General features: G+C 41.4%; 58 protein-coding genes, 1 rRNA gene, 1 pseudogene and 2 other annotated features. All 60 genes and pseudogenes read right to left on the reverse strand.

What is annotated here, in order from left to right:
* Positions 1–210: 210 nt before the first annotated feature.
* The 60 genes and pseudogenes from rpsK to rrf all read right to left on the reverse strand — a co-directional run bounded on the left by rpsK (position 211) and on the right by rrf (position 47,559).
* Entirely contained in the window at positions 211–600 is a 390-nt protein-coding gene (gene rpsK / locus ACFVSH_RS05615) for a 30S ribosomal protein S11 (protein ID WP_028390438.1), read from the reverse strand.
* A 22-nt stretch (positions 601–622) separates the two neighbouring features.
* The gene (gene rpsM, locus ACFVSH_RS05620; protein ID WP_034304978.1) at positions 623–988 is read right to left on the reverse strand and encodes a 30S ribosomal protein S13; all 366 of its coding nucleotides are present in this window, start codon (positions 986–988) and stop codon (positions 623–625) included.
* A 22-nt stretch (positions 989–1,010) separates the two neighbouring features.
* Positions 1,011–1,124, reverse strand: coding sequence for a 50S ribosomal protein L36 (gene rpmJ / locus ACFVSH_RS05625; protein ID WP_003156543.1), 114 nt, complete (start codon positions 1,122–1,124; stop codon positions 1,011–1,013).
* Between the two features lie 40 nt (positions 1,125–1,164).
* Positions 1,165–1,383: a translation initiation factor IF-1 gene (gene infA / locus ACFVSH_RS05630; protein WP_028390440.1), complete on the reverse strand. Its 219-nt coding sequence runs from the start codon at positions 1,381–1,383 to the stop codon at positions 1,165–1,167.
* Between the two features lie 42 nt (positions 1,384–1,425).
* Positions 1,426–1,877 (reverse strand): annotated as a pseudogene (locus ACFVSH_RS05635) (M24 family metallopeptidase); the annotation flags it as partial.
* Positions 1,878–1,948: 71 nt separating this feature from the next.
* Positions 1,949–2,602, reverse strand: a complete 654-nt coding sequence (locus ACFVSH_RS05640) for an adenylate kinase (RefSeq protein WP_387604868.1) — start codon at positions 2,600–2,602, stop codon at positions 1,949–1,951.
* A 58-nt stretch (positions 2,603–2,660) separates the two neighbouring features.
* The gene (secY, locus tag ACFVSH_RS05645; RefSeq protein ID WP_192207446.1) at positions 2,661–3,956 is read right to left on the reverse strand and encodes a preprotein translocase subunit SecY; all 1,296 of its coding nucleotides are present in this window, start codon (positions 3,954–3,956) and stop codon (positions 2,661–2,663) included.
* A complete protein-coding gene (gene rplO, locus ACFVSH_RS05650) occupies positions 3,956–4,396 on the reverse strand; it encodes a 50S ribosomal protein L15 (RefSeq protein WP_034304982.1) in 441 nt (146 codons plus the stop codon). Before rplO ends, secY begins: the two co-directional genes overlap by 1 nt.
* Positions 4,397–4,428: 32 nt before the next feature.
* Positions 4,429–4,611, reverse strand: coding sequence for a 50S ribosomal protein L30 (gene rpmD, locus ACFVSH_RS05655; RefSeq protein WP_076372857.1), 183 nt, complete (start codon positions 4,609–4,611; stop codon positions 4,429–4,431).
* A gap of 16 nt (positions 4,612–4,627) precedes the next feature.
* The gene (gene rpsE, locus ACFVSH_RS05660; RefSeq protein WP_034304987.1) at positions 4,628–5,128 is read right to left on the reverse strand and encodes a 30S ribosomal protein S5; all 501 of its coding nucleotides are present in this window, start codon (positions 5,126–5,128) and stop codon (positions 4,628–4,630) included.
* A gap of 22 nt (positions 5,129–5,150) precedes the next feature.
* Positions 5,151–5,513 carry a 50S ribosomal protein L18 gene (gene rplR, locus ACFVSH_RS05665; RefSeq protein WP_053349055.1) on the reverse strand — a complete coding sequence of 121 codons (363 nt, stop codon included), beginning with the start codon at positions 5,511–5,513 and terminating at the stop codon, positions 5,151–5,153.
* Between the two features lie 32 nt (positions 5,514–5,545).
* Positions 5,546–6,082: a 50S ribosomal protein L6 gene (rplF, locus tag ACFVSH_RS05670; protein ID WP_387604870.1), complete on the reverse strand. Its 537-nt coding sequence runs from the start codon at positions 6,080–6,082 to the stop codon at positions 5,546–5,548.
* Between the two features lie 30 nt (positions 6,083–6,112).
* A complete protein-coding gene (rpsH, locus tag ACFVSH_RS05675; RefSeq protein ID WP_034304995.1) occupies positions 6,113–6,511 on the reverse strand; it encodes a 30S ribosomal protein S8 in 399 nt (132 codons plus the stop codon).
* A 30-nt stretch (positions 6,512–6,541) separates the two neighbouring features.
* Positions 6,542–6,727, reverse strand: coding sequence for a type Z 30S ribosomal protein S14 (locus ACFVSH_RS05680; RefSeq protein WP_034304998.1), 186 nt, complete (start codon positions 6,725–6,727; stop codon positions 6,542–6,544).
* 25 nt (positions 6,728–6,752) lie between these two features.
* The gene (rplE, locus tag ACFVSH_RS05685) at positions 6,753–7,292 is read right to left on the reverse strand and encodes a 50S ribosomal protein L5 (RefSeq protein ID WP_048677889.1); all 540 of its coding nucleotides are present in this window, start codon (positions 7,290–7,292) and stop codon (positions 6,753–6,755) included.
* A 29-nt stretch (positions 7,293–7,321) separates the two neighbouring features.
* Entirely contained in the window at positions 7,322–7,633 is a 312-nt protein-coding gene (gene rplX, locus ACFVSH_RS05690; RefSeq protein WP_034305002.1) for a 50S ribosomal protein L24, read from the reverse strand.
* A gap of 43 nt (positions 7,634–7,676) precedes the next feature.
* Positions 7,677–8,045 carry a 50S ribosomal protein L14 gene (gene rplN / locus ACFVSH_RS05695; protein ID WP_034305005.1) on the reverse strand — a complete coding sequence of 123 codons (369 nt, stop codon included), beginning with the start codon at positions 8,043–8,045 and terminating at the stop codon, positions 7,677–7,679.
* Between the two features lie 41 nt (positions 8,046–8,086).
* Positions 8,087–8,350 (reverse strand): 30S ribosomal protein S17, encoded by a 264-nt coding sequence (gene rpsQ / locus ACFVSH_RS05700; protein ID WP_048677887.1) that lies wholly within the window; start codon positions 8,348–8,350, stop codon positions 8,087–8,089.
* A gap of 18 nt (positions 8,351–8,368) precedes the next feature.
* Positions 8,369–8,572, reverse strand: coding sequence for a 50S ribosomal protein L29 (rpmC, locus tag ACFVSH_RS05705; RefSeq protein WP_034305010.1), 204 nt, complete (start codon positions 8,570–8,572; stop codon positions 8,369–8,371).
* A complete protein-coding gene (rplP, locus tag ACFVSH_RS05710) occupies positions 8,562–8,996 on the reverse strand; it encodes a 50S ribosomal protein L16 (RefSeq protein ID WP_034305012.1) in 435 nt (144 codons plus the stop codon). The genes rpmC and rplP overlap by 11 nt, the downstream gene beginning before the upstream one ends.
* Position 8,997: 1 nt before the next feature.
* Positions 8,998–9,654 (reverse strand): 30S ribosomal protein S3, encoded by a 657-nt coding sequence (rpsC, locus tag ACFVSH_RS05715; RefSeq protein WP_034305014.1) that lies wholly within the window; start codon positions 9,652–9,654, stop codon positions 8,998–9,000.
* A 3-nt stretch (positions 9,655–9,657) separates the two neighbouring features.
* Complete coding sequence (rplV, locus tag ACFVSH_RS05720) at positions 9,658–9,999, reverse strand: 50S ribosomal protein L22 (RefSeq protein ID WP_034305017.1); 342 nt, start codon at positions 9,997–9,999, stop codon at positions 9,658–9,660.
* A gap of 17 nt (positions 10,000–10,016) precedes the next feature.
* Positions 10,017–10,295 carry a 30S ribosomal protein S19 gene (gene rpsS / locus ACFVSH_RS05725; RefSeq protein ID WP_034305018.1) on the reverse strand — a complete coding sequence of 93 codons (279 nt, stop codon included), beginning with the start codon at positions 10,293–10,295 and terminating at the stop codon, positions 10,017–10,019.
* A 60-nt stretch (positions 10,296–10,355) separates the two neighbouring features.
* Positions 10,356–11,186, reverse strand: a complete 831-nt coding sequence (gene rplB, locus ACFVSH_RS05730; protein ID WP_034305021.1) for a 50S ribosomal protein L2 — start codon at positions 11,184–11,186, stop codon at positions 10,356–10,358.
* A 26-nt stretch (positions 11,187–11,212) separates the two neighbouring features.
* Positions 11,213–11,497, reverse strand: coding sequence for a 50S ribosomal protein L23 (gene rplW / locus ACFVSH_RS05735; protein WP_034305023.1), 285 nt, complete (start codon positions 11,495–11,497; stop codon positions 11,213–11,215).
* A complete protein-coding gene (rplD, locus tag ACFVSH_RS05740) occupies positions 11,497–12,120 on the reverse strand; it encodes a 50S ribosomal protein L4 (RefSeq protein ID WP_192207444.1) in 624 nt (207 codons plus the stop codon). Before rplD ends, rplW begins: the two co-directional genes overlap by 1 nt.
* A gap of 25 nt (positions 12,121–12,145) precedes the next feature.
* On the reverse strand, positions 12,146–12,775 hold the full coding sequence (gene rplC, locus ACFVSH_RS05745; RefSeq protein ID WP_192207443.1) for a 50S ribosomal protein L3: 630 nt from the start codon (positions 12,773–12,775) through the stop codon (positions 12,146–12,148).
* A gap of 40 nt (positions 12,776–12,815) precedes the next feature.
* Positions 12,816–13,124: a 30S ribosomal protein S10 gene (gene rpsJ, locus ACFVSH_RS05750; protein WP_019244375.1), complete on the reverse strand. Its 309-nt coding sequence runs from the start codon at positions 13,122–13,124 to the stop codon at positions 12,816–12,818.
* A gap of 420 nt (positions 13,125–13,544) precedes the next feature.
* A complete protein-coding gene (tuf, locus tag ACFVSH_RS05755; protein WP_192207442.1) occupies positions 13,545–14,732 on the reverse strand; it encodes an elongation factor Tu in 1,188 nt (395 codons plus the stop codon).
* Between the two features lie 121 nt (positions 14,733–14,853).
* Positions 14,854–16,932, reverse strand: coding sequence for an elongation factor G (gene fusA / locus ACFVSH_RS05760; RefSeq protein ID WP_260288190.1), 2,079 nt, complete (start codon positions 16,930–16,932; stop codon positions 14,854–14,856).
* Positions 16,933–16,977: 45 nt separating this feature from the next.
* Positions 16,978–17,448, reverse strand: coding sequence for a 30S ribosomal protein S7 (gene rpsG / locus ACFVSH_RS05765; RefSeq protein ID WP_048677878.1), 471 nt, complete (start codon positions 17,446–17,448; stop codon positions 16,978–16,980).
* A gap of 41 nt (positions 17,449–17,489) precedes the next feature.
* Entirely contained in the window at positions 17,490–17,912 is a 423-nt protein-coding gene (gene rpsL / locus ACFVSH_RS05770; RefSeq protein WP_387705215.1) for a 30S ribosomal protein S12, read from the reverse strand.
* A 104-nt stretch (positions 17,913–18,016) separates the two neighbouring features.
* Positions 18,017–18,265 carry a 50S ribosomal protein L7ae-like protein gene (locus tag ACFVSH_RS05775; RefSeq protein WP_034305040.1) on the reverse strand — a complete coding sequence of 83 codons (249 nt, stop codon included), beginning with the start codon at positions 18,263–18,265 and terminating at the stop codon, positions 18,017–18,019.
* 294 nt (positions 18,266–18,559) lie between these two features.
* A complete protein-coding gene (gene rpoC, locus ACFVSH_RS05780) occupies positions 18,560–22,159 on the reverse strand; it encodes a DNA-directed RNA polymerase subunit beta' (RefSeq protein WP_144553522.1) in 3,600 nt (1,199 codons plus the stop codon).
* Between the two features lie 184 nt (positions 22,160–22,343).
* A complete protein-coding gene (gene rpoB / locus ACFVSH_RS05785) occupies positions 22,344–25,913 on the reverse strand; it encodes a DNA-directed RNA polymerase subunit beta (protein ID WP_192207440.1) in 3,570 nt (1,189 codons plus the stop codon).
* A gap of 238 nt (positions 25,914–26,151) precedes the next feature.
* A complete protein-coding gene (locus ACFVSH_RS05790; protein WP_387604888.1) occupies positions 26,152–26,757 on the reverse strand; it encodes a class I SAM-dependent methyltransferase in 606 nt (201 codons plus the stop codon).
* A gap of 197 nt (positions 26,758–26,954) precedes the next feature.
* Positions 26,955–27,314 (reverse strand): 50S ribosomal protein L7/L12, encoded by a 360-nt coding sequence (gene rplL, locus ACFVSH_RS05795; RefSeq protein WP_048677872.1) that lies wholly within the window; start codon positions 27,312–27,314, stop codon positions 26,955–26,957.
* Between the two features lie 62 nt (positions 27,315–27,376).
* Positions 27,377–27,877 (reverse strand): 50S ribosomal protein L10, encoded by a 501-nt coding sequence (gene rplJ, locus ACFVSH_RS05800; protein ID WP_192207438.1) that lies wholly within the window; start codon positions 27,875–27,877, stop codon positions 27,377–27,379.
* Between the two features lie 39 nt (positions 27,878–27,916).
* Positions 27,917–28,067: a sequence feature (ribosomal protein L10 leader region), on the reverse strand.
* Positions 28,068–28,113: 46 nt separating this feature from the next.
* Positions 28,114–28,809 carry a 50S ribosomal protein L1 gene (gene rplA, locus ACFVSH_RS05805; RefSeq protein ID WP_192207437.1) on the reverse strand — a complete coding sequence of 232 codons (696 nt, stop codon included), beginning with the start codon at positions 28,807–28,809 and terminating at the stop codon, positions 28,114–28,116.
* A 104-nt stretch (positions 28,810–28,913) separates the two neighbouring features.
* The gene (gene rplK, locus ACFVSH_RS05810; protein ID WP_034305057.1) at positions 28,914–29,339 is read right to left on the reverse strand and encodes a 50S ribosomal protein L11; all 426 of its coding nucleotides are present in this window, start codon (positions 29,337–29,339) and stop codon (positions 28,914–28,916) included.
* Positions 29,340–29,513: 174 nt separating this feature from the next.
* The gene (gene nusG / locus ACFVSH_RS05815; RefSeq protein WP_048677866.1) at positions 29,514–30,047 is read right to left on the reverse strand and encodes a transcription termination/antitermination protein NusG; all 534 of its coding nucleotides are present in this window, start codon (positions 30,045–30,047) and stop codon (positions 29,514–29,516) included.
* A gap of 247 nt (positions 30,048–30,294) precedes the next feature.
* Complete coding sequence (secE, locus tag ACFVSH_RS05820) at positions 30,295–30,477, reverse strand: preprotein translocase subunit SecE (RefSeq protein WP_076372883.1); 183 nt, start codon at positions 30,475–30,477, stop codon at positions 30,295–30,297.
* A gap of 50 nt (positions 30,478–30,527) precedes the next feature.
* Positions 30,528–30,677 carry a 50S ribosomal protein L33 gene (rpmG, locus tag ACFVSH_RS05825; RefSeq protein ID WP_192207436.1) on the reverse strand — a complete coding sequence of 50 codons (150 nt, stop codon included), beginning with the start codon at positions 30,675–30,677 and terminating at the stop codon, positions 30,528–30,530.
* 200 nt (positions 30,678–30,877) lie between these two features.
* Complete coding sequence (sigH, locus tag ACFVSH_RS05830) at positions 30,878–31,510, reverse strand: RNA polymerase sporulation sigma factor SigH (protein WP_094246690.1); 633 nt, start codon at positions 31,508–31,510, stop codon at positions 30,878–30,880.
* Between the two features lie 85 nt (positions 31,511–31,595).
* Positions 31,596–32,105 (reverse strand): NYN domain-containing protein, encoded by a 510-nt coding sequence (locus ACFVSH_RS05835; RefSeq protein WP_034305067.1) that lies wholly within the window; start codon positions 32,103–32,105, stop codon positions 31,596–31,598.
* Between the two features lie 4 nt (positions 32,106–32,109).
* Entirely contained in the window at positions 32,110–32,853 is a 744-nt protein-coding gene (gene rlmB, locus ACFVSH_RS05840) for a 23S rRNA (guanosine(2251)-2'-O)-methyltransferase RlmB (RefSeq protein ID WP_260288185.1), read from the reverse strand.
* Positions 32,850–33,272: a Mini-ribonuclease 3 gene (locus tag ACFVSH_RS05845; RefSeq protein ID WP_076372889.1), complete on the reverse strand. Its 423-nt coding sequence runs from the start codon at positions 33,270–33,272 to the stop codon at positions 32,850–32,852. The genes rlmB and ACFVSH_RS05845 overlap by 4 nt, the downstream gene beginning before the upstream one ends.
* Before the next feature lie 3 nt (positions 33,273–33,275).
* Positions 33,276–34,673: a cysteine--tRNA ligase gene (cysS, locus tag ACFVSH_RS05850; protein WP_260288184.1), complete on the reverse strand. Its 1,398-nt coding sequence runs from the start codon at positions 34,671–34,673 to the stop codon at positions 33,276–33,278.
* Between the two features lies 1 nt (position 34,674).
* Positions 34,675–35,325, reverse strand: coding sequence for a serine O-acetyltransferase (gene cysE / locus ACFVSH_RS05855; protein ID WP_387604877.1), 651 nt, complete (start codon positions 35,323–35,325; stop codon positions 34,675–34,677).
* An 84-nt stretch (positions 35,326–35,409) separates the two neighbouring features.
* Positions 35,410–35,658, reverse strand: a binding site (T-box leader).
* A 42-nt stretch (positions 35,659–35,700) separates the two neighbouring features.
* Positions 35,701–37,158: a glutamate--tRNA ligase gene (gltX, locus tag ACFVSH_RS05860; protein WP_387604879.1), complete on the reverse strand. Its 1,458-nt coding sequence runs from the start codon at positions 37,156–37,158 to the stop codon at positions 35,701–35,703.
* A gap of 90 nt (positions 37,159–37,248) precedes the next feature.
* A complete protein-coding gene (ispF, locus tag ACFVSH_RS05865; protein WP_134784433.1) occupies positions 37,249–37,728 on the reverse strand; it encodes a 2-C-methyl-D-erythritol 2,4-cyclodiphosphate synthase in 480 nt (159 codons plus the stop codon).
* Between the two features lie 14 nt (positions 37,729–37,742).
* Positions 37,743–38,429: a 2-C-methyl-D-erythritol 4-phosphate cytidylyltransferase gene (gene ispD / locus ACFVSH_RS05870; RefSeq protein ID WP_260288181.1), complete on the reverse strand. Its 687-nt coding sequence runs from the start codon at positions 38,427–38,429 to the stop codon at positions 37,743–37,745.
* Between the two features lie 21 nt (positions 38,430–38,450).
* Positions 38,451–39,548 carry a PIN/TRAM domain-containing protein gene (locus ACFVSH_RS05875; protein WP_192207430.1) on the reverse strand — a complete coding sequence of 366 codons (1,098 nt, stop codon included), beginning with the start codon at positions 39,546–39,548 and terminating at the stop codon, positions 38,451–38,453.
* Between the two features lie 225 nt (positions 39,549–39,773).
* Positions 39,774–40,847: a DNA integrity scanning diadenylate cyclase DisA gene (disA, locus tag ACFVSH_RS05880; protein WP_192207429.1), complete on the reverse strand. Its 1,074-nt coding sequence runs from the start codon at positions 40,845–40,847 to the stop codon at positions 39,774–39,776.
* Positions 40,848–40,849: 2 nt separating this feature from the next.
* A complete protein-coding gene (gene radA / locus ACFVSH_RS05885) occupies positions 40,850–42,238 on the reverse strand; it encodes a DNA repair protein RadA (protein WP_076372905.1) in 1,389 nt (462 codons plus the stop codon).
* Between the two features lie 197 nt (positions 42,239–42,435).
* Positions 42,436–44,877 carry an ATP-dependent protease ATP-binding subunit ClpC gene (gene clpC / locus ACFVSH_RS05890; protein ID WP_192207428.1) on the reverse strand — a complete coding sequence of 814 codons (2,442 nt, stop codon included), beginning with the start codon at positions 44,875–44,877 and terminating at the stop codon, positions 42,436–42,438.
* A gap of 130 nt (positions 44,878–45,007) precedes the next feature.
* Positions 45,008–46,084, reverse strand: a complete 1,077-nt coding sequence (gene mcsB / locus ACFVSH_RS05895) for a protein-arginine kinase McsB (protein WP_387604882.1) — start codon at positions 46,082–46,084, stop codon at positions 45,008–45,010.
* Positions 46,081–46,632 (reverse strand): protein-arginine kinase activator protein McsA, encoded by a 552-nt coding sequence (gene mcsA, locus ACFVSH_RS05900; RefSeq protein ID WP_387604884.1) that lies wholly within the window; start codon positions 46,630–46,632, stop codon positions 46,081–46,083. Before mcsA ends, mcsB begins: the two co-directional genes overlap by 4 nt.
* A 21-nt stretch (positions 46,633–46,653) precedes the next feature.
* Positions 46,654–47,115, reverse strand: coding sequence for a CtsR family transcriptional regulator (locus ACFVSH_RS05905; RefSeq protein ID WP_387604886.1), 462 nt, complete (start codon positions 47,113–47,115; stop codon positions 46,654–46,656).
* Between the two features lie 328 nt (positions 47,116–47,443).
* A 5S ribosomal RNA gene (gene rrf, locus ACFVSH_RS05910) occupies positions 47,444–47,559 on the reverse strand.
* Positions 47,560–47,670 lie beyond the last annotated feature (111 nt).

Below are 47,670 nucleotides of genomic sequence, written 5' to 3' on the forward strand. Positions count from 1 at the left end.
GAGACATATATTTGGATTTTCTATTTCGATCATCAATAAACCCTCCTTCAAAACGTCAAAACCCCGGCAAGTAAACGAAGTCACTTAAACCGAAATTCCCCATGTATACGTTCCCGCTGTGCGCAACAACTGAAAATTAATCCTCTGTAAGAACGCAAACTCAGTATTATATCCCATTATTGACAGGAATACAAAATCTATACAGAAAAATTAAACACGGCGACGTTTTGGTGGACGGCATCCGTTATGTGGAACTGGAGTTACATCTTTAATTGCAGTTACTTCTAGGCCAGCAGCTTGAAGTGCACGAATAGCAGCCTCACGTCCAGCACCAGGTCCTTTAACTGTAACTTCAAGAGTTTTCATACCATGTTCAATTGATGTTTTAGCAGCTGTTTCAGCAGCCATTTGTGCAGCGAATGGAGTGGATTTACGAGATCCACGGAATCCTAAAGCTCCAGCACTTGACCAAGAAATAGCGTTACCATGAGAGTCAGTGATCGTAACGATAGTGTTATTGAATGTTGAACGAATATGAGCAATACCAGTTTCTATATTCTTTTTCACACGACGTTTACGTGTATTAGTTTTACGTGCCATGAAAAGTAACCTCCTTTACTAATTATTTTTTCTTGTTAGCTACAGTACGACGAGGTCCTTTACGCGTACGAGCATTGTTTTTTGTATTTTGACCGCGAACAGGAAGACCACGACGGTGACGTAAACCACGGTAAGAACCGATTTCCATTAAACGTTTGATGTTTAGGGAGATTTCACGACGAAGGTCGCCTTCTACTTTAAGCTTGTCAATGATATCACGAATTTTGTTCAATTCGTCTTCCGTTAAGTCACGAACGCGAGTTTCTTCAGAAACGCCTGCTTCTGCAAGAATCTTGATCGCTGTTTGTTTTCCAATACCATATATATATGTTAATGAGATAACAATACGTTTGTCACGGGGAATATCTACTCCAGCAATACGTGCCATGCTTGAGTGCACCTCCTTCTATTTAGCCTTGTTTTTGTTTATGTTTAGGGTTTTCGCAAATAACCATAACTTTACCTTTTCTGCGGATAACTTTACACTTTTCGCAGATTGGTTTGACTGATGGTCTGACTTTCATTGCTATCTAACCTCCTTATACAGATCGGAGCGTAACCGGATTATTTGAACCGGTATGTGATTCTGCCGCGAGTTAGATCATACGGGGAAAGCTCAACCGTAACTTTATCTCCAGGCAAAATGCGAATAAAGTGCATACGAATTTTACCGGATACATGAGCTAAAACAGTATGACCATTTTCTAATTCTACCTTAAACATTGCATTTGGCAAAGTCTCTTGTACTGTGCCTTCTACTTCAATTACATCATCTTTCGCCATTAAAGTGATTCTCCCTTCTCTATGCGTGAACCTATTAAAGGTGCACATCTTTCCGTCAACATTACTACAGTCCAATTATCCTCATAAGTCTTAAAATTCTGCATCAAGTATTCACCATTTTGTAGAACCAGGCTTTAACTGAGGACCTTTATCAGTTGGACCGAAATGAGGATTTTATGGGTCCTCATGTAAGTCTTGACCGATTCCGTGACCGACATACTCTCGAAATAGAGAAGCAATTAGTCTCGACATAGGTTTGAATAGCATGGGAGATGTTTGAAAGGCGCACGCCTGACATAGCTTCTTTCAACCCTCTATATCACGACTCTTTAGGAATCCCAATAGAGTCACTGCATTTCTTCATCAATTTTGCCGACCGGATATGTCCATGAAGATCACTTAAAAAGTAATCGCCCAATTCAGGGAATACCAAGTACAAGAACCTGATTAATAAATGTGCGAATGCTCTCGCGAAATCCATTATACCCTTTGTATTATAGGAATGCACCAAGTTTAACTAGTAAGTTATAAAAATGGTATGAATTTCATAAATCAATACGAACGATTAATTTTGTAAAGCACCAAGCAACACATCAATATTTTCAAATACCTTATTAATATCTTGCTGTCCGTTAATGTTGACCAAGTATCCTTTTTCTCCGTAGAAATCAAGAAGTGGTTTGGTTTGTTTCAAATTCACATCTAAGCGATTTTGAACCGTTTCTGCATTATCGTCGGCACGTTGATATAATTCTCCGCCACAGCGGTCGCATACATCATCTTTTGCAGGAGGATTGAATACAAGATGGTATGTCGCACCACAAGATTTGCAAATACGACGTCCTGTCAATCTTTCCATTAAAATGTTTTTATCAACATCGATATTAATGACAAAATTTATTTTGCGATCTAAATCAGTTAGAATGCTTTCAAGTGCCTCTGCCTGTGCCACAGTACGTGGAAACCCATCAAGCAAAAATCCTTTTAGGCAGTCTTCCTTGCTTAAACGTTCACGTACGATGCCAATGGTAACTTCATCAGGTACCAATTCGCCTTTGTCCATGAATGATTTCGCCTTTAGACCTAATTCTGTTCCATCTTTGATAGCTGTTCGGAACATATCTCCAGTAGAGATATGAGGGATATTATATTTTTCTACGATTTGTTCAGCTTGAGTGCCCTTACCAGCACCCGGCAGACCCATTAAAACTAGATTCAATTTTCTTCCCCCTCAAACTCTATAATGGGTAAAGGGAACAAGGCGTTCCCAAAACTCATTACTTTATAAAGCCTTTATAGTGTCTCTTCACAAGTTGTGATTCCAGCTGCTTCATCGTATCAAGGGCAACCCCCACTACGATCAGCAAACTGGTACCGCCAATCTGTGCAGATTGAGGCAGATCAGCGAGCTTAATGAAAAATACCGGTAAAACGGCAATGATGGCCAAGAATATGGAGCCTACAAACGTCAAACGGTATAAAACACGTGTTAAATATTCTTGTGTACTCTTACCTGGACGAATCCCCGGCACATAGCCACCTTGCTTTTTCAAATTCTCAGCCATTTGTTCAGGGTTAACCTGAATGAATGCATAAAAATACGCAAAAGCAATGATAAGAGCAACATAGATGATCATACCAATTGGCTTGGTATAATCTAGATTTGCTGATATCCAACTAGTCACGCTGTTCTTTCCAAAGAAAGAAGCGATTGTAGTGGGAGTAATGATAAATGCCATTGCAAAGATTACCGGAATAACCCCCGCAGCATTTACTTTCAATGGTAAATGAGTAGACTGGCCACCCATTTGTGTACGACCTACCGCAGCACGTTTCGCATACTGAATAGGAATTTTACGTAATGCCTGCTGAATGAAAATAACAGCAACCACGATTGCTAATACTGCTAAAACAATGAGGATAATCGTTATGATTCGCAAGAATAATTGATCACCGGCATTTTCAAATTGTTGGGCGTAAATCTGATTTGCGGTATTAGGCAAACTAGCTACGATACCAGCAAAGATAATGATGGAAATCCCATTACCCACACCCTTAGCAGTGATCAGCTCCCCTAACCACAAAAGAAAAGCTGTTCCTGCCGTTAAGACAGTCGCAATAAGCAAGTATGTTGCAATTCCAGGATTTTCAATCAACTGGCCACCTGACATATTATTGAACCCATAAGACATACCAACTGCTTGGATGAATCCTAGGATAATAGTGAAGTAACGAGTGAATTGTGCTAATTTACGGCGCCCTGCTTCTCCTTGTTTAGACCATTCAGTGAACTTAGGAACAACATCCATCTGTAACAGCTGAACGATGATGGATGCCGTGATGTACGGCATGATACCCATCGCTAATATAGAAAAGTTTTGCAGTGCCCCGCCGCCAAAGGTATTTAAAAGGCCTATGACGCTCAGCTGGTCCTGTTCAGCGAGAAAATCGGCATTCACATGCGGTACAGGTATAAATGTACCGATGCGATAGACGATTAACATTAGAAGGGTAAAAATAATCTTATTCCTTATTTCACCCACGCGCATAAAATTGGAGATCGTGCGAAACATTAGATCACCTCTGTATTACCGCCAGCAGCTTCGATAGCTTCTTTAGCAGTAGACGAGAATTTGTGAGCTTTAACAGTAAGCTTTTTCTCAATGCTTCCTTTGGCAAGAATTTTGATTCCTGCTTTTTCTTTACTTACAACCCCAGTCTCAAGTAAAAGAGCTGGTGTTACTTCAGTACCGTCTTCGAAAAGATTTAACGTATCAAGATTCACGATAGCATAGTCTTTACGGTTGATGTTGGTAAATCCACGTTTAGGTAAACGTCTGAATAGAGGAGTTTGTCCCCCTTCAAATCCAAGACGCACACCGCCGCCGGAGCGAGCGTTTTGTCCTTTATGTCCTTTACCTGCTGTTTTACCGTTACCAGATCCAATACCGCGACCTTTACGTTTACGTTCTTTACGAGAACCTTCTGCAGCTTTTAACTCATGAAGTTTCATGTTGGCACCTCCTTGTTAAGTTAAAAATTATTTTATTGTTCTTTTACAGTAACAAGATGAGCAACTTTGGTAATCATACCGCGAATCGCAGGGTTATCTTCTTGGATAACCGTTTGATGCATTTTGCGTAAACCCAAAGTGTTAACTGTAACACGTTGATCTTCAGGACGACCAATTAAGCTGCGAGTGAGGGTAATTTCTAATTTATTAGCCATAATTCGATTTCCCTCCTTATCCTAACAGTTCTTGTACTGATTTTCCACGTAACTTAGCTACGTCTTCAGCACGTTTCAATTGCTTCAATCCTTCAATTGTTGCGCGAACCATATTAATAGGTGTATTAGTACCTAGTGATTTAGACAAGATATCGCTAACTCCGCCTAATTCAAGTACCGCACGAACAGGACCACCAGCAATTACTCCTGTACCTTCAGAAGCTGGTTTCAATAGAATGTGACCTGCGCCATAGCGACCGTTCACAAGGTGAGGAATTGTAGTACCAACCATTGGTACAGTAATTAGATTTTTCTTAGCATCCTCAATAGCTTTACGGATAGCATCCGGAACTTCTTGAGCTTTACCAGTACCAAATCCAACATGACCATTTTTATCACCAACAACAACTAGTGCAGTGAAACGGAAACGACGTCCGCCTTTAACAACTTTAGCTACACGATTTACTGTAACTACGCGTTCTTCAAGTTCTAATTTATTAGGATCAATGCTACGCATCTGTTATGTCCCTCCTTATCCATTAAAATTCTAAGCCGTTTTCACGAGCAGCGTCAGCCAATGCTTTTACACGACCATGGAAGAGGTAACCACCGCGGTCAAATACCACAGCTTTGAAACCTTTTTCAACAGCACGTTTCGCAATAAGTTCGCCAACTTTTTGAGCTGCTTCAGCATTGCTACTAGCTTCGATACCGATCTCTTTATCAAGAGTTGAAGCACTTGCTAATGTTACGCCTTTTGCATCGTCAATTAATTGTGCGTAAATGTGTTTGTTTGAACGAAACACATTTAAACGAGGACGAGCTTCTGTTCCAGAAAGCTTAGCACGTACACGCGCATGTCTTTTCTGACGAGTAGCATTTTTATCAAGCTTCGTAATCATTTACGTCACTCCTTTCGTTTACTTATGCGGCATTACTTACCAGTTTTACCTTCTTTACGACGAACGAATTCGCCTTCGTAACGGATACCTTTACCTTTATACGGCTCAGGCGGGCGAACATCACGGATATTAGCAGCTAGAGCTCCTACACGTTCTTTGCTTGCACCTTTGATGATTACTTTTGTATTAGAAGGAACTTCGACTTCAACGCCAGCTTCTGGCTCTATTTCTACAGGGTGGGAATATCCTACGTTAAGGATAAGCTTGTTACCTTGCTTTTGTGCACGGTACCCAACCCCAATAAGTTCAAGTGATTTTACAAAACCTGTTGATACACCTTCAACCATGTTAGAGATAAGTGCGCGAGTAGTACCGTGTAAAGAACGGTGAGCCTTCTCGTCAGACGGACGTGTAACAGTTAACACGTTCTCTTCAACAACGATTGAAAGGTCAGGATTGAATGATCTAGTTAATTCACCTTTAGGTCCTTTAACAGTTACTTCACTACCAGTAATAGTAACTGTTACGCCTGCAGGGATTTCAATAGGTTTTTTACCTATACGAGACATAATGTGCACCTCCATTCTTGTGAAAATGTATTACCAAACGTATGCTAAAACTTCTCCGCCAACTTGTTTAGAGCGAGCTTCCTTGTCTGTTAAAACTCCGTGAGAAGTAGAAACAATTGCGATACCTAAACCGTTAAGAACGCGTGGTACCTCTCCAGTTTTTGCATATACACGCAAACCAGGTTTGCTGATACGTTTTAGACCAGTGATAACACGTTCGTTGTTTGCACCGTATTTTAAGAAGATACGGATGATACCTTGTTTGTTGTCTTCGATTAATTCAAAGTCACGTACGAAGCCTTCACTTTTTAAGATCTCAGCGATTTCCTTTTTGATCTTTGAAGCAGGAACTTCCAGTTTTTCGTGACGAACCATATTCGCATTACGGATGCGAGTAAGCATATCTGCAATAGGATCTGTCATGACCATTATATTTTACCTCCTTCCCAAACTCGGGTTTTACCAGCTAGCTTTTTTAACGCCAGGAATTTGTCCTTTATATGCAAGTTCGCGGAAACAAATACGACAAAGTTTAAATTTACGTAATACAGAATGTGGACGTCCGCAACGTTCGCAACGTGTATATTCTTGTACTTTAAACTTCTGTTCGCGTTTTTGCTTTACGATCATAGACTTTTTAGCCACGATTTCGCCTCCCTTTATTTAGAGATTACTTTTGGAACGGCATTCCAACTTGAGTAAGTAGTTCACGAGCTTCTTCGTCAGTGTTGGCAGTCGTTACGATAACGATGTCCATACCACGAACTTTGCTCACTTTATCGTAATCAATCTCAGGGAAGATAAGTTGTTCTTTAACGCCTAATGTATAGTTCCCACGTCCGTCAAAGGATTTCTTTGAAACGCCGCGGAAATCACGTACACGCGGTAAAGATACAGATACTAGCTTATCAAGGAATTGATACATACGCTCTCCACGTAATGTAACTTTCGCTCCGATAGGCATACCTTCACGCAAACGGAAGCCTGCGATTGATTTTTTTGCTTTTGTTATAACTGGTTTTTGACCTGTGATCAATGTAAGTTCTTCAACAGCTGTATCCAAAGCTTTCGAGTTAGATACTGCGTCACCCACACCCATGTTAATAACGATTTTCTCAATGTTTGGTACTTGCATTACTGATTGATAGTTGAATTTACCCATCAATGACGGTGTAATTTCACTTTTGAATTTTTCTTTAAGGCGGCTCATTGCTTAGTGTACCTCCCTTCATTTATGACTTATTTATCTAAAGATTCACCTGAAATTTTAGCTACGCGTACTTTTTTACCATTTTCGATCTTATATCCAACACGAGTCGGTTTACCTGATTTAGGATCAAGTGGCATTACATTGGATACGTGAATAGCAGCTTCTTTACTGATAATTCCACCTTGTGGATTAAGTTGAGATGGCTTGGAATGCTTTTTCACGATGTTAATTCCTTCAACAAGCACACGATTTTGTTTCGGATATGCAGAAAGAATTGTTCCTTGTTTGCCTTTGTCCTTACCAGAGATGACTACGACTTTGTCACCTTTTTTAACATGCATTAGCTTGGCACCTCCTTGAAAGGCTTTATACAAATTTTACATATTATAGAACTTCTGGAGCAAGAGAAACGATCTTCATGAAACTATTGTCACGTAATTCACGAGCAACAGGTCCAAAAATACGTGTTCCACGTGGGCTCTTATCGTCACGGATAATTACACATGCGTTTTCATCAAAACGAATGTAAGAACCGTCAGGACGACGCATACCACGTTTTGTACGGACAACAACAGCCTTAACGACTTCACCTTTTTTAACAACGCCTCCTGGTGTTGCCTGTTTAACTGTACAAACGATGATATCACCGATGTTTGCAGTTTTACGGCCAGAACCACCTAGGACTTTAATTGTTAGCACTTCACGAGCACCAGAATTGTCAGCGACTTTTAAACGAGATTCTTGTTGAATCATGTACGGTACCTCCCTTCGGAATTAGCTTAATCCGAACTATATTAAATGATTACTGCTTTTTCTACTACTTCTACAAGACGGAAGCGTTTTGTAGCTGAAAGTGGACGAGTTTCCATGATACGTACTACGTCGCCTGCTTTAGCTTCGTTTAGCTCGTCATGAGCTTTAAACTTTTTAGAGTATTTCACGCGTTTACCGTATAAAGAATGCTTTTTATAGGTTTCTACAACTACTGTAACTGTTTTATCCATTTTGTCGGATACTACGCGTCCAGTGTAGATTTTGCGTTGGTTGCGTTCGCTCATTCTGCAAACCTCCATTCATTATCGATTAGTGACACCGATCTCTCTTTGACGAACAACTGTTTTCATACGAGCAATCGATTTGCGAACTTCACGGATGCGAGCTGTATTTTCAAGTTGTCCAGTAGCTAACTGGAAACGAAGATTAAATAGTTCTTCTTTAAGAGATTTTAGTTTTTGTTCAATTTCAGCAGTGGTTAGATCTTTGATTTCATTAGCTTTCATTTGTTTCACCACCAATTTCCTCTCTTTTTACAAACTTGCATTTGATTGGAAGTTTGTGTGCTGCAAGGCGCAATGCTTCTCTTGCCACCTCTTCAGATACACCAGAGATTTCAAACATAACTTTGCCCGGTTTAACTACTGCTACCCAACCTTCAGGAGCACCTTTACCGGAACCCATCCGTACTTCAAGCGGCTTAGCTGTGTAAGGTTTGCTTGGGAAGATTTTGATCCAAACTTTCCCTCCACGTTTCATATAACGAGTCATCGCAATACGAGCTGCTTCGATTTGGCGGTTTGTGATCCAGGAAGCTTCTTGAGCTTGAAGTCCAAATTCTCCGAAATGAACTTCAGTGCCGCCCTTAGCCATCCCTCTCATCTTACCGCGGTGTTCACGACGGTATTTTACGCGTTTTGGCAATAACATATTATTTTCCTCCTTCCTCAGATTTCTTCTTAGTAGGAAGAACTTCTCCACGGTAGATCCAAACTTTCACGCCTAGCTTACCGTAAGTAGTATCTGCTTCAGCATGAGCATAATCTATGTCTGCACGAAGTGTGTGAAGTGGAACTGTTCCTTCGCTGTAATGTTCAGCACGAGCAATATCAGCACCGCCAAGACGACCAGAAACTTGAGTTTTGATTCCTTTTGCTCCAGAACGCATAGTACGTTGGATAGCTTGCTTTTGAGCGCGACGGAATGAAACACGGTTTTCTAATTGACGAGCGATGTTTTCTGCAACCAATTTTGCGTCAAGATCTGCTCTTTTAATTTCAATGATATTGATATGAACTCTTTTGCCAGTTAACTGGTTCAAAGCTTTACGAAGTGCTTCGACTTCAGTACCGCCTTTACCGATAACCATTCCTGGTTTAGCAGTGTGGACAGATACATTGATACGGTTAGCTGCACGTTCGATTTCAACTTTTGAAACAGAAGCATCATTTAGACGTTTCGCGATATATTCACGAACTTTGATGTCTTCATGCAAAAGAACTGCGTAGTCTTTATCAGCGTACCATTTGGATTCCCAGTCACGGATTATCCCGATACGCATACCGATTGGATTTACCTTTTGACCCACAGATTACCCCTCCTTCTTTTCTGATACAACGATTGTAATATGACTAGTACGTTTGTTAATTGCACTCGCACGACCTTGAGCGCGAGGACGGAAACGTTTTAATGTTGGTCCTTCGTTAACGTATGCCTCTGAAACGACTAGGTTATTAATATCCATTTCGTAGTTATGTTCTGCATTTGCAATAGCAGATTTCAGAATTTTTTCTACGACTGGAGAAGCAGATTTTGGTGTTAAGCGAAGAATCGCTACTGCTTCACCTACTTGTTTTCCTCGAATTAAATCTGCGACTAAACGCACTTTACGAGGAGCAATACGAACTGTTTTAGCGACAGCTTTAGCTTGCATGAGATGCCCTCCTCTCATTAACGTCTTGTTTTCTTGTCATCACTTGCGTGACCTTTATAAGTGCGTGTAGGCGCGAATTCGCCTAGTTTGTGACCTACCATATCTTCTGTTACATAAACCGGCACATGCTTACGACCGTCATAAACGGCGATTGTGTGTCCGATGAATTGCGGGAAGATTGTTGAGCGACGAGACCAAGTTTTTACTACCTGTTTCTTGTCAGCTTCATTTAACTTTTCAACTTTAACCAATAAATGATCATCAACAAAAGGTCCTTTTTTTAAGCTACGACCCATGCGAGTACCTCCCTTCGTGACTGTTCTACGGTTCTATATATGAACCGTAGTTCAATCCCGTTATTTTTTACGACGACGTACGATAAATTTATCGGATTTATTTTTCTTCTTACGAGTTTTGAATCCAAGAGTAGGTTTACCCCATGGAGACATTGGTGATTTACGTCCGATTGGCGCTTTACCTTCACCACCACCGTGTGGGTGATCATTCGGGTTCATTACAGATCCACGAACTGTTGGGCGTTTACCTAACCAACGGTTACGGCCAGCTTTACCAATGTTGATAAGTTCATGTTGTTCATTACCAACTTGACCGATAGAAGCACGGCAAGTAGCAAGAATCATACGAACCTCACCTGAGTTTAAACGTACTAGTACATAACGACCTTCTTTACCAAGTACTTGAGCAGATGTTCCTGCTGAACGGACTAATTGTCCACCTTTTCCTGGTTTAAGTTCGATGTTATGAATTACTGTACCAACTGGGATATTGATAAGAGGTAGAGCGTTACCCACTTTGATGTCAGCTTCTGGACCTGACATAACTTCCAAACCTACTTCTAGGTTTTTCGGAGCTAGGATATAACGTTTTTCTCCATCAACGTAATTAATTAATGCAATGTTTGCAGAACGATTTGGATCGTACTCAATAGTAGCAACGCGTCCTGGTATACCATCTTTATTCCGTTTGAAATCGATGATACGGTATTGACGCTTGTGGCCGCCACCTTGATGACGAACTGTTAACTTACCTTGGTTATTACGGCCGCCTTTGCTGTGTAAAGGAGCAAGTAATGATTTTTCCGGTTTGTCTGTAGTGATCTCAGCAAAATCGGAAGTTGTCATATTACGTCGACCGTTAGAGGTAGGTTTATACTTCTTAATCGCCATTTGTATTTCCCTCCTTCTCTAATGAATTAAGCCTCGAATAGCTCGATTTCTTTGCTGTCAGCAGTTAATTTAACAATAGCTTTACGGCGCTTGTTAGTATAGCCTGCATGTTTGCCCATGCGTTTGAATTTACCTTTGTAATTCATGATGTTTACTTTCTCAACTTTAACGCCGAAAATTTCTTGAACAGCATCTTTAACTTGAGTTTTATTAGCTCTAACATCAACTTCAAAAGTATATTTCTTTTCAGCCATTATGTCTGAAGAGCGTTCAGTGATTACGGGGCGCTTAATGATATCGCGTGCATCCATTATGCAAGCACCTCCTCTACTTTTTCGACAGCTGATTTAGTCAAGATCAATTTGTTGTGTGAAACAACATCAAGAACATTAAGACCATCAGCTTCAACTACAGTAACACCAGGGATGTTACGTGCAGAAAGAGCAACTTTCTCATCTAAACCGTCAGTAACCACTAATGTTTTAGTGTCAACAGAAAGGTTTTTAAGAACCGCTACAAACTCTTTTGTTTTTGGAGCTTCGAAAGACAAGCTTTCAAGTACCAAAATGTTCTCTTCCAATGCCTTTGCAGACAATGCAGATTTAATAGCTAAACGACGTACCTTTTTAGGCAGCTTGTAAGAGTAAGATCTTGGAGTTGGTCCAAAAACAATACCACCGCCACGCCATTGTGGAGAACGGATAGAACCTTGACGCGCACGTCCAGTTCCTTTTTGTTTCCAAGGTTTACGTCCACCGCCTGCTACTTCAGAACGGTTTTTAACTTTATGAGTTCCTTGACGTAAGGAAGCTCTTTGCATGATGATTGCTTCAAATAATACGTGATTATTAGGTTCGATACCAAAGATGGATTCATTTAGTTCGATGTCGCCAACTTGAGAACCTGTTTGGTTGAACAATGTAACTTTTGGCATTCTATTGCTCCTCCTTTCTTAGAAATTACTTTGCTTTAACAGCAGATTTAACTTTGATCAATGCTTTTCTAGCACCAGGTACATTACCTTTGATCAATAGTAGGTTACGTTCAACATCAACTTTAACGATAGCTAAGTTTTGAACAGTGATTTGTTCTCCACCCATACGTCCTGGTAAAAGTTTACCTTTGAATACGCGGTTTGGAGCTACAGGACCCATTGAACCTGGGCGACGGTGGTAACGAGAACCGTGAGACATTGGTCCGCGAGATTGTCCATGACGCTTGATAGAGCCTTGGAATCCCTTACCTTTTGAAATTCCTGATACATCTACTAAATCGCCTTCAGCGAAAATACTAACATTGACTTCTTGACCGATCTCATATTCGTTAAGATCCGTTCCGCGGAATTCGCGAATGAAGCGCTTAGGAGTAGTATTTGCTTTTTCAACATGGCCCTTTTCAGGTTTGTTAGAAAGCTTTTCACGTTTGTTTTCAAAACCAACTTGAACTGCTTCATAGCCATCAGTTTCAACAGTTTTCTTTTGAAGAACCACGTTATTAGCAGCTTCGATAACTGTTACCGGAATAAGTTCACCGTTTTCAGCAAAAACTTGAGTCATACCGATTTTTCTTCCTAAGATTCCTTTGGTCATAAGTCACACCTCCTAGAGTAATTGTTCATATTTATATGAATTATAATTTGATTTCAATGTCAACGCCTGATGGTAAATCTAAACGCATCAATGAGTCAACTGTTTGTGGAGTTGGATTAACGATGTCGATTAGACGTTTATGCGTACGCATTTCGAATTGTTCACGAGAGTCTTTGTATTTATGAACCGCACGTAGGATCGTATATACCGATCTTTCAGTAGGTAATGGAATCGGACCAGATACAGCCGCACCAGAACGTTTTGCAGTTTCAACAATTTTCTCAGCAGATTGATCAAGAATTCTGTGATCATATGCTTTTAAACGGATACGAATTTTTTGTTTTGCCATAATTTTCCCTCCTTTTCGCCTATTTTAAAATAGACCTTCTCAATGGAAATTTCCCACACACTCGCCATGGCAAAGCGGCCGGGTGTGTCAGCAACCTTCCATATCATCGCAGTCAAAGACCAACATTGTCTATTATACATATAACACAAGTGAAATGCAAGATAAACTTAGATTTTTCTTGTGCAACACACTTTTATTATTATACATACTTTCACAAGTATTTACAAGTACATTCTTCGTGGACTTTCATATCCATTTTCTTCATTTCGGGAATGTTCAAGATACCCATAAAATGCACTTCATTTTTTTACAGATATATTATAGAAGAAAGTATATTCTTTAAAAATAAAAAAGAAGCAGATGGCGTCCCATCTGCTTCTTCCGGAAGGCGTCCCTTCCAATATTGTTTTATTGAATCAATTATTCTTGGATTGTAGCAACTACGCCAGCGCCTACAGTACGTCCACCCTCACGGATAGAGAATTTAGTACCTTCTTCGATAGCGATTGGAGCGATAAGTTCTACAGTCATTTCGATGTTGTCTCCAGGCATAACCATTTCTACGCCTTCAGGAAGGTTACAAATACCAGTTACGTCAGTTGTACGGAAGTAGAACTGAGGACGGTAGTTTGTAAAGAATGGAGTGTGACGTCCACCTTCTTCTTTAGAAAGAACATAAACTTCAGCTTTGAACTTTGTGTGTGGAGTGATAGTGCCTGGTTTAGCAAGAACTTGTCCACGTTGGATATCTTCACGGGATACACCACGAAGAAGTGCACCGATGTTGTCACCAGCTTCAGCATAGTCAAGAAGTTTACGGAACATTTCAACACCAGTTACTGTTGTTGGTTTAGACTCTTCGTTGAAACCGATGATGTCAACAACGTCACCGACTTTAACTTGTCCACGCTCAACACGGCCAGTAGCAACTGTTCCACGACCAGTGATTGAGAATACATCCTCAACTGGCATCATGAATGGTTTTTCAGTGTCACGAGTTGGTTCTGGGATATACTCGTCAACAGCTGTCATTAATTCATGAATTTTTTCTTCCCATTCAGCTTCTCCTTGAAGAGCTTTTAGAGCAGATCCTTTGATAACTGGAATGTCATCGCCAGGGAATTCGTATTCAGAAAGAAGGTCACGAATTTCCATTTCTACTAATTCAAGAAGTTCTTCGTCATCAACCATATCGCATTTGTTCATGAATACTACTAGGTATGGTACACCTACTTGACGAGAAAGAAGGATATGCTCACGAGTTTGTGGCATTGGGCCATCAGCAGCAGATACTACTAGGATTCCGCCGTCCATTTGTGCAGCACCAGTGATCATGTTTTTAACATAGTCAGCATGTCCTGGGCAGTCAACGTGTGCATAGTGACGAGTAGCTGTTTCGTACTCAACGTGTGCAGTAGAGATTGTGATACCACGTTCTCTTTCTTCTGGAGCACCATCGATTTGGTCATAAGCGCGAGCTTCTGCGCCACCAGATTTAGCAAGTACAGTTGTGATTGCAGCAGTTAAAGTTGTTTTACCATGGTCGACGTGACCAATTGTTCCAACGTTAACGTGCGGTTTTGAACGATCAAATTTAGCTTTTCCCATTAGGAATTCCTCCTTAAAATTATAAATAATAGATTAAGTATATAGGGGCTGTGAAAGAAGACTAATTCTTCCATCACAGCTTACATAAGATAGTTATACTTTAATAAGAGATGAAAATCAATTATTCACCTTTATTTTTTTTGATGATTTCTTCAGAAATGCTCTTAGGTACTTCTTCATAATGATCGAAGTGCATAGAGAATGTTCCGCGTCCTTGAGTGTTAGAACGTAGAGATGTAGCATATCCGAACATTTCAGATAGTGGAACCATCGCTTTAACCATTTGTGTGTTACCGCGAGCTTCCATACCTTCTACACGTCCACGACGAGATGTGATATCTCCCATGATGTCGCCTAGGTAATCTTCTGGAATAACTACTTCCACTTTCATGATTGGTTCAAGGATGACAGGACTACATTTAGAAGCTGCATTTTTAAGTGCCATGGATGCAGCGATTTTAAATGCCATTTCATTGGAGTCAACGTCATGGTAAGATCCGTCGAATAATTTTGCTTTGATGTCGACTAGCGGGTAACCAGCAAGTACACCACGGTCAAGTGAATCAACTAATCCAGCTTGTACAGCAGGGATATATTCACGTGGTACTACACCACCGACGATAGCATTTTCAAATTCGAATCCTTTACCTTCTTCGTTTGGACCAAATTCGATCCATACGTGTCCAAATTGTCCACGACCACCAGATTGGCGAACGAATTTACCTTCAACCTTAGCTGAACCACGGAAAGTTTCACGGTATGCTACCTGAGGAGCACCAACGTTTGCTTCCACTTTGAACTCGCGACGCATACGGTCAACAAGGATGTCCAAGTGAAGTTCACCCATACCAGCGATGATAGTTTGACCAGTTTCTTGGTCAGTGTGCGCACGGAATGTTGGATCTTCATCTTGAAGCTTTTGTAAAGCTTGAGACATTTTGTCTTGGTCTGCTTTTGATTTCGGTTCAACTGATAGTGAGATAACTGGCTCTGGGAATACCATGGACTCAAGAATTACTTGGTTCTTGTCATCACAAAGAGTATCTCCAGTTGTAGTATCTTTCAATCCTACAGCAGCTGCGATATCTCCTGCATATACAGTGGATATTTCTTCACGGCTGTTTGCGTGCATTTGAAGGATACGTCCAATACGTTCACGTTTTCCTTTAGTTGAGTTGATTACATAAGATCCGGATTCTAATGTACCTGAGTACACACGGAAGAATGTAAGTTTACCAACGTAAGGGTCAGTCATAACTTTAAACGCTAAAGCCGAGAACGGTTCAGCATCATCTGAATGACGTTCCACTTCTTCTTCTGAATCCGGTAATGTACCTTTGATAGCTGGTACATCCAAAGGAGATGGAAGGAAGTCGATAACGTTATCAAGCATTAATTGAACACCTTTGTTTTTGAAAGCTGATCCGCAAATAACAGGGAAGAATTCAACATTAACGGTTGCTGTACGAATAGCTGCTTTCAATTCAGCAATGCTGATTTCTTCGCCGCCAAGGTATTTTTCCATTAAGTCTTCATTAACTTCTGCTACTGCTTCAATTAACTTCTCACGGTATTCTTCAGCTAATTCCCGGTGTTCTTCAGGAATTTCACCGACAGTGATATCAGTTCCTAGGTCATTACCATAGAAATGAGTTTTCATTTCAATAAGGTCGATGATTGCAGAGAATTGATCCTCTGCTCCGATTGGTAACTGAACTGGGTGAGCATTAGCTTGTAAACGGTCGTGGATTGTTCCAACTGAATACAAGAAATCTGCACCGATTTTGTCCATTTTGTTTACGAATACGACACGCGGTACACCGTATGTTGTAGCTTGGCGCCAAACTGTTTCAGTTTGAGGCTCAACACCTGATTGGGCATCAAGTACAGCTACAGCTCCATCAAGTACGCGCAAAGAGCGTTCAACTTCAACTGTGAAGTCTACGTGTCCTGGTGTATCGATGATGTTTACACGATGACCTTTCCATTGTGCAGTTGTTGCAGCGGAAGTGATCGTGATTCCGCGTTCTTGTTCCTGTTCCATCCAGTCCATTTGTGAAGCACCTTCGTGCGTTTCACCAATTTTGTGGATTTTACCAGTATAATATAGAACACGTTCTGTTGTAGTCGTTTTACCAGCATCGATGTGAGCCATGATACCGATATTACGAGTGTTTGCTAAGGAGAACTCTCTTGCCATTTGGTCTTTCTCCTTCCTTCTATAAGGATTTTATAGTGTTTGATCTTACCAGCGATAATGTGCGAAAGCTTTGTTGGCTTCAGCCATTTTGTGAGTATCTTCACGTTTCTTAACTGCTGCTCCAGTGTTGTTAGCAGCATCCATGATTTCATAAGCTAAACGCTCTTCCATCGTTTTTTCTCCACGAAGGCGAGAGTAGTTTACTAACCAACGAAGTCCTAGAGTCGATTTGCGGTCTGGACGCACCTCAACTGGTACTTGGTAGTTAGCTCCACCCACACGGCGTGCTTTTACTTCTAGTACAGGCATGATGTTTTTAAGTGCTTGATCGAAAACTTCGATCGGCTCATTGCCAGTACGTTCTTTGATTAAATCAAATGCAGAGTAAAGAATTTTTTGTGATTTACCTCTTTGTCCATCAACCATTAATTTGTTGATTAAGCGAGTCACAAGTTTTGAATTATATATTGGATCTGGTAATACGTCTCTTTTCGTTACAGGTCCTTTACGAGGCATTATATTTCCTCCTTTCAAGAAAGTTCAATTTTTGTTTAAGATTATTTTTTTGTTGCTTTCGGACGCTTAGTACCGTATTTAGAACGGCCTTGCATACGATTGTTAACTCCAGCTGTATCAAGAGCACCACGTACGATATGGTAACGTACCCCTGGTAAATCTTTAACACGACCGCCACGGATAAGAACCACGCTGTGTTCTTGTAGGTTGTGACCGATACCTGGGATATAAGCTGTTACCTCGATACCGTTTGTTAAACGTACACGCGCATATTTACGTAACGCGGAGTTTGGTTTTTTCGGTGTCATAGTACCCACACGAGTGCAAACACCACGTTTTTGCGGAGATGATACGTTAGTTTGTGCTTTTTTAAAGCTGTTGTAGCCTTTGTTAAGTGCTGGAGATTTTGAATTAACCTCTTTAGACTCGCGTCCTTTACGCACTAATTGATTAATAGTAGGCATTACATTTTTCCTCCCTTCACGTTTTCATTTCTAGTACCACACATCCAGGTGGTTCATAAATGGGTAAAAACAAAGTCTTTGCAAATATAATTGCAAAAACATCTTTACTTTTTGATGGCAACAGTTGCTGCTCCGACATCAATACCACATGCTTTGCCAAGCATTCTCATCGAATCAACATATGTGATAGGAACATCCAATTCTTTGGCTGTCTCAACGACACGCCCAGTCAAGTATATATCTGCATCATCAGCGATGATAACTTCTTGAATTAAATTGTTTTTAAGAGCTCTAACTGCTTGTTTCGTCCCTATAATCACTGACTTTGCCTGTATTACTTTTTCATAAGACATGATCCATATCCTCCAAAGTTACAGGGTAACATAGGAGCACCTTTGCTATAGTATCATTATTAGTCGGATACTGTCAACTTCTTTCAAAAAAATAATTCAAGCAAAAGGTTTTCCTTACATCATTCTATTAAGAATATCAAATTACCTAATCTGAATATATCAAACCCTCATACTGCTTTTCAGTCAGCCAAGAGTAATAAGAGAGACCAGCTCAATTAACTCTGATCCTTCAGCTCCAATGGGATACAGGAGTGGAGGTTTCAGTTTAAATTATTGAGCTGGTCCTTTTTTCCTTTAATCCACGGTTACGGTATCGGCACTTTCGTCACCAACAACGACAGGGTTTGCTTTTCTGTATCTAAGCATTCCCGTTCCTGCAGGGACAAGTTTACCGATGATGACATTTTCTTTAAGCCCAAGCAATTCATCACGTTTTCCTTTTATTGCTGCATCAGTCAAGACTCTTGTTGTTTCTTGGAATGACGCGGCAGACAAGAAGGAATCCGTTTCTAGAGATGCTTTTGTGATACCTAGCAATACAGGGCGTCCTGTAGCCGGTAATTTGTTGGTCAGCAATGCATCAGTGTTTGCAGTAGTGAACTGGTTAACATCCAATAATGTTCCTGGAAGCACTTCAGTTTCACCTGCATCAAGCACACGGACTTTACGCATCATTTGTCTAACCATTACCTCGATATGTTTATCGCCGATTTCAACACCTTGCATCCGGTAAACTTTTTGTACTTCATGAAGCAGGTATTCCTGAACAGTAAGTACGTCTGTAACCTTCAGCAATTCTTTCGGATCGATGGAACCCTCTGTCAACTCTTCACCACGACGGACAGGTGTATCAACAGTTACTCTTAAACGCGCTGTGTACGGCGCAGTATACGTGCGTGATTCAACAGCACCTTGAACAACGATTTCCTGTTGTTTATCCCGAATTTCATTAATCGAAACAATCGTTCCTTCGATTTCGGAAATGACAGCTTGACCTTTAGGGTTTCTCGCTTCAAATATCTCTTGGATACGAGGAAGACCTTGAGTGATATCGTCCCCAGCAACCCCACCTGTATGGAATGTACGCATCGTCAACTGTGTACCAGGTTCTCCGATTGATTGAGCGGCAATAATACCGACTGCTTCGCCCACTTCAACTTCTTGACCTGTAGCCAAGTTGCGTCCATAACATTTTTTACATACACCATGGCTGGTATTACATGTAAAGGCGGAACGAATCCATGCTGTTTCAATTCCAAGTGATTCAATATAGTTAGCAAGATCTTCAGTAATAAGGTCGTTTTCAGCCACGATTACTTCATTTGTTTCTGGATGTCTGATCGCTTTTCTTGCATAACGGCCAATTAGGCGCTCTTCAAGATGCTCAATTATTTCAGTACCCTCTCTCAAGGCTGAAATTTTCAAGCCGCGGTCCGTTCCGCAATCGTCATCACGGATGATGACATCTTGTGCAACGTCAACAAGTCGACGGGTAAGGTAACCGGAATCGGCTGTTTTAAGCGCTGTATCGGCAAGACCTTTACGCGCACCATGTGTAGAGATGAAGTACTCCAACACGGTTAAACCTTCACGGAAACTTGATTTGATCGGTAATTCAATGATACGTCCAGCCGGGTTGGCCATCAAACCACGCATACCCGCAAGCTGCGTAAAGTTGGAAGCATTACCACGGGCACCGGAGTCACTCATCATGAAGATCGGGTTGCGTCGGTCCAGTGAGTCCATAAGTTTGGACTGAATGGTATCCTTGGCAGCACTCCAGATTGAAATGACGCGATCATAACGCTCATCCTCAGTAATAAGACCGCGTCTGAATTGTTTCAAGACGTTATCCACTTTGGTTTGAGCCTCAGTGATGATTTCTTGTTTTTCTTTTAAAACGACGATATCAGCCACACCAACGGTAATACCAGCTTTTGTCGAATATTTGAATCCAAGATCTTTCATCCGGTCAAGCATTTTGGATGTTTCGGTAATTTTAAAGCGTTTAAAGACTTCCGCAATGATATTTCCAAGAATTTTTTTCTTGAAAGGATCGATAGCAGGTTGGGCCTTAATCAACTCAGGGATATTAGCGCCTTTTTCCACAAAATATTTCTCTGGAGTTTTCGTTTCCAAATTATATCGTGTCGGTTCGTTAATATACGGGAATGATTTAGGTAAAATTTCATTGAAGATCAATTTACCAACAGTCGTAATGAGAAGTTGGCCGTTTTGTTCTTCAGTGAAAGTTTCATTATTCAGTGACGATGCATGTACGGCACAACGGGAATGTAAGTGTACATATCCGTTTTGGTATGCAAGCAATGCTTCACTTGTATCTTTAAAGATCATACCCTCACCGATAGCGCCTTCTCTTTCCAATGTTAAGTAATAGTTACCTAATACCATATCTTGAGAAGGTGTAACGACAGGCTTACCATCTTTAGGGTTCAAAATGTTCTGTGCTGCAAGCATAAGCATGCGTGCTTCGGCTTGGGCTTCAGAAGATAGAGGAACATGGACCGCCATTTGGTCACCATCAAAGTCAGCGTTGTAAGCTGTACATACGAGCGGGTGCAAACGAATTGCGCGACCTTCAACCAACGTTGGTTCAAATGCCTGGATCCCAAGTCTGTGAAGAGTCGGTGCACGGTTCAATAGTACTGGGTGTTCTCTAATGACTTCTTCTAATACATCCCAAATTTCAGGAGATAAACGTTCAATTTTACGCTTAGCGGATTTGATGTTATGTGCCAGGCCTCTTTGAACAAGCTCCTTCATAACGAATGGTTTGAATAATTCAATCGCCATTTCTTTTGGAAGACCGCATTGGTACATCTTTAAGTTTGGTCCGACTACGATAACGGAACGGCCAGAATAATCAACACGTTTACCAAGAAGGTTTTGACGGAAACGACCTTGTTTACCTTTTAACATGTGAGATAAAGATTTTAACGGACGGTTACCAGGTCCAGTTACCGGACGGCCGCGACGGCCATTATCGATGAGTGCATCGACAGCTTCTTGCAGCATACGCTTCTCATTTTGAACGATAATGCTTGGTGCTCCAAGGTCCAGTAATCTTTTCAACCGATTATTACGGTTGATAACACGGCGATATAAATCATTTAGGTCAGATGTGGCAAAACGTCCTCCATCAAGTTGAACCATTGGACGAAGTTCCGGTGGAATGACCGGAAGCACGTCAAGGATCATCCATGAAGGCTCATTTCCGGAGTTACGGAATGCTTCAAGCACTTCCAAGCGTTTGATTGCACGGGTTCTGCGTTGTCCTTGAGCTGTTTTAAGCTCCTCTTTCAACGACTCTACTTCCTTTTCCGTATCAATATCTTGCAAAAGTTTTTTAATAGCTTCCGCACCCATGGCAGCTTGGAATTTCTTACCGTATTTTTCACGGTATGTACGATATTCCTTTTCGGAAAGAAGCTGTTTCTTTTCTAAAGTTGTATCGCCCGTTTCAGTTACGACGTAAGATGCAAAGTAAATGACTTCTTCCAAAGCCCGTGGAGACATGTCAAGTACAAGTCCCATACGGCTAGGGATTCCTTTGAAATACCATATGTGTGAAACTGGAGCTGCCAGCTCAATATGACCCATACGCTCACGACGCACCTTAGCACGAGTGACTTCAACGCCACAACGGTCACAGACTACGCCTTTATAACGAACACGCTTATATTTTCCGCAATGACATTCCCAGTCCTTTTGAGGTCCAAAAATTCTCTCACAGAATAAACCGTCTTTTTCTGGCTTTAACGTACGATAGTTGATTGTTTCTGGTTTTTTAACTTCTCCATGGGACCAAGAACGAATCTTGTCTGGTGAAGCAAGACCAATTTTCATATACTCAAAATTATTAACGTCTAACAAGGGGCCTACCTCCCTTTTAATCTCCAGGTTTAACCCTTGATTGCCGTCAAATATCAGGCAATCTTACACCGGATGATGGTTGATTGAATCAATAAGGCTCTAACAAGGCAGCATGATCTTCAAATGAACATCTCGCTGCCAGTCAGAGCAGGTAATATATAACTAGATATGTTTATATTTAATTTTATTCTTTGACAGGTGCCCCTACTTCGGAAGCAACCATATCCTTAGTTTCTGAATCAAGGCTTAATTTGTCCGCTTGGTTGGCATCATCTTCATCTTCCAAATCACGCATTTCGATTTCACGATCTTCGGCATTGAGGATTTTAACATCCAATCCTAAACTTTGAAGCTCCTTAATCAATACTTTGAAGGACTCAGGAACGCCAGGTTCAGGGACATTTTCACCTTTGACAATCGCCTCGTACGTTTTAACACGGCCTACGACATCATCTGATTTAACGGTAAGGATTTCTTGTAATGTATAAGCAGCACCATAAGCTTCAAGTGCCCATACTTCCATCTCACCGAAACGCTGTCCGCCAAATTGCGCTTTACCACCAAGTGGTTGCTGCGTAACAAGGGAGTAAGGTCCAGTTGAACGCGCATGAAGTTTATCATCGACCATATGTGCCAGTTTGATCATATACATGACACCCACTGATACACGGTTATCGAATGCTTCACCTGAACGGCCGTCATAAAGGACTGTTTTTGCATCACGTGACATCCCGGCTTCTTCAATCGTACCCCAAACATCTTCCTCAGTGGCACCATCGAATACAGGAGATGCTACATGAATGCCAAGTGCGCGTGCAGCCATACCTAAGTGAAGCTCCAACACCTGACCGATGTTCATACGTGAAGGTACACCCAATGGGTTTAACATGATGTCTACTGGAGTGCCATCTGGTAAATAAGGCATATCTTCTTCAGGAAGAATCCTGGAGATTACCCCTTTGTTACCATGTCGTCCAGCCATTTTATCGCCTTCATGGATTTTACGTTTTTGAACGATATATACACGTGCGAGTTGGTTTACACCAGGAGGCAGTTCATCGCCGTCTTCTCTGTTGAATACTTTAACATCAAGAACGATTCCGCCGCCGCCGTGAGGTACACGAAGTGATGTATCCCTTACTTCACGTGCTTTTTCACCGAAGATCGCATGTAATAGACGTTCCTCAGCTGTCAGTTCCGTTACACCTTTAGGCGTGACTTTACCAACGAGAAGGTCTCCGTCTTTCACTTCTGCACCCACACGGATAATTCCGCGCTCATCAAGATTACGAAGCGCATCTTCCCCTACGTTAGGGATATCACGGGTGATTTCTTCAGGCCCTAATTTTGTATCGCGTGATTCAGATTCATATTCTTCAATATGAATGGAAGTGTACACATCATCTTTAACCAATCGTTCACTCATTATGATGGCATCTTCATAGTTATATCCATCCCATGTCATGAAGGCAACCAATACGTTACGGCCAAGTGCCAACTCACCTTTTTCCATTGAAGGACCATCAGCAAGGATTTCACCTTTTACAACGTTGTCGCCAACACTTACGATAGGGCGTTGATTATAGCACGTTCCTTGGTTGGAACGAATGAATTTTAATAGACGGTATTTATCAAGGTTTCCTTTTACTTGCTGTCCGTCAACTTCGCTTACCCTACGTACCCATACTTCACGTGATTCAACGTGCTCTACGATACCAGGGTGTTTACAGATTACGGCAGCACCGGAGTCTTTCGCTGAAACATACTCCATACCCGTTCCAACTCGAGGGGCTTCCGGTTGCAGCAAAGGAACTGCTTGACGTTGCATGTTCGCTCCCATAAGGGCACGGTTGGAGTCATCATTTTCCAAGAAAGGAATGCATGCTGTCGCAGCAGATACTACCTGTTTAGGAGATACATCCATGTAATCTACGCGGTCACGCGGAACAACGGTATTTTCACCGCGGAAACGTGCAACAACATCGTTATCAAGGAATGAGCCGTCATCTGACAGTCGTACATTCGCTTGGGCAACTACATAATTATCTTCCTCATCAGCTGTTAAGTAGTCGATTTGGCTTGTAATTCTGCCTGTTTCAGGGTCCACACGGCGATATGGTGTTTCAATGAAGCCATATGGGTTAACCTTTGCAAAACTGGATAACGAGTTAATCAAACCAATATTCGGTCCCTCAGGCGTTTCAATCGGACACATGCGGCCATAGTGGGAATAATGAACGTCACGTACTTCAAAGCCAGCACGCTCACGTGTCAGACCACCAGGTCCCAATGCCGATAGACGACGTTTATGTGTCAGTTCGGCCAACGGGTTCGTTTGATCCATGAATTGGGAAAGCTGTGAGCTTCCAAAGAACTCTTTAATGGATGCAATGACCGGGCGAATGTTGATTAGTTGCTGTGGAGTGATTGTATTCGTATCCTGAATGGACATTCTTTCACGGACAACACGCTCCATACGGGATAAACCAATTCTGAATTGGTTTTGCAGCAATTCACCAACGGAACGCAGACGACGGTTACCTAAATGGTCAATGTCATCCGTGATTCCCACACCATGCAATAAATTAAAGAAATAACTGATGGAAGAAATGATATCAGCCGGTGTAATGTTTTTGACCTGGTCGGTCACATAGGCATTACCGATGATATTGATCACTTTTTCGCCTTCAGCATCGTTTGGCGCAAACACTTTAATAGGTTGAAGAAGAGTTTCTTCCTCTACTACACCACCTGATGGATGGAATGTTTTGAATCCGATTCCACCTTCGATATGAGGCAGGATCCTATCAAGAGTCCGGCGATCAAGCATTGTCCCTTTTTCAACGATGATTTCACCTGTTTCGGGATCAATCAAAGTCTCTGCAATACGTTGTCCGAATAAACGGTTCTTGATATGCAGTTTTTTATTGATTTTATAACGGCCTACATTAGCTAAATCATAACGTTTCGGATCAAAAAAGCGTGATACTAAAAGACTTTTCGCGTTTTCGACAGTAGGCGGTTCACCCGGGCGTAGACGCTCATAGATTTCTAGTAATGCTTTTTCTACACTCTCGGTGTTATCCTTTTCAAGAGTGTTGCGAAGGTATTCGTTGTCGCCGATCAAATCGATGATTTCTTGATCTGTTCCGAATCCAAGGGCACGCATCAATACCGTGATCGGTAATTTCCTAGTGCGGTCGATCCGAACATACACAACATCCTTGGCGTCTGTTTCATATTCGAGCCATGCGCCACGGTTAGGAATAACGGTCGCAGAGAATCCAAGCTTACCGTTTTTATCCATTTTCCCATTGTAGTAAACACTCGGTGAGCGCACTAATTGGGATACAATTACCCGTTCAGCACCATTGATGACAAATGTACCTGTTTCAGTCATCAGCGGGAAGTCGCCCATGAATACATCCTGGTCTTTAACTTCCCCTGTTTCTTTGTTAACAAGGCGCACTTTCACACGAAGTGGTGCAGAATACGTAACATCGCGTTCTTTTGTTTCTTCCACAGAATACTTCGGCTCAGCTAAGCTGTAATCGATGAATTCTAACGATAAATTACCTGTAAAATCCTCAATAGGAGAAATATCCTGGAACATTTCCTTTAAACCTACATCTAGAAACCATTGATAAGAAGCTGTTTGAATTTCAATCAGATTCGGAAGATCCAAAACCTCACTGATTCTTGCATAACTTCTACGTTGGCGGTGTCGTCCATACTGAACAAGTTGACCTGTCAACTGATTCACCCCTTAAATCAAGCGTTATAAGGATCCATTTGCCTCGGAAAAGGAATCATTTCCATAGACAAAAAGAAAATGGTTTTTATTTTAAAAACCACTATTTCTCATAAAACGAACTATTATTTATATATTTTTTCCATATTATCCATTGATTATACATCAATGGTATAAAAATTGCATAGTTACGGAATTATATATATGCATTTTATAATACTAACATAGCGAAAATTTAGAGTCAAACCTTTTTGGATAATAGTATATAGTAACCTTTTTTCTTAACGGGCACTTCAACATTTCCAAATAATTGCTCCATTTTATCCATTGCGGATGGAGCCCCTTGTTTTTTTTGAATGACAACCCATAATTCTCCACCAGCTACCAAACTGCGATAGCCTTCTTCTAAAATTTCGTGGACTACACTTTTACCTGCGCGAATGGGAGGGTTCGTAAGAATCGCCGCGAATTGATTGGAGGCAACTTTGTCAAAACGATCACTTTCGTAAATCTTCACATTTGCGATTCCATTAGAAGCTGCATTCTCTTTTGACAATTCAACTGCCCGGCTATTTATATCAATCATTTCTAGCGTTCTATCGGGATAAGCTGCCGCAATCGATATACCGATTGGCCCATAACCGCAACCAACATCGAGAATATCTCCTTCCACAGCTTCATCAAGGTTAAAACTCTCAACCAAAAGACGCGATCCGAAATCAACTTCCTTTTTCGAAAAAACACCATTATCGCTTTTGAAGCGAAATGTACGTCCCTTTAATGTGAAATCCCAAAATTTCGGATTGCTTACGACATCCGGTTTATGTGAGTAGTAATGCTCTGTCAGAGTCATCTCCCCCTATCAGAAAGGAATATTGAAGATTTAATGAGAGAAGAGAATTGAAGAATGGATGCTTGCACGCCGGAATGTCCGAATAACGAAATCCTCTCGTTACCAAACCATTAACGGCCAGTTTCCGTCATTTCTTTAAAAATGAAGAAAAAAAGCCCGCCAGTGATAGCGAGCTTTTTGTTTATGCAAGATTACTTAACTTCAACGCCAGCTCCAACTTCTTCAAGTTTAGCTTTGATTTCTTCAGCTTCTTCTTTAGAAGCGCCTTCTTTGATTGCTTTTGGAGTGTTGTCAACAAGTTCTTTTGCTTCTTTAAGTCCAAGACCTGTAACTTCACGTACAGCTTTGATAACTTTGATTTTTTGATCTCCAGCAGATGTAAGGACTACATCAAACTCAGTTTTTTCTTCAGCAGCAGCGCCACCAGCAGCAGCTACAGCTACAGGTGCAGCAGCAGTTACGCCGAATTCTTCTTCGATTGCTTTTACAAGGTCGTTTAATTCTAAAACAGTCATATTTTTAACTGCTTCAATGATTTGATCTTTAGTCATTTTTATTTCCTCCTCGAAATGGTTGGTTTTTTTTGAATCAATAGGCTAGATAAGCGGTTAGCTTACGCGCCTTGTTCTTCTTTTTGCTCTGCAACAGCTTTTGTAGCAAGAGCAAGTCCGCGCATAGGTGCTTGTAGCACGCTGAGTAGCATTGAAAGTAGGCCTTCGCGTGAAGGTAGTTCTGCAAGAGCTTTAATTTCTTCAGCAGTTGCAACATTTCCTTCGATAACTCCGGCTTTGATTTCTAAAGCTTCATGTTTTTTCGCAAAATCGTTAAGGATTTTTGCTGGCGCAATAACATCTTCATTTGAGAATGCAATTGCGTTTGGACCAGTTAATGATTCGTTCAAAGCGCCAAGTTCAGCACTTTCAGCAGCACGGCGAGTTAATGAGTTTTTGTAAACTTTAAACTCAACGCCAGCTTCACGAAGTTGCTTACGAAGTTCTGTTACTTCAGCAACAGTCAATCCACGGTAGTCAACAACTACTGTTGATTGGCTTGAAGTTAACTTATCAGAAATCTCAGCAACGATTTTTTGCTTTTGTTCAATAATTGCGTTCATCCTTACACCTCCTGTAGATTTGCTTGAAAACATTTATACCGTTTCAAAGAAAAAGCCTTCATCTCTATTGCAGACATGAAGGCAGTAATTTCAAAAGTCATAGTCTAGGACTATTATTATCGAATTACCTCGGCAGGGAATTAAGCTCGTAATGAGCACCTACTGTCTACGGTACAAATAGTATTCATTTATTCACAACAAAACTTATTATAACAATAATAGTTTTGGTATGTCAATTATTTATTGAAAGTAGAAGGATCAACTTTCACACCAGGGCCCATTGTAGTTGTTACAGAAACGTTTTTCATGTAAGTCCCTTTAGCAGCCGCAGGTTTAACTTTTAATAATGTATCATAAATAGCAGTGAAGTTTTCCACTAGTTTAGCATCTTCGAAAGATACTTTACCGATTGGAGCATGGATGTTACCAGCTTTATCTACGCGGTATTCAACTTTACCAGCTTTGATTTCATTAACAGCTTTCGTTACATCGAAAGTTACTGTGCCAGTTTTAGGGTTAGGCATTAGACCTTTAGGTCCTAATACACGGCCAAGTTTACCAACTTCACCCATCATGTCTGGAGTCGCAACGATTACATCGAATTCGAACCATCCTTGTTGGATTTTGTTGATGTAGTCAGATTCGCCAACGTAGTCAGCACCAGCAGCTTCCGCTTCTTTTGCTTTTTCGCCTTTAGCGAACACTAATACACGTTGAGTTTTACCAGTACCATTCGGCAGAACAACAGCTCCACGAATTTGTTGGTCAGCTTTCTTAGGGTCTACGCCTAAACGGAAAGCAACTTCAACAGTCGCATCGAATTTTGCGAAGTTTGCTTTTTTAGCAACTTCGATTGCTTCAGTTACAGCATAAGCCTTAGAAACTTCTACAAGCTTAGCTGCTTCAAGATACTTTTTACCTTTTTTCGCCATGATATAAATCCTCCTAAATTGTGGTTTTAACGGAATGACCTCCCACGAATAAAGGTTGCGAGTATCAATCGCAACCCCGTAGAAACAAATAGCAATTACATGGATTAGTCTTCGATGACAATACCCATGCTGCGAGCAGTACCTTCAACCATACGCATTGCAGCTTCAACACTTGCAGCGTTTAGGTCAGGCATTTTAGTTTCAGCAATCTCGCGCACTTGATCACGCTTGACTGTAGCAACTTTATTACGGTTAGGTTCACCAGAACCAGACTCGATACCAGCTACTTTCTTAAGCAATACTGCAGCCGGCGGAGTTTTTGTAATGAATGTAAATGAACGGTCTTCAAATACCGTGATTTCAACAGGAATAATTAGACCAGCTTGATCTGCTGTACGAGCGTTGAACTCCTTACAGAATCCCATGATGTTTACACCAGCTTGACCTAATGCAGGACCGACTGGCGGTGCCGGATTCGCTTTACCAGCAGGAATTTGCAATTTAACCATTTTAATTACTTTTTTAGCCACGAGACACACCTCCTTATAAGTCCGTGATGTGGTAATAGGGTAATACCCTCCCACTCATCTTGAATTCTTTATCTATTAATAAAGAATGCTTGTATCGTTGAGGCCTAAAAATTGAAACATACTGACCTTTGAAATTTTACCACTTTCAAAAGGCAATTTCAAGTTTTTTTCCGTTTATAATTTTTCCACTTGATTAAAATCAAGTTCAACCGGTGTATCACGACCGAACATATTGACCAGGACCCTTACTTTCCCTTTGTCTTTATCAAGTTCTTCAATTGGCCCTGCAAAGGTTGCGAAAGGTCCTTCTTTAACTTGAACCGTGTCACCGATTTCAAAATCAACTTCGATTTTGCTTTCATCTACGCCCATTCGTTTAAGGACGACTTCAATTTCTTCCGGAAGCAATGCAGTCGGTTTTGACCCAGCTCCAGATGAACCTACGAAACCTGTTACGCCAGGCGTATTCCGGACAACGTACCATGAATCATCCGTCATGATGATTTCAACTAATACATAACCTGGAAATACTTTCTTTTTGGTCACTTTCTTTTTGCCATCTTTCACTTCTGTTTCTTCTTCTTCTGGAACTACAACGCGAAAGATCTTGTCTTCCATCCCCATAGTTTCAACACGTTTTTCCAAGTTAGCCTTAACCTTGTTCTCATAACCTGAATAGGTGTGAACTACATACCAATTCTTTTCCATGTGTTAGGACTTTAACGTCCTTCCCTCCCTGCAATCAATCATTTTCTTTATTAATCTTTATCTTTGAACGTTTTAGCCAAAAACCATACCGGCGTCATCCTGATTTAACTAGAAAATATTGTGATGATTCATATTACAGCAGTGCTCGATTTCGAGCTATTAAAAAAGACAAATTAAAAAACCCGTTTCCGGGCTTTTCTGCTGACACATATTATTCTATCACTATTATACCTTATTTTCGAATCTCTTATTCAATAACTAAGCGAATTAATTCGGAAATGCCCAAATCAACCACTGTAAAGAATAAAGCCATAAACAATACAGTCGTAACTACCACGATTGTATATTTAGTAAGCTCCTTGCGTTTCGGCCAGCTTACTTTTCGCATTTCGCGAGCGACTCCGCTGAAAAATTCGGTAAAACGTTTCATGAATGTACCTCCAAGCATTAGAAGCTTCTGTAAATCTATTTATAAAACGGTTATTTCGTTTCTTTATGAATCGAGTGTGAGTTGCACGTACTGCAAAATTTCTTGATTTCCAGTCGTTCGCCGCTTGTCGATTGTTTGCTCTCATAACTATAATTTCTTGTACCGCAATCATTGCATGCAAGAACTATTTTTTTTCGCATTAGATACACCTATCCTATCTACTATATCCATAAAACCTTATCACGGCTGTTTTTTATTGTCAATATCAAAGCGGGTTTCACCCATTAAGGACACCATAAATCAAAACATCGGTTACTTAACATCCATTAAAAATTTTAGTGAATAATAAACTTCCATGTGGAGAAGGGACAGATGAAATTAAGCGGAAAAAGCGGAGGGATTATAAACTGATTTCCCTTACTTCCAGATAGCGCTCGAGCTTTCTTTTCACCCGTTGAAGGGCGTTGTCGATTGACTTCACATGCCGGTTCAACTCTTCCGAAATTTCTTGGTAGGTTTGTCCATCCAGGTAAAGAGCTAACACTTTTCTCTCAAGATCACTCAGGAGCTCGGCCATCTTTAATTCGATATCGTCAAACTCTTCTTGGTTGATGATCAGTTCTTCCGGGTCCAAAACTTTCGTACCGGATATGATATCCATTAGAGTTCGGTCCGATTCCTCATCATAAATGGGCTTGTCCAGGGAAACATAGGAATTGAGCGGAATATGTTTTTGACGTGTTGCTGTTTTGATAGCTGTAATGATCTGCCTCGTAATGCATAGTTCTGCAAATGCTTTAAAAGAAGATAACTTATCCCCCTTAAAATCACGGACGGCTTTATATAAACCAATCATACCTTCTTGCACGATGTCTTCCTTATCGGCACCAATCAAGAAATAAGTCCTTGCCTTAGCTCTTACAAAATTACGATACTTTTGGATCAAATAATCCAGCGCTTCACTGTCTCCAGTGTGCACCAACCCTATCAATTCATCATCCTCAAACTGCAGATACTTTTCGTTCAGCTTCATTCCGAATTTGAGACCCACATTATATCCCCCTGACCTGACTCAGATAGAAATATTATACAGCAGGTAAATTTTACCCGTCAATGGTTCAAATTTTACCCCGGCGCCATTTTTCGAAAATTTCTGCCACTTCTTCACTTAAAGGAATTTTGGCCACGGGTCTTATAGTCGTTGTTTTTCTTACATCTTTCTTGATTTCACCTTGTATTTCTTCCATTTCAATAAGCAGTTCACGAGCGGATTTCCTTAGGGCCCCTTGGCCAAAGATCACCCACTGTTCCGTGAAGTCAGAGGTAGCCACTTGAATTTGCGTTTTGACATTATTCAGTTCAATGGCCATCTTTTCTATTCTTTCATCCGCAGTTTCATTTTCTTTTGTAAAAATTACGTCAACTTTGTGATTTTTGAATATGCGGGCAATTCCCTGAACATATTGAGCGTCAAATACGACTATTACACGGTATCCGGTAAATGCTTGATATTCTGCCATCATTTCTATCAGCCGATCTCTTGCAGCAGCAAGGTCCCGTTCTTTTAATTCTCTCAGTTCCGGCCAAGCTCCAATAATGTTATAACCGTCCACCAACAGAATATTCATTTCATCATTGCCCTAGAGGATTTCTTTTTCTATAAACCTCATACATCAATAAACCGGCCGCTACCGATGCATTTAACGAAGTTACTTGTCCTGCCATAGGGAGACGGATGAGAAAATCACATTTATCCTTCATTAACCGGGCCATGCCTTTTCCTTCGCTGCCGATAACAAGTCCGATAGGCATCTTTCCGTCCATGTTACGGTAATCATCGCTGCCTTTCGCATCGGTACCGACTATCCATACCCCTCGCTCTTTCAACTCTTCCACCGCTCTTGCCAAATTTGTAACGCGAGCTACCGGAATATATTCGATTGCACCCGTCGAAGCTTTTGCCACTGTCGCCGTCAAGCCCACCGCTCTTCTTTTTGGGATGATGATTCCATGGGCCCCGACTGCATCAGCCGTCCTCATGATTGAACCTAAATTATGCGGATCTTCAACTTCATCAAGAATCATGAAAAAAGGTGCTTCGTCCCGTTCAGCCGCTCTTGCGAATAAGTCATCCAGCTCCACATATTCATATGCAGCCACTTGTGCGATAACACCTTGGTGGATGCCTTCTGCCATTTGGTCAATTTTTTTCTTCGGTACGATTTGGACGAATACCTTCTTTTCCTTCGCCAGACCGATGAGTGGTTGCATAGAGCCTTTTTGAGAGCCCTCGGCTATCCAAATTTTATTAATATCCCGTTCGGAGCGAAGTGCTTCCAATACGGGGTTTCTGCCAATGATATATTCTTCGCTCATGGGTTACTCCCCTTTTCTTCTTCAATGTATTCAATGGATTTTTTGATGAGTTCTTCCATTCTTTCTTTTCGACCGGATAAATACAAAAATCCCATAAGTGCCTCGAAGGCTGTACTGTAGCGATATGTTTGCACATCTGTGTTCTTCGGTACCGTACCGGATTTTGCATTTCGGCCGCGCCGAACGACAGCGGATTCCTCTTCCGATAACCAATCTGACTCCAGGAAAAAGTGGATGATTTTATTTTGCGCTTTAGCAGCTACAAAAGATGTAGCTTTTTTGTGGAGCAGATTGGGCTTGACCGCTCCTTTTTGAATGAGGTGATGCCGTATATACGTTTCGTATACAGCATCACCTATATATGCTAAAGCAAGACTGTTCAGCATTTTTGCATCTACCTTACTATCGTAATGAAGCATTAATTACCCTCTTTTCCATCTTGTACCTTGAGGGGTATCCTCTAATATGATATTCATGTTTTTCAATCGATCACGAATTTCATCAGATAACCCAAAATTACGGTCTTTCCGCGCTTGAATTCTCTGCTGTATCAAGCCTTCAATTTCTTCATCCAAAAGCCCCTCTTCTTCAAGGGACAAACCTAGGACAGAAAATAGGATGCTGAATTTATCAAGGAAAGCATCAATCACTTCCTTGTCTGTGTTTTTCTCCATCAAGTAATAATTTGCCTGTTTGGAAAGTTCAAAGAGCATGGATATTGCATTAGCTGTGTTGAAATCATCGTCCATTTCCTTAATGAATTGTTCATGTAACTCATTCAGCTTCCCTAACCAAACATCATTATTCTCAGTCAATCCGTCACTAACTTGAAGGCGATGCTTTAAGTTTTGATAAGATGTCCTTAAGCGATCGAGGGACGCCTTTACATTTTCAAGCACTTCTTCACTATAATTGATGGGGTGACGATAATGTACAGATAACATAAAGAAGCGTAACACTTGTGGATCATGCTTCTGAATGATGTCATGCACAAGGACGAAATTGCCTAAGGACTTAGACATTTTTTCATTCTCAATATTTATATACCCGTTATGCATCCAATAATTCGCAAAGGGCTTACCCGTTAATGCTTCAGATTGTGCAATTTCATTTTCATGATGAGGGAAAGCCAGATCTTGACCTCCTGCATGAATATCGATTGTATCGCCCAAATACTTTTTGACCATTGCGGAGCATTCGATATGCCAGCCAGGACGACCCTTGCCCCATGGGCTTTCCCAAGATATTTCATCATCCTTAGCCGTTTTCCAAAGGGCAAAATCAAGGGCATCTTGTTTTTTCTCCCCTATTTCAATACGCGCCCCCACTCTCAGCTCATCGATGGACTGATGTGAAAGTTTTCCATACCCCTCAAACTTACGAGTTCGGTAATACACATCCCCTTCAGATTCATAAGCGAATCCTTTCTCAATTAATGCCGAGATGAATTCAATGATTGCATCCATGTTCTCCATTACGGTTGGGTGAGCATCGGCTTTTTTGCAGCCCAATGCCGACACGTCTTCAAAATAAGCCTTGATGAAACGCTCTGATATAGTTGGGACATCTTCCCCCAATTCTTTTGCCGCACGAATCAGCTTATCATCCACATCCGTAAAGTTCGAAACGAATTGCACATCATATCCACGGTAATCCAAATACCTACGAACGGTATCGAATACGATTGCCGGTCTTGCATTACCAATATGAATGTAATTATAGACAGTGGGTCCGCATACGTACATCTTCACCTTTCCCTCTTCCATCGGGACGAAGGTTTCCTTTTTTCTTGTAGCTGTGTTATATATTTTAATCGCCATATTATAGGCTCCTTTCCTTCTGCTTCTCTTCAGCCATCTTCGCTCTTAAGGCCCTGATTTCACTATCCAATTCCTTAAAGCGATCAGCAATTGGATCAGGAAGATCACAATGATTTAGATCTTTGTTGATTTTGATACCATCTTGAATGACCACTTTACCTGGAATGCCCACCACTGTGGAATTTGGTGGCACTTCCTTTAAAACAACCGATCCTGCACCGATTTTTGAGTTTTCCCCAACAGTGATGGAACCCAGCACTTTTGCTCCTGTAGCAATCAAAACGTTATCCTTTATCGTAGGATGACGTTTTCCCTTTTCCTTTCCTGTCCCCCCAAGGGTTACACCTTGAAAGACAGATACATTGTCGCCAATTTCACAAGTTTCGCCAATGACGATCCCCATTCCATGGTCAATGAAGAAGCGACGGCCAATCGTAGCCCCTGGATGTATTTCAATACCGGTAAAAAACCGACTGATTTGAGATACACTTCTTGCCAGGAAAAAGAATTTCTTCTTAAATAGTGCGTGAGCCATCCTATGACTCCAAATCGCATGTAAACCCGCGTACGTCAATATGACTTCCAAATAGCTGCGCGCAGCAGGATCTTGATCAAAAACCACTTCGATATCTTCTTTAAACATCTTAAACAAAATGATTCCCCCCTATGTTGCGTACTTTTCCAACATCCCCTTTGAAGCTTTTAAAGCATATAAAAAAGCGCCTCTGTCCAAATAGACAGAGACGCTTTAAGCGCGGTTCCACTCTGTTTGGAATGTACGAAGCAGGTAAAGCTTTTTCCTGTTTTTTCATCCCCAACTTTAATCCCTGTAACGGAGGACATTCCGCCTGTGCCTACTATAGGTTAGTTCAGCAAAGGACTCAAGGGTGCATTTCAGGAAACGAGAGGCTTGAACCACTTTCAGCAGGTTATGGTTCTCTCTAAAAAGCTTCGTTTACTTACTTCTCCCCATCTACGCGTTCTTTTGTAAGATTATTAAATACTATATTACATTTTTGACAAATTGTTAATATAAAATACTCTGAATACGCTGTTTAATTTTTTCCTTGCCAAGTAATGAAATCGCCTTAGGCAAGTCAGGACCATGTGTTTGACCCGTGACGGCCGCCCTTATCGGCATGAATAATTTTTTCCCTTTATGGCCTGTGCTTTTTTGTACGGCTTTAATTGACTTCTTGATGTCATCCGCGTTAAATTCTTCAAGGCCATCGATCTCCTGAAGGAAGGCTTTCATGACTTCCGGCACCTGTTCTTCAGCCAGTACTTCCTTGGCATCTTCCTCGAACACGACCTCATCCTTGAAAAACAGTTCAGATAGCTCAACTATTTCCGCTCCATAGCTCATCTGCTCTTGAAAAAGGGAAACTAGCCCATGTACCCACTCTTCTTCTTCGGCGGTCAGTGTCTCTGAAACCTTCCCGGCTTTAATTAAGTGAGGCATTGACAATTCCACTGCACGATTTGCATCCAGTTGCTTCACATATTGGTTATTCATCCATGTAAGCTTTTGTTTATCAAAAAGCGCAGGTGACTTAGACAGCCGATCAGCATCGAAAAGATTAATAAATTCTTCCTTCGTGAAAATCTCTTCTTCCCCGACTGGAGACCATCCTAGTAATGTAATGAAATTGAATAAAGCTTCAGGTACATAACCAAGCTCTTCATATTGCTCAATGAATTGAATGATGGACTCATCACGTTTACTCAGTTTCTTCCTGCTTTCGTTTACAATCAGCGTCATATGTCCAAATACCGGCGGTTCCCAGCCAAAAGCTTCATAAATCATCAGTTGTTTTGGGGTATTGGAGATATGATCATCACCGCGAAGGACATGAGAAATCTTCATCAAGTGATCATCGACGGCCACTGCAAAGTTGTAGGTTGGAATGCCATCTTTTTTAACGATGACAAAATCACCAAAGCCATCCGCTTCAAACGAAACCTCGTCCTTAACCATATCATTGAAAGCAAGGACCTTCCCAGTTGGAACAGCAAAGCGAATGCTGGGTTTTCTTCCTTGGGCCACTAGTTCCGCTTGCTCATCTTCAGTTAAATGCTTGCACTTCCCTGAATATTTTGGCGTTTCATTCCGCTCGACCTGTCCTTCACGTTCTGCCTCAAGCTCTTCTTCCGTACAATAGCATTTATATGCCAAACCCTTATCTAAAAGCTCTTGATACAATTCCTGATAAAGGTCGTTCCTTTCGGATTGACGATATGGTCCGAATTCACCGCCAACATCAACACCTTCATCCCAATCCATACCAAGCCATTTCAAATATTTAAGCTGACTTTCCTCTCCACCCTCAATATTTCTCTTTTGGTCGGTATCTTCAATTCGGATGATGAATTTCCCGCCTTTATTTCGTGCGTATAAATAATTAAATAAAGCAGTCCGTGCATTACCAATATGTAAATGTCCAGTCGGACTCGGTGCATAGCGAACTCGAATATCGCTGCTCATGATATATATAGACCTCCCAGTCGTTCTATTCTATTGTATATATTATCATTTAAATACATTGGGATAAAGGCATCCACTCTAAAAACGAAATTAGTTTGATTTAACCAATAAAACCACAGCCTGTGCGGCGATTCCTTCGCTCCTGCCTGTAAAACCAAGTTTCTCGGTAGTGGTCGCCTTTACATTAATTCTGTCTATCGACGCATCTAAAAGTTCAGCAATCCTGCCGCGCATTTCCTCAATATACGGTGCCATTTTCGGGCTTTGTGCAATGATTGTACAGTCCGCATTGCCTAGGGAATATCCTTCTTTTTTTACAATCGCCCAAATATACTGCAGCAGTTTTGCCGAATCGGCATCTTTAAATTCAGGATCGGTATCCGGAAAATGCTTACCGATATCCCCTGCACCAATTGCCCCCAAGCAGGCATCAGCAACTGTATGCAGAAGAACATCCGCATCCGAATGACCTAGCAAACCTTTCTCATACGGAATCGTAATCCCGCCAATAATCAAAGGTCTCCCCTCCACAAGCTGATGAACGTCATATCCTTGTCCTATTCTAAACATATCATTCTCCCCAATCATCGTTTTCCATGTTGTTTATGTAAAATCGCTTCTGCAAAATAAAGGTCTTCCTGAGTCGTAATTTTAATATTATCATAATTGCCCTCAATAATAACTACCTGTTCATTGATCCGCTCTAGCAAACTTGCATCATCCGTCCCTAAAAATGCTTCAGCTTCAGCCTGTTCATAGGCACTTTTCAATATGGATACACGAAAAGCTTGTGGAGTTTGTACCGCCCACAAGCTTGATCGTTCCACTGTTTCCACTACCTTATCGTTTGACGCTTTTTTAATCGTATCTTTAACGGGCACCGCAATTACGGCACCTCCATGAAGGGAGGCGGCAGTAGTCAATTCACTGATTTGCCCAACATTGATAAAAGGACGGGCACCGTCGTGGACCAGGACGATTTCTTCTCCTGCATGTTGCAGTCCATTATAAACGCTTTGTTGGCGCTCCTTGCCACCCATGACCAGTTTCTTGACCTTTTTAAGCCCATATGCTGCAATCAATTGACTGAAATAATCCTTTTCTGCCGGGTTTATCGAAAGGATGATTCCCCGACAGTCAGGATCTTCTTCGAAGACACGCAGTGTATAAACAATAATCGGGATACCCGATAGTTCAATAAAAAGTTTATTCTTGCCCGCCTTCATTCTTTTGCCTTGTCCAGCTGCAGGTATCACTACTTCATAAAACATAACGGTTTCTCCTACTCTTCTTTATAATGCTTTTTCTAATAGTTTCGGTTTAGCGAATATCATACGGCCTGCCGAGGTTTGCAATACACTTGTGACAAGAACATCGATGCGTTTCCCGATATGGTCACGGCCACCTTCGACAACGATCATGGTGCCATCGTCTAAATAAGCGATGCCCTGGTTCTGCTCTTTCCCGTCCTTGATGACCTGAACATTCATCTCTTCCCCAGGAAGAACAACAGGTTTTACGGCATTGGCAAGGTCATTGATATTAAGGACCGCCACATTTTGAAATTCGCATACTTTGTTTAAATTGAAATCATTGGTAACGACCATTCCGCCCGATATTTTGGCAAGTTTCACTAGTTTACTGTCCACTTCCTGAATGTCTTCAAAATCCCCCTCGTACATCTCCACTTTAATCGGAAGGTCTTTTTGAATCCGATTCAAGATATCCAAACCACGTCTTCCACGATTCCTTTTCAAAGCATCCGATGAATCGGCAATGTGCTGCAGTTCGTTTAATACGAATTGAGGAATGACTATGGTACCCTCGAGAAAGCCTGTCTGACAAATATCCGCAATTCTGCCATCAATGATGACGCTTGTATCGAGAATCTTCAGCCGCTTGCTATACCCCTCTTCATCGTCTTCGCTCGCTTCACCATCAGTGTTCTTTTTCTTATTGCTTTTCGTGAATAAACTCAATAGCTCATCACGCTTTTTAAAGCCAACTTGAAAACCAAGATAACCAAATAAAAGCGTAAGGATGATGGGAACCACTGTATTAAAAAATGGAAACTTGATGGCACTGAAGGCGGAGCCAACCAAGAACGCCGCAAGCAGTCCCACTAAAAGACCGACGCTGCCAAAGATTATATCCGTAATTGGTATCTTTACAAGCTGTTCCTCCAGCCACTTCATAAAATAGATCACATGATCTACTGCCCAAAAAGTTATAAGATAAAAGATAATGGCACCCAACAGTACACTTACATAAGGATTGTTTATTAAAGCAATATCATCTGCATGTAAAACAATTAATAATTCTGGAATAAGTAACATACCAAGTGTTCCGCCGACTATTAAGAAGCATGCTTGTATAATGCGTTTTAACATCCCTTTCACCTCCTTCTACTCATTATTGACCAATAAAATAAAATGAAACCTTCGAAAATTCGTTTTCATTATATACGTTAAATTCACTCTAGGAATTAGTGGATTTACAAATATGATTTCTTCTCTTTTTCGTAATATTAGCCTAGCACCCTGAGTTTTGAGTGTCAAAAATAAACACCAACCAATTTCAAGCAAGTCAAGGGAATTTTAAAAGGCCAGCTGCCCCTACATCCTTCTATTTGTGACAAGCTGATTTTTTAAAATCCGGAGTCCTTCTTTGATTTTATTTGCCCGGACTTCGCCTATGCCCTCCACATCGTCAAGGTTTTCAACCGTAGCTTTATTGACTTCACTAAAGCTTCCGAACTGTTTCACTAAATTTTCGATGATCAAACCCGGCAAGCGTGGGATTTTATGAAGAATACGGTAACCACGGGGATGTACTGACTCATCAAGGTGTATGTATCCATTATAGCCCAGCACCTTTAGAAGAATGCTTTCATCCAGTTTTTCCTGCATGGCCAACTCTTGAAGCCTAAAAATGATTTCCTCGGGATCTTCATCATTACTGGAGGTATAATCCTTGATAAGCCATTTTCCTTCCGTTTCAATATCTGCCAGGATTTCATTCATTTGCAAACGGATCAATCTTCCTTCCGTACCAAGCTCATTAAGGTACGTTAATAGCTCTGCCTTGATCCTGAGCACCATTACATATCGGTGAAATACTTGCAAAAGGTCGGCATAGGTAACGATTTCCTCAAACTCGAGCGCTCCTAAAACCGATATGCTCTGCTGCAGGACCACCTTGTATTTTTCCAAGGTCTGGATGGCTAAATTAGCCTTGGCAAGTATGACTCCAATATCTTTAAGGGCGTATCGGAAATTTCCTTGATATAAAGTGATGACATTCCGACGTTGTGAGATTGCGATGACCAGTGACTTGGTCTCCCTTGCCACACGTTCTGCTGTCCTATGCCGCATTCCCGTTTCAGTGGAAGGTGTACTGTTATCCGGTACTAGCTGGGCATTTGCGAAAATGATCTTATCGGCTGTTTCATTTAAAATGATGGCTCCGTCCATCTTTGCCAACTCATATAATGTGCTGGGGGTACAGCTGCAGTTGATTTCGAAGCCGCCATCCACGATCACTCGCACCTTCTCATTATATCCGACCACTATCAAACCACCCGTGTTTGCCCTCAGGACATTTTCAATCCCCTCTCGAAGCGGGGTACCCGGAGCAACAATTTGCAGAATTTCCAGTTTTGTTTTCTCATACCCTTTTTTATCTGTCATACTTAACCCCCTAACGATTGTTTAAGAGCCTCCGAAACCGATGAAACACCAACGATCTTAATACCCTTCGGCGCTGTCCATCCCCCTATATTATTAGCCGGTATGATAACTCGCTCAAACCCTAATTTTGCTGCTTCCTGCACCCTTTGTTCAATTCTTGACACCCTTCTCACCTCACCAGTCAGCCCCACTTCACCAATAATGCAATCGGCAGGGTTTGTTGGTTTATCACGGAAGCTCGAAGCAATGCTTATTGCGACAGCGAGATCAATTGCAGGTTCATCCAGCTTGACACCACCAGCAACCTTTAAATACGCATCTTGGTTTTGGAGCAGCAAGCCCACTCTCTTTTCCAGAACGGCCATTAAAAGCGAAACTCGATTGTGGTCGATTCCCGTGGCCATTCGCCTCGGATTGCCAAAACTCGTAGGAGAAATCAATGCTTGAATTTCAACTAGCACTGGCCTTGTGCCCTCCATGGATGCGACGACTGTGGAACCTGAAGCTCCTTGCGACCGTTCTTCAAGGAAAATTTCCGATGGATTCGCGACCTCTTCCAACCCATGTTCTTTCATTTCAAAAATTCCCATCTCATTCGTCGAACCAAAGCGATTTTTAACCGCACGTATAATTCGATATGTATGGTGTCTTTCACCTTCAAAATATAATACAGTATCAACCATGTGCTCAAGTAGCCGTGGCCCCGCGATGGCCCCTTCCTTTGTAACGTGTCCGACGATAAAAATCGCGATTCCGTTCGTTTTAGCAATGCGCATGAGTGAGGCTGTGCACTCCCTCACTTGTGAAACGCTTCCCGGGGCGGATGTAACCTCCGAATGATATACCGTTTGAATGGAGTCAATAATGACCAAATCCGGTTTTACATCCGTAATTGCCTGTTGGATATAATCCATATCGGTTTCAGCATAAACGAATAGATTCTCCGACATGGTCCCAAGCCGATCCGCTCTCAATTTAGTCTGTTTGACTGATTCTTCACCTGAAATATAAAGCACTTTTTTCTGTTTATGCGCCAATTGGGATGATACCTGTAAAAGCAGGGTGGACTTACCGATACCCGGGTCTCCTCCGATCAATACAAGTGATCCCTGTACAATCCCGCCCCCAAGAGCACGATTCAATTCCATTAAATCCGTCTTAATCCGGGGTTCTTTTTCTGATTGAATAGTCGTTATCGGTGCTGCCTTCTCCCGTTCCCCGGAACCTCTAACCTCTGAATTGGTAAAGGCGCCTTTTCTAGCAGGTTTAACGATTTCGGTTTCCTCGACCATTTTGTTCCATTCACCGCATCCTGGGCATTTCCCCATCCATTTCGGTGACTCGTATCCACAAGACTGACACATAAATTTTGTTTTCTTCTTTACAGCCATAAATTACTCCTCTTTCTTTGGAAAAGATATCTATATTAAGGATATTATACCTCTAATTTATTTAAACCTTCTTAAGGCTAAGTTTTTTTAAAAAATATTCATTCTGCTTATCCCATTTATACTCAAATCTACCTATAGATAAAAAACAGAGGTACACTGCAATAGAATCTGCGTGTACCTCGAAGTTTAGGATCAGGTTATTCACTTACATTAACAGGCTCGCCTTGTCGGATTGCAAACTCATTATTCACGACATCCATTACGACCGTTTGCCCTTTTTTCACGTTGCCCTTAAGCAACTCTTCGGATAGATAATCTTCTACATGCTTCTGAAGTGCCCTGCGGATTGGACGTGCCCCATATTCCGGATCAAAACCTTCCGTAGCAATTTTATCTCTAGCCGCATCTGTCAGCTCCAAGTATATCTCCTGTTCTTTCAAACGGGTAGTAAGCTGATTTGACATTAATGTAACGATTTGTTTCAAATGATCCTTCTCTAATGAGTGGAACACGATAGTTTCATCAATACGATTCAGGAATTCCGGACGGAATGCACGTTTGAGTTCTTCCATCACTTTCCCTTTCATATTTTTATAGTCCTGACCAGTATCCTGGATGTTAAAGCCGACATACTTATCAGTTTTCAAGGCCGACGCCCCTACATTCGATGTCATAATCAGAATGGTGTTCCTGAAATCGACAGTACGCCCCTTGGAATCTGTCAGTCTTCCATCTTCCAATACTTGAAGAAGAATATTGAAAACATCCGGATGCGCCTTTTCTATTTCATCAAGCAGAACGACGGAGTATGGTTTCCTCCGCACTTTTTCCGTTAACTGACCGCCTTCTTCGTATCCAACATATCCTGGAGGGGATCCAACAAGACGTGAAGTCGAATGCTTCTCCATATATTCGGACATATCGATGCGGATCATGGCATCTTCATCACCAAAAATGGATTCAGCTAAAGCACGAGCCAGCTCTGTTTTACCGACCCCTGTAGGCCCCAAGAAGATGAATGAACCAATTGGACGTTTAGGATCTTTCAATCCTGCCCTTGCACGTCTTACTGCTTTAGAAACCGCAATGACAGCCTCTTCCTGCCCAATTACACGATCATGGAGGATTGACTCCATATTAAGCAGTTTGTCTGACTCTGTTTGCGCCAATTTAGTGACTGGAACTCCCGTCCAACTGGATACGACGTGTGCAATGTCATCCACAGTCACTTCACTGTTCTCCTGCCCTTGTTTTTCTTTCCAAGTTTTTTTCGTTTCTTCCAATTGTTCTCTTAAGCGTTGTTCTGTATCGCGAAGTGAAGCAGCTTTTTCAAATTCCTGACTCTGAACGGAAGCATCTTTTTCCTTACGAACATCATCCAGCTTCACTTCAAGTTCCTTTAAGTTAGGTGGCGTTGTGTATGAACGCAGCCTAACTTTGGAACCAGCTTCATCAATCAAGTCAATCGCTTTATCCGGTAAAAAGCGATCGGAAATATAACGGTCGGATAATTTGACTGCGGCATCAATCGCTTCGTCTGTAATCGATACGCGGTGATGTGCCTCATAACGGTCACGCAGCCCCTTGAGAATTTGGATGGATTCCTCAATAGTCGGCTCATCGACTTGGATTGGCTGGAAACGACGTTCAAGCGCAGCATCCTTTTCAATATACTTCCGGTACTCATCCAAAGTCGTGGCACCGATACATTGTAATTCACCTCGCGCCAATGATGGTTTAAGGATATTGGAGGCATCAATGGCACCTTCTGCACCACCTGCACCGATCAATGTATGCAATTCATCGATGAATAGGATGATATTACCCGCCTGACGTATTTCATCCATAACTTTCTTCAACCGGTCCTCAAATTCACCCCGGTATTTAGTACCGGCCACAACAGTACCCATATCAAGTGTCATTACGCGTTTATCACGTAAAATTTCAGGTACCTCATTATTGATAATCTGTTGGGCAAGCCCTTCAGCAATGGCTGTTTTACCAACACCAGGTTCACCGATTAATACTGGGTTATTTTTTGTACGACGGCTCAATACCTCGATGACTCGCTGTATTTCCTTACTTCTTCCGATAACGGGATCCAAACTTCCTTCCCTGGCAATCGCCGTTAAATCACGGGCAAGGCCATCCAGTGTCGGCGTGCTTGCATTTGAAGCTGCTGAACCTTGATGACCACCAGATTCATTACTTCCCAGAAGCTGCAATACTTGTTGCCGCGCTTTATTTAAACTTACTCCCAGATTATTCAATACGCGTGCAGCTACACCTTCCCCTTCTCGGATAAGACCTAGAAGTACATGCTCTGTCCCAACATATGAGTGACCTAATTTTCTTGCCTCATCCATGGAAAGCTCAATGACTTTCTTGGCTCTTGGGGTATAATGTATCGTTTGAGCCGTATCCTGTCCACGGCCAATTAAATTTTCCACTTCTTTCTGAATCTTATCCGGACCCAATCCAAGAGCATATAACGCTTTGGCAGCAATACCATCACCTTCTCGGACAAGGCCCAGTAAAATATGTTCCGTGCCAATATTATTATGACCTAAACGGATTGCCTCTTCTTGGGCTAATGCTAATACTTTCTGGGCTCTTTCAGTAAAACGACCAAACATCATAGGGAATTCCTCCTTAAGAATTTTCGTTTTGAATAAAGTTGCTGGCAATTCTCTAAGTTATGACAGAAGCTTCTTCTTGCTCCATATCTATTACGTGAAATTTGATACTCCCTAAAGAGGTCAATGACCTCTATGAGGAAGGAGATTCCGTGAAATTCAAGCGTTCCCGAATGAGTGCTGCTCTACGGATATCCCTTTCATGGGGTCTTAAAGGGCCACCTGCGTACTTTTGTAAAAATCCCGGCTGTGTCAAAATCATCAACTCATTTAGAATGCTTTTAGAAATATTCTTTATATACCCAAGATCTATCCCTAACCTAACATCGGAGATACAGGTAGCTGCTTCCTTGGTCTCGATGATGCGGGCATTGGACAAAATCCCATATGAACGGAAAATTCTATCTTCTAATTGTATGTGGGAAGTCCTCGCTAATGCATCCCTCGCTGACCGTTCCTGGGCTATGATTTGTTGCACTACACTTGTTAGATCTTCAACGATATCCCTTTCCGACTTTCCAAGAGTGATTTGATTGGAAATTTGAAAAATATTCCCCAAGGCTTGACTGCCCTCTCCATAAATCCCTCGAACCACCAACCCCAATTGGTTGATAGCCGGTATGATATTATTCATCTGCTGTGTAAGGACAAGGCCTGGCAGATGCATCATGACTGAAGCCCTTAATCCTGTTCCCACATTAGTTGGACAACTAGTTAGGTATCCTCTTTCCTCATCATATGCATAGTCTATGGATTCTTCAATCCAATCGTCAAGAACATTTGCAATCTTTAATGTTTCCTTTAGCTGCAACCCCGACATTAAACATTGAATACGGAGATGATCCTCTTCGTTTATCATGATACTTATTTCTTCATTTTCCGAAAGGAGACATGCACTTTTCGCTGAATCTTCAACTAAATGGGGACTTATTAAATGTTTTTCAACAAGAACGCGCTTTTCAAGTGGCTGCAATTGGTCGATTTCTAAAAGTTCCAGTTTTCCAATCTCCGGGGTTACTTCTTCTTCGATCCTTTTTTTGACCAATTCAATGATTTTTTTAGCTTCTTCGTTAGAAAAGGAGGTTGGGAAGGTAAAGTCTTTAAAATTCCTGGCCAGCCGAATCCGCGAACTCAATACAATATCGATTTCCGGCCCTTCGGCACTCATCCAGGAACTCAGAGCGTTTTCTACAAACTTTTCCAAGCTCATAATTCCTCGCCTCCCTCTTGCGCTTCATACCTTTTCTCAAGGGAACGAACCTTATCTCTTACCTCTGCCGCTTTCTCAAACTCCTCTTGATCAATGTGGACCTTTAAAACTTCTTTCAAATCCAAAATTTGCTTTCGAAGATATATAGTGCCACCAATCCTTTTTGGAATTTTCCCTATATGTGCTGTATTGCCGCTGTGAACCCTCTTTAAAATGGGATTTAACTGTTCATTGAACGTTTTATAACATTCGGCACAGCCAAACTTACCAATATGGACAAATTCTTTATAAGATCGATGACAATGCGGGCAACGCCTCTCTTCCGTTTTGGGAAATGCATTTGCCTTTGTCTGTTGAATATTCGACTCCATATTCAACAATCCTGCTAATAAATTATTTATTGAAAAACCAGGTCCACCTGCATCCATGAACATTTCACCTTTTTCCTGAGCACATTTCTCACAAATCATGACTTCAGTCTTTTTTTTATTGATGATTTTGGTGAAGTGCAGGGTAGCAGGCCTTTGATGACATTCTTGGCAAATCAACGTTCATCACCTCTGCCAGTTTCATTTATATTTTAAAGTCGTAAGCATCGCAGTTAAAATTCTTGCCCTAAGCTCATCGCGGTCAGGTAGGTCGATATAAATCACCGATCTATCAATGACGCTCATCATTATCTTTGCTTCTCTTTCATTAATGACGTCCTCATTCATCAGCCTTGAAATTACTCCTTCAGCCATCGATTGGGTTACCCTTGAACCAATAAGCGATAATAATTGGTTGATAAGTTGCACGGAATCCTGTGATTCGACTTTCATGATGCGTATATAACCGCCGCCTCCACGCTTACTCTCCACAACATAACCTCTCTCGATGGTAAACCTGGTATTGATTACGTAATTGATTTGAGAAGGAACACACTGAAATTTATCTGCTATTTCACTTCTTTTAATCACTAAGATATCTTTTTGACTTATTTCAAGTACTTGCTTCAAATAAGTTTCGATAACATCAGATATGTTTCTCACTCAGCCTCCTCCATTCTGACTTTGACTATATTTGACTATTATTATACAAGGAATAATGCATTTTGCAACTTAAACGCACTTTCTCTTTCTGTATTATCCATTTTCTCCAAATTATATGTAGTTACATACCCCATTGAACATTAAAATTGAAATATCTTACATAAATACCCTAAAAGATAAATGCAAAACCTGATATTTTCTTCTCTCTTAAGGTTTCACCACTTAAATTCAGCCCAATTCAAATAAGGCCAGCCCTATGCTGTCCCTGAAAAAAAAAACCTTTTTTTAATCACAAAAAAGACCAGCCGGATGGCTGATCTTTTAAATGGCTTGGCGGCGTCCTACTCTCACAGGGGGAAACCCCCAACTACCATCGGCGCTGAAGAGCTTAACTGCCGTGTTCGGAATGGGAACGGGTGTGACCTCTTCGCTATCGCCACCAAACATGTAAGGAACGTTGTTCCTTCAAAACTAGATAATAAGAAGGTATTTCATTTTTTAAAGCGTTGGTTAAGTCCTCGATCTATTAGTATCAGTCAGCTCCACATGTCGCCA

It is taken from the genome of Peribacillus sp. NPDC058002, from assembly GCF_042886655.1.
Taxonomy (GTDB): Bacteria; Bacillota; Bacilli; order Bacillales; family DSM-1321; genus Peribacillus; species Peribacillus aracenensis.

What these genes read in the sequence shown, in the direction of transcription:
- rpsK (WP_028390438.1), bottom strand. Translation starts at nt 600, where the DNA reads ATGGCACGTAAAACTAATACACGTAAACGTCGTGTGAAAAAGAATATA.
- rpsM (WP_034304978.1), bottom strand. Translation starts at nt 988, where the DNA reads ATGGCACGTATTGCTGGAGTAGATATTCCCCGTGACAAACGTATTGTT.
- rpmJ (WP_003156543.1), bottom strand. Translation starts at nt 1,124, where the DNA reads ATGAAAGTCAGACCATCAGTCAAACCAATCTGCGAAAAGTGTAAAGTT.
- infA (WP_028390440.1), bottom strand. Translation starts at nt 1,383, where the DNA reads ATGGCGAAAGATGATGTAATTGAAGTAGAAGGCACAGTACAAGAGACT.
- secY (WP_192207446.1), bottom strand. Translation starts at nt 3,956, where the DNA reads ATGTTTCGCACGATCTCCAATTTTATGCGCGTGGGTGAAATAAGGAAT.
- rplO (WP_034304982.1), bottom strand. Translation starts at nt 4,396, where the DNA reads ATGAAACTTCATGAGTTAAAAGCTGCAGAAGGTTCTCGTAAAGAACGT.
- rpmD (WP_076372857.1), bottom strand. Translation starts at nt 4,611, where the DNA reads ATGGCTAATAAATTAGAAATTACCCTCACTCGCAGCTTAATTGGTCGT.
- rpsE (WP_034304987.1), bottom strand. Translation starts at nt 5,128, where the DNA reads ATGCGTAGCATTGATCCTAATAAATTAGAACTTGAAGAACGCGTAGTT.
- rplR (WP_053349055.1), bottom strand. Translation starts at nt 5,513, where the DNA reads ATGATTACGAAGCTTGATAAAAATGCTACTCGTCAGAAAAGACATGCG.
- rplF (WP_387604870.1), bottom strand. Translation starts at nt 6,082, where the DNA reads ATGTCTCGTATAGGTAAAAAACCTATTGAAATCCCTGCAGGCGTAACA.
- rpsH (WP_034304995.1), bottom strand. Translation starts at nt 6,511, where the DNA reads ATGGTCATGACAGATCCTATTGCAGATATGCTTACTCGCATCCGTAAT.
- rplE (WP_048677889.1), bottom strand. Translation starts at nt 7,292, where the DNA reads ATGAGCCGCCTTAAAGAAAAATTCAAAAGTGAAATTACACCGTCATTG.
- rplX (WP_034305002.1), bottom strand. Translation starts at nt 7,633, where the DNA reads ATGCATGTTAAAAAAGGTGACAAAGTCGTAGTCATCTCTGGTAAGGAC.
- rplN (WP_034305005.1), bottom strand. Translation starts at nt 8,045, where the DNA reads ATGATTCAACAAGAATCTCGTTTAAAAGTCGCTGACAATTCTGGTGCT.
- rpsQ (WP_048677887.1), bottom strand. Translation starts at nt 8,350, where the DNA reads ATGAGCGAACGCAACCAACGCAAAATCTACACTGGACGCGTAGTATCC.
- rpmC (WP_034305010.1), bottom strand. Translation starts at nt 8,572, where the DNA reads ATGAAAGCTAATGAAATCAAAGATCTAACCACTGCTGAAATTGAACAA.
- rplP (WP_034305012.1), bottom strand. Translation starts at nt 8,996, where the DNA reads ATGTTATTGCCAAAACGCGTAAAATACCGTCGTGAACACCGCGGTAAG.
- rplV (WP_034305017.1), bottom strand. Translation starts at nt 9,999, where the DNA reads ATGCAAGCTAAAGCTGTCGCTAAAACAGTTCGTATTGCTCCTCGTAAA.
- rpsS (WP_034305018.1), bottom strand. Translation starts at nt 10,295, where the DNA reads ATGGGTCGTAGCTTAAAAAAAGGACCTTTTGTTGATGATCATTTATTG.
- rplB (WP_034305021.1), bottom strand. Translation starts at nt 11,186, where the DNA reads ATGGCGATTAAGAAGTATAAACCTACCTCTAACGGTCGACGTAATATG.
- rplW (WP_034305023.1), bottom strand. Translation starts at nt 11,497, where the DNA reads ATGGATGCACGCGATATCATTAAGCGCCCCGTAATCACTGAACGCTCT.
- rplD (WP_192207444.1), bottom strand. Translation starts at nt 12,120, where the DNA reads ATGCCAAAAGTTACATTGTTCAACCAAACAGGTTCTCAAGTTGGCGAC.
- rplC (WP_192207443.1), bottom strand. Translation starts at nt 12,775, where the DNA reads ATGACCAAAGGAATCTTAGGAAGAAAAATCGGTATGACTCAAGTTTTT.
- rpsJ (WP_019244375.1), bottom strand. Translation starts at nt 13,124, where the DNA reads ATGGCAAAACAAAAAATTCGTATCCGTTTAAAAGCATATGATCACAGA.
- tuf (WP_192207442.1), bottom strand. Translation starts at nt 14,732, where the DNA reads ATGGGAAAAGCTAAATTTGATCGTTCAAAACCGCACGTTAACGTTGGA.
- fusA (WP_260288190.1), bottom strand. Translation starts at nt 16,932, where the DNA reads ATGGCAAGAGAGTTCTCCTTAGCAAACACTCGTAATATCGGTATCATG.
- rpsG (WP_048677878.1), bottom strand. Translation starts at nt 17,448, where the DNA reads ATGCCTCGTAAAGGACCTGTAACGAAAAGAGACGTATTACCAGATCCA.
- rpsL (WP_387705215.1), bottom strand. Translation starts at nt 17,912, where the DNA reads ATGCCTACTATTAATCAATTAGTGCGTAAAGGACGCGAGTCTAAAGAG.
- ACFVSH_RS05775 (WP_034305040.1), bottom strand. Translation starts at nt 18,265, where the DNA reads ATGTCTTATGAAAAAGTAATACAGGCAAAGTCAGTGATTATAGGGACG.
- rplL (WP_048677872.1), bottom strand. Translation starts at nt 27,314, where the DNA reads ATGACTAAAGATCAAATCATTGAAGCAGTTAAAAATATGACTGTTTTA.
- rplJ (WP_192207438.1), bottom strand. Translation starts at nt 27,877, where the DNA reads ATGAACGCAATTATTGAACAAAAGCAAAAAATCGTTGCTGAGATTTCT.
- rplA (WP_192207437.1), bottom strand. Translation starts at nt 28,809, where the DNA reads ATGGCGAAAAAAGGTAAAAAGTATCTTGAAGCAGCTAAGCTTGTAGAA.
- nusG (WP_048677866.1), bottom strand. Translation starts at nt 30,047, where the DNA reads ATGGAAAAGAATTGGTATGTAGTTCACACCTATTCAGGTTATGAGAAC.
- secE (WP_076372883.1), bottom strand. Translation starts at nt 30,477, where the DNA reads ATGAAACGTTTTACCGAATTTTTCAGCGGAGTCGCTCGCGAAATGCGA.
- rpmG (WP_192207436.1), bottom strand. Translation starts at nt 30,677, where the DNA reads ATGCGAAAAAAAATAGTTCTTGCATGCAATGATTGCGGTACAAGAAAT.
- sigH (WP_094246690.1), bottom strand. Translation starts at nt 31,510, where the DNA reads ATGAAGCTGAACGAAAAGTATCTGCAGTTTGAGGATGATGAATTGATA.
- ACFVSH_RS05835 (WP_034305067.1), bottom strand. Translation starts at nt 32,105, where the DNA reads ATGAATATTCTGTTGGTGGACGGTTATAACATTATTGGAGCTTGGCCG.
- rlmB (WP_260288185.1), bottom strand. Translation starts at nt 32,853, where the DNA reads ATGAGCGAAGAATATATCATTGGCAGAAACCCCGTATTGGAAGCACTT.
- ACFVSH_RS05845 (WP_076372889.1), bottom strand. Translation starts at nt 33,272, where the DNA reads ATGCTTCATTACGATAGTAAGGTAGATGCAAAAATGCTGAACAGTCTT.
- cysS (WP_260288184.1), bottom strand. Translation starts at nt 34,673, where the DNA reads ATGGCGATTAAAATATATAACACAGCTACAAGAAAAAAGGAAACCTTC.
- gltX (WP_387604879.1), bottom strand. Translation starts at nt 37,158, where the DNA reads ATGAGCAGCGATATTCGAGTTCGCTATGCACCGAGTCCGACTGGACAT.
- ispF (WP_134784433.1), bottom strand. Translation starts at nt 37,728, where the DNA reads ATGTTTAGAATAGGACAAGGATATGACGTTCATCAGCTTGTGGAGGGG.
- ispD (WP_260288181.1), bottom strand. Translation starts at nt 38,429, where the DNA reads ATGTTTTATGAAGTAGTGATACCTGCAGCTGGACAAGGCAAAAGAATG.
- ACFVSH_RS05875 (WP_192207430.1), bottom strand. Translation starts at nt 39,548, where the DNA reads ATGTTAAAACGCATTATACAAGCATGCTTCTTAATAGTCGGCGGAACA.
- disA (WP_192207429.1), bottom strand. Translation starts at nt 40,847, where the DNA reads ATGACAGATAAAAAAGGGTATGAGAAAACAAAACTGGAAATTCTGCAA.
- radA (WP_076372905.1), bottom strand. Translation starts at nt 42,238, where the DNA reads ATGGCTGTAAAGAAGAAAACAAAATTTATGTGTCAGTCTTGTGGATAC.
- clpC (WP_192207428.1), bottom strand. Translation starts at nt 44,877, where the DNA reads ATGATGTTTGGTCGTTTTACTGAAAGAGCCCAGAAAGTATTAGCATTA.
- mcsB (WP_387604882.1), bottom strand. Translation starts at nt 46,084, where the DNA reads ATGAGCTTGGAAAAGTTTGTAGAAAACGCTCTGAGTTCCTGGATGAGT.